Raw genomic sequence first — 57,671 nt, forward strand, 5'->3', positions numbered from 1 at the left:
CAACAGTATAGACACTTGTGTATAAGAGACAGCCCTGCGAAGGGGGAGGCGGGGAGGGGGTTTTAATAACGACTCAGTGATGAAGTTACTCGTAATATTACCTGAATCTATGCTTTACATTGATTACATTTTTGTTTGCGAGATGCTTTCCAATGCTTTGAAAAGCCAGTTTTTTATTAAATTAATCGGCGTAAATTGTTTCCTGCTGCGGCAAAATCCGTAGCCAGGATTTGCAACCTGTGACATTTGAAATATTCATGGTTAAATACACCGTGGATCTCCGCCAGCATATTATGGCGGATCAGACAGAGCAGCCTTCGGGCTGGCTGGTTTTCTCAAATGTCCGGTATTGCAAACTCTGTTTGATCTGCCACCCATGCGATTTGCAACGCATGTATGACGCCACACCAAACATTTGAGGGTTTACCATGATTACTTCTACTTCTTTACCGAATCCTACCGCTGATGGCCTGTTCGATAAGACACCGCTTGAACCCGATGAACTTTGTGATCAATGCCGAGCACTCTGTCTGGCTATCACCGAAATCTGCAATCCAGTCGCTAAAGAAATACTGAATTTTGTTCTTTTGGAAAGGCTGAACCTCTTAAACGATGTGCTAGCATTTTCAGCAAATGATGAAGACGTTATGGATCAAATAGCCGTTTGAGTCGTCTTTAAAACCCCCTCCCCGCCTCCCCCTTCGCAGGGGGAGGAGCAGATCGAGTATGTGGAAACTCACGGGCGATTCAGAAATCTTGCTGAACGGAGCGGCCTGAAGACCTATGGCTTCAGGACCGAGAGAAGGCACCGCGCAGCGGCAAGATTTCCAGCCTGTCACGGTGGTACCTGAAACATAGCCAGCCAGCGAAGCGCTTGTTGTAAAGGCGGGGAGGAATCCAAAGGAGGGAAAGCACTTCCCTCCTTTGGGCGGTTTCGGCGCAGCGCGTTAAGCGATCACCGCACTTGAGAAACCGAAATTTTCACAATTCAGCCTTCACGGCGAGTGAGAAAGCGTTCGGTTAGCCGCCCCGTTGCAGCGGCTCCCTGCCACTAATGCCTCGTCTGTTCCTTTTCCCTCGCGACGACAGAAAACTCTGCCATCATTCGCACCAGATCTTGCATGCCGAGATTTACCTGATTGATCACATCACCCGCATTGCGGCTCAGTGCAACGCCGCCGCCCGCGCGGCTGACACAATTCCCCATGCCGTCAATCGCAGCCATCACACCGTCGCGGATGTTTTGTGTGAGCTGATCTATCTCAACAGCCGCTTTGCGGGACTGATCGGCCAGTGACCGGACTTCCCCCGCCACCACGGCAAACCCCCTCCCTTGCTCACCCGCGTGCGCAGCTTCAATAGTCGCGTTGATGGCCAGCAAATTGGTCTGTGAGGAAATACGGCGGATGGTGTCAACCATTTCGCCAATGCGTTCCGAAGTCTGACCCAGTTGTCCGATGATATCGGAAGTCCGCCGTGCCAGCGCTTCCACTTCCTGCATATCTTCCACGGCTTGCCGGACGATGGTTACCCCCTCTGCCGCCGTTTTATCAGTGGTCAGCGACAGTTCATGCACATGTGTCATCATGCTTTCCTGCTGACGCTGCTGATGCATCTGATCCGTAATGTCATGCGCAATTTTAACGATCTTTATCACTTTGCCGTCATCATCTATCACCGGATTATAACTCGCTTCCAGCCAGACAGGCTGGCCGCGGCCATTGATGCGCTCAAAACGCCCGAGAATAAACTCACCGCTTCGCAGACGCTGCCAGTGATGGCGGTAATCGAGGGAATCACGGTATTGCGGGAGACAAAACATCGTGTGGGAATGGCCCTTAATTTGCTGTAAAGAATATCCCATGAGTTTCAGGAAGTTATTGTTCGCAGAAATCACACTCCCCTCAGGTGTAAAGGTAATCAGTGCCATCGAGCGGTCTAGCGCTTGTAAAATCCCCTGGTGTTCGTGCGATTCGTTAATTCTTTCGGATACATCGCTGGCAATTTTAATTATCTCAGTCACTTTTCCTTGTTTGTTTTTTACCGGAACATACGTCGCTTCGAGCCAGATGATATTTCCATTCTTCTGTACACGTTTAATATTCCCGCTGACCGACTTTCCCTGCCGTAAACCTTCCCAATGGAGACGGTACGCATCACTGGCAACAAATTCCGGGGTGCAAAAAATCCGATGAGGCTGGCCCATCACCTCGCCTCTGCTGTACCCCATGCTGCTGAGAAACAGATCATTGACCTCAAGCACCACGCCTTCCGGCGTAAAGGCAATCATCGGAACCGCCAGCTGGATCGCAGCGAATTTATCACGCCATGCCGCACTAAACTGATGAGAAAATAATTGCATAGGACAGACACCCTGTGGCTGATAACGTGAATTAATGCGTAAACGCAATTAATTGATAAAAAATGCACGTGCTAATTTTCACAGGTGATAAGTAAACTTACTCATACTCTGCGAAAGATTAGTCTGACCCCTGGGTGGGTTTTAGGCAGGCGTGTACAAAATATAAATATTGCGGTAATAAACAAACTCACCCGCAAAATCATTACTCTGATAATTAATCAATTTTATTATAGTGAATTAAGCTTAATTTAATTTACCGAAAAAGAAAGGGGCTGGCAGCAGTATTTTTTCCAGCGCATACATCGTCAGATGAACACGCTGGGATACAGGAATTCACAACGTGATCAGGCTGACCAGCGTTTGATTGCCCAACTTTTTTGCTGCGAAGGTGTCAGGAAGGTCCAGGCGACAAAACGGCTGATCTTGTTACCATGCACCATTTCGACCGTGCGGACATCTGTCGCGCCTTCTTCGCGAAGTGCATCATACAATAACGGCAGCGTGGTTTTTTTGGAAACCAGCACGGTATACCAGAAACAGTTCTGCGCCTTACCGGCACTTTCTTCTGCCATGCGGACAACAAAGGCTTCTTCCCCGCCCTCACACCATAATTCGTTGTGCTGACCACCGAAGTTAAGCTCCGCCGTACCCGCACGTCTGTCCAGACCGAGATTCTGGCGTTTGCGCTGGCTACCGGAGGCCGCATCTGCCGCCGACGCGTGGAATGGCGGATTACATAACACTGCGTCGTAACGCTCATCGTGGCGGATAATGGTGTCGAGAATACGCTGCGGTTTCGCCTGTAAACGGAAACGCACCTGGTTAGTCAGTTGCGGGTTGGTGGCGACAATTTTTTTAGCCGCCGCCATCGATACCGGATCGATCTCACTGGCGGTAAAGCGCCAGCCATATTCGCGCAAGCCAATAATCGGATAAATACAGTTCGCGCCAACACCGATATCCAGCACAGAAATGTCTTTTCCCTGTGGGATATTGCCATTATTGCTGCCAGCCAGTAAGTCAGCCAGATGATGGATATAATCCGCACGCCCCGGGATTGGCGGGCACAGATAGTCCGCCGGGATATCCCAGTTTTCAATCTGATAGCAATCGCGCAGTAAGGCACGGTTCAGGGCTTTTACCGCCTGAGCATTGGCAAAATCAACCGACAAATCGCCCCATTTATTTTCGACCACGAACGGTGCAAGTTCCGGGCTGCTGGCAATCAGGGCCGGGAAATCATAGCGGCTGCGATGACGATTTCGCGGGTGAAGACCGCTTTTTTCCTGAGGGAAGACTTTCTTTTTTTCCACCTGAGTGACTCTCCGAAAGGTGTGCGCGACGCATAAGATATGCGATGGGGCGTTAGATATTCATCAATGGCGCACAAGATACCACAAAGTGCCGCCGCCTGCCGGATGCATACAGGCTGAGACGGGCACATAAAAACGGTCACCCCCCGGTTAAATCGGGTAATGTACAAATCATAGTCTTTATGAATTATTTGCTGAGGAAAATCATGAGCACTGATGATCGCTACTACTATGAACCCGCTAAAGGCCACGGCCTGCCCCATGACCCGTTAAATGCCATTGTCGGCCCGCGTCCGATTGGTTGGATCTCATCACGTAATGCCGCCGGACAGCGCAATCTCGCGCCCTACAGCTTTTTCAACTGCTTCAATTACCGCCCGCCGATCATCGGTTTCGCCAGCAGTGGCTGGAAAGACAGCGTGGCAAACATTGTCGAAACCGGTGAATTTGTCTGGAACCTGACCACCCGCGGGCTTGCCGTTAAAATGAATGAGAGTTCGGCTTCGCTGGAACACGGCGCGGATGAGTTTGAATTCGCGGGCCTGACGCCACAACCCGGCAGCCTCGTTGCCGCCGACCGCGTACTGGAAAGTCCGGTGAATTTTGAATGCCGGCTCACGCAATGCATTCAGCTGAAAACGGCAGCCGGCGGCGATATTGATACCTGGCTGGTCCTGGGCGAAGTCGTGGGTGTTCATATTGCCCGGCATTTACTGGTTGATGGTGTGTATCAGACGGCCCTCGCTGAACCGGTATTACGCGCGGGTGGCCCTTCCGCTTACTATGGTATTTCCGAAGATTTGCGCTTCGATCTTATCCGCCCGGACGCCCGCTGAGTTCAGATTCAGCCCAAAAAAAGCCACCGCACGATGGATACCGGCGGTGGCTTTTACAGGCGTATTATAACGTGCTGGCGTAACTATTTACGGCCGTAATTCTGCTCAACAAAATCGGCAAAGTCCTGACACATAGCATCATCGCCGTCCGCGCTGTCTGCCAGGATCAGCGTGCCATCCACTACGCGGATATGTACATTCAGGTCAAAGTCCGCTGCAGGCTGCTCACGTTCTGATGCTTTTTCAATCGTCCGCTGCGCGTCCTGCCAGGCCGCATCCACCGTCTGATTACAGGCCTGCGCCAGATAATCCGGATTAAATCCTTCACCGGTCAGACTGCGCAACGTATCGTCGTGACTGACGCTGTTCCCCGGCGTCCAGTAGTGTCTGGCCAGATCCGGGCCAATGGCCGGATTATCGGTCAGATAGCCATCACGTTTAAGGAAGAAGGCACGCGTCTGTTCAACGGCCATCATCGCCAGCAGATAACCCTGATAGGAACAGGCAGATTCCATAGAAAGTAAGTGCGGAATGGCAAGCGTCGGACGCGGACTGCCGGTTACGCCCAGAATATGGGTTTCGACATCACGCGCCAGCGCTGTCATGGCTTCCGGTGTGCGCTTCTCATCCGGCCACTGATAAAGCTGCCACTCGAAATACGGCACCAGCAGAATGTGGCGTTCATTGAAGGAACGCATCGGCTGACGGGCTTCAATGCTTGCACGGATCAGTTCATCCGGCACCGGTTCACCCGCAGTATTTTTCGCGTAACGCTTCAGCCAGTCTGCATCTTCCAGCAGGCTGTCGCAGAACATGGACTGCGTTTCCGCATAGGCCATCGACGTCGGCGGAAATTCCTGCGAGAAGCATGGCGCATTCTGGCGGATATTGGCGAAGTGCGCCGCATGTCCACCTTCATGGAACAACGTATTCAAACCATTCGCACCACTCCCAATCTGATCAGGTTTCGCCAGGCTGGTGAAATTGATCACCGCCGGCACCCATTTACCGTTGTCGTAGAACGGCGGTACCGGCCCGTGCATAAAACCATTTTCAAACTTGCCTTCGCGCACCAGTAAATCCAGCTGCATCTCTGCACCGTTAAAACCGATATTCAGGCGTTTGAAACTGTCTATCCAGCGACGCAGGGAATCAGCGAACGGAAAGTAAGGATCGAGCTGACGGGTGACGTCACCGGCGCTGGCAAAGCGGATATTCCATGGCAGCAGTGCGGCGTCGCCTTCACGCGCCACCAGTTCATTGAGACTGCGGGTGTTGCTTTCACGGGTTTGTTCTTCGAAACGATCAAGGATGGTGAATAACTGTTCCGGCGACATACGCTCGGTTTTATTCACTTTGTAGTCGAAGTAATTGCGGTAACCAAGCTGACGCGCAAAGCGGTTACGCAAGCCAATCAACTCAGGTAAACCGTTATGCAGCAGCCAGTCCTCCAGTTCGCGCAACGCATTTTGCGAGCTCCGGCGATAAGCTTCGTTTTCGTTATTCGCCTGATTAGTCAGCAGCTCACCGAGGGAGGCATTAACACGCTCGCCTTTGCTGTTGATGTGCGTCATACGGTACTGCTTACGTTTGCCGAACAGTACGGATTCCGCCTGAATAATTTCATCAAGCAGCGCCTGCGCTTTGGGGTCTTCAATCACATTGCAGTCAAAGAAATTCAGCCAGCCATGCAGGCCATGCAGCAAGGCATCACGCGTCTCACTGGCAGATTCTTTTTCGACGCGGGTAATTGCATCACGTAATTCCTGCGGGCGGGAAGGTTCAGCGATAAAACGTTTGTAAGCCGTTTCGGCAGCGGAGAAAGCGGCGGAAACGCTATCATCACCGGTGCCCATATAGTATTGCCAGAATAAATTTTCTTTATCCTGATGGACTTTGAGGTAATCGCGATTGAGGGCGTTAAAGTAGTCCTGAGCCTGTGTCATGCATTCGTCTCTGCTGAAAGTTAACGAGATTATGCATTGAGTGTATGTTCGCAAAGCGGTTATGTCGATATGGCAGAACCGCTTTTGAATGTCAGGCTGGGGTGTGCGGAGATCAGTTTTTCTTAACAAATTCTGATTTGAGTTTCATCTGACCGAAACCGTCAATTTTGCAGTCGATGTTATGATCGCCCTCGACTAAGCGGATGCCTTTCACTTTAGTGCCGATTTTCAGCATTGAAGAACTGCCTTTCACCTTAAGGTCTTTGATCACGGTGACAGAATCGCCATCCGCCAGCAAATTACCATTGGCATCCACCACTTTCAGCACATCATCATCCGCAGCGGCATCGCCGTTCATGGACCACACATGTCCACATTCAGGGCAGTTAAGCATTTCACCGTCCTGCCAGGTGAATTCGGATTTACAAGTCGGGCAAGCGGGCAATGTTTCCATAGTTAAGTCTCCATAAATATTTATAAAAAAACGAATGAAATCATAAAATAAATTTCGTAGTTCCTTTATTTTAACGTTTAACCCCCCTTTTGAACAGGGTAACGGAGTTTTTGGGGAGCTGAGACAAACCTAAACGCAGGATTTATAGAGTAATAAGGGCTGTTTTTTAACTCCTCCCCTTCGCAGGAGAGGGAGCGGATCGAGTTCGCCAGAACGTAATCAGAAAATCTGATCCACAATCATTTTCGCTTCGGCCATATCGGCACAAACGCCGGTCGCCACCAGACAGCACATCAGTTGAGTCAGAATTGCCTGCGGGATAGCGCGCTCGCCATTCAGACACTGGGTGATGTACGCGACGGTGGTCTCCACGTCTTTGGTTGCCGGTACGTCCGCGCTGAAAATCTCTTCCTTTTCTGCCAGTACACGCTGTTCACCACCGGCGATAAAGTGTGTTTGCGGGAAGCGTGAAGGGTTAGCATAGACTTCACCTTCGGTGCCCTGTGTCAGAAGTGCACGGCCATCAATCTGGCGGAAGAACGACGAAACACGCTGCACATATTCAGGGTGCGAAACGCTTGATAAACGCAGGGAGTCCTGGCCGGTAAAGGGTGTGATAAGTTTCGCCAGTGTATGGCTGCTGTTTCGCACCCCCAACTGCCAGCGCAACGCGAGTTGTTGACTGACCGGCGGGCAAAGTACGGAAACCGGCACAAATACCGGCGCGTTAGCGGCATCTGTCAGTTGTTGCGCGTCCTGCTGGCTTTGCGCTGCGCGGATACCCAGCGCGCGGAAAATCTCAGCGCTGGTGATGCGGGTCGGATCTTCATCCACGCCATGCACCAGCACCGGCAAACCAAGACGGCTGAGCAGGATCGCCAGCAGCGGCGTCAGATTCGCCTGTTTGCGTGCACCGTTATAGGAGGGGATCACCACCGGCAGCGGGCGCTCAGCAGGTGCCTGAAGGCGCATTACGCGCTCCTCCATCGCCTGATAAAAACCGAGCATTTCCTCTTCCGCTTCGCCTTTAATACGTAACGCAATCAGCAGCGCACCGAGTTGCAGATCCGCCACCTTGCCCGCCAGCATGTCGCGATATAACGCATACGACTGCTCACGATCCAAATCGCGGGCGTGATTTTTACCCCGTCCTACTTCTTTGATGAGTCTGGTGTAATCCATCGTAGCCTTACCTTAATCTGTGCAAGCATATATGGGTGCAAAGACGCTACCGTCTGCGCGTGCGGCGGCGAACCGGGTCTTTCTTCGCAGCCTTGAGAATATCCGGGCGCTTCACTGAACCGGGCGCGGGCATTTCACGGTGTTCAATCGGGAATACCGGCAAAGCAGCCAGCAGGCGTGCACCATAATTTTTGGTCAGCAGGCGCTTATCGTAAATCACGATTTCGCCCGTACATTCATGGCTGCGGATCAGTCGCCCGACCTGCTGAATCAGATTGAATGATGCGCTGGGTAAACTCTGCACTTCAAACGGATAACGTTTCAGCGTTTTCAGCCACTCGCCTTCCGTCAGAATAACCGGACTGTCGACAGGGGGGAAAGCGATCTTATGGATGTGCACCTGCGTCAGCAGTTCCCCTTTGAGATCTAAGCCTTCCGCGAACGATTGCAGGCCGACCAACACGCTGGTGGTGCCGGCCGCAACCCGTTTACGGTGTTCCTCAACCAGCCGGTAACGCGGCTGATCGCCCTGAACCAGTAACATCAGACGTAAGTCCGGTAACAGGGCTACAAATTGTTGTAACGCACGGTTGCTGGCAAATAACACCAGCTGGCCGGTATGCAACCCTTTCGCCAGTTCAGCGCGGAAAAAATCCGCCATTTCCCCGATGTGCGCGGCTTCATTCGCCATCACCGGCTCCAGCGTCATTTGCGGAATGACCAGCTTGCCCTGCGTAACATGGCTGAACGGCGAATCCAGACTGACAAAGCGGTCACCGGCCTTTTCCGTCAGTCCGCTCATTTCCTGAAGCCGGGAAAAACTGTTCAGTGAGCGCAGTGTCGCGGAAGTGATGACGACATGCGGCACCTTTCGCCACAGCATTTTTTCCAGTTGTTCACTGACACGGATCCCCGCGCAATGAAATACCAGATGTGTCTGGTTATCGAAATAGGAACGCGTTACCCATTTACCAATCGGTGCATTCGAGGCTTTATCCAGCGCCGCCAGTCGCCACAGTTTACTCATGGTTTCGAGATAACCCTGCATGCGGCTCATATGTAAAATCGCGCGGTGTAAACGCAAAATATCGTGCTTGCCGGTTTTCTCGCTCAGATCGTTGACCATGTATTCTGCCAGGCTGCGCAAACCATCGGTGAGTTTAAACAGGCGGCTGCATTGTTCAGTCAGTTCCGGCGGCAAAATGCCCAGTTCAAAGCGGTACTCCGCTTCCGGTTCAGCAGGCGGCAGAGACTGGCTGACCGATTGCTCGACCAGCACCAACAGTTCGCGCATTTCAGCGCAGTGATTATGCAGGCGTTCCGCATTGGTCAGCGGTGGCGGATTTTTCGGGGTGAACAGCGTCAGACATTGCTCAATCTGGCGCACAAAGTTATCCAGTTGCAGGTTATTCCACACCGCCGTAATTTCGGCATCGACTTCCAGTGCATCCCGCGCCACGTCCGGTAAATGGTGGCCTTCATCCAGCACCAGCAGCAAATCTTTCGCTGGCGGCAATACCGATTCAGATTCCAGCGCGGCCATCACCAGTGCATGGTTGGTCACTACTACATCGGCGCTTTCAATTTCTTTACGCGCCACAAAGTACGGACATTCGCGGAAATAATGACAGTTACGGCTGAGGCAGTTGGCTTTGTCCGTGCTGATTTTTATCCACAGCGGATCGTCAATCGTTTTCTGGTAATGATCGCGCAATCCGTCCCACTCGTACCGGGAGAGTGCGGTTTCCAGCGTTTTACAGAATTTCTGCTCCTCTCCGCTGGAAGGTGCCAGCTCATCGCCGAGGAATAACCCGAGATCGCCCTGCGCATTCTCATTACTCATTGCCGCCAGGTTGCGCGGACAGACATACCGACCACGCCCGAACGCGCCCGTGAATTTCAGGTCAGGGATGATTTTTTTCAGCAGGGGTAAATCCTTACTGAAAATCTGATCCTGCAACGCCACATTCGCGGTGCTGACGATCAGCGGTTTTTCTTCCTCGCGGCTGACGGCAATGCCGGGGATCAGGTAGGACAGCGTTTTCCCGACGCCGGTTGGCGCTTCGATGGCCAGATGCCGTGCCGAGTCACCCGAGAACGCTTTAGCCACCTCTGCAATCATCTGACGTTGCGGAGCGCGGGAAATAAAGTCCGGGATTTGCTGTTGCAGGGCTTTGTACCACTGGCTTATCTGATTTTTTACTGCGGGGGAAAGCGCCATGCATCTCTTTTTAGTTGAAAGTAAGACCGGAGTGTCAGCGGCTATTGTCACACAGACCGGCGGCTGGCGCAGCCCGAAATCGCGGATCCGGGCATTTGACGTGGTCGAATTTTATGGAGAAAAAAGGGAGGACGTGTAAAAAAAGAAAAAGTTCATTTCTGACTGTCATAAATTGATCACAAATATACGGTAAAAAACTCTCGCTGAGAAAAATCCGAGCCCACACGGAATGCACAGCAAAAAATGATGATTAACGTCTTTCCATAAGACTTCATATAAAGCTTTCCCGAAAAGCTTTTAATAGAAAATGCAGGGTAAAAATTCATGAAACGTAATATTCTGGCACTTTTAATTCCTGGTTTACTGATTGCATCAGGAGCTCACGCAGCGGAAGTTTATAATAAAGACGGTAATAAACTGGATCTGTACGGTAAAGTAAAAGGTCTGCATTACTTCTCTGACTCGGCCAGCAATGACGGTGACCAGAGTTATATTCGTTTCGGTTTTAAAGGCCAGACACAAATTAATGACCTGATCACCGGCTACGGCCAGTGGGAATACAACGTCATGGCTAACCATGCTGAATCTGACAGCAAAACACCCAGCACAACCGGCACGAAAACCCGTCTGGCTTTCGCTGGTTTGAAATTCGGTCAGTACGGTTCCGTCGATTATGGCCGTAACTACGGCGCATTGTACGACGTTGAAGCCTGGACCGATATGTTCCCTGAGTTCGGCGGCGACGGTTATACCAAAGCTGACCGCTTCATGACCGGCCGTACCAACGGCGTAGCCACTTACCGTAACCGTGGCTTCTTCGGCCTGGTTGACGGTCTGAACGTTGCCGTTCAGTATCAGGGCAAAAATGAAAACGACGGTCGCGGCAGCAGCACAGCGAACGGCGACGGTTATGCACTTTCTACCACGTACGCACTGGGTGACACCGGCGTGAGCTTCGGCGGCGCGTATGCGTCTTCAGACCGCACCACGGCTCAGAGTAATTCCACTTACGGCAAAGGTGATAAAGCGGACGCATGGACAGGCGGCATGAAATATGACGCTAATGGCGTTTATTTAGCCGCCATGTATGCAGAAACCCGTAATATGCTGGCTATTACTGTGCCTGGCGGAATTGCAGGCGCACCGGCTGGCAGCGGTTTTGCGAATAAAACACAAACCTTCGAAGCTGTTGCACAATATCAGTTTGAAAATGGCCTGCGCCCTTCACTGGGTTATGTCCAGACTAAAGCGAAAGATATTGAAAACATCGGTGATGCCGACCTGGTTAAATACGTTGACGTAGCCGCGACCTATTATTTCAACAAAAATATGTCCGCTTATGTTGATTATAAAATCAACCAACTGTCTGACGACAATAAACTGGCTCTGAACAACGACGATGTCACTGCCGTTGGCCTGGTTTATCAGTTCTAAATTTAAGCGTTAACCCCCTCATTGTTATTTCTCTGTCTTTGATTTTTTTGGCCGGACTCACCCTCCGGCCCTTTTCATTTCTGCCATTTTCCCGCTATATCTCGCGTAACGCGTCATTTATTCTTCCACACCCCGCTGAATCTGCTACAGTTTTAACGATTTTCATGAATGCGAATCTTTCTTAACAAGCATAGGGACAACCAATGAATAAAATTTCGCTTTGCACCACCAGTGCTTTAATCATGCTGGCCCTCAGCGGCTGTGCGCAGCAAAAACCAGATGCCCAACAGAAGCTGAACGATCAGTCCGTCATGGCGCTGAACTGGTTCCAGCAATCTGGTGAATATCAGGCACTGGCTTATCAGGCATTTAATACGGCAAAAATGGCCTATGACCAGGCGCAGCCTCTGGCCGGTCAGAAGAAAGCGGTTGTCGTTGACCTCGATGAAACTATGCTCGATAACAGCGCATACAGTGCGTGGCAGGTCAAAGCGAACAAGCCATTCGACAGCAAAACCTGGGCTCAGTGGACCGCAGCCCGCCAGGCAATGGCCGTTCCGGGCGCTGTTGAATTCGCCAATTACGTCAACACCCACGGTGGCACGATGTTCTATGTGTCTAACCGCAAAACCAGCGAATACGCCGCAACACTGGATAACATGAACCGTCTGGGCTTTACCGGCGCCAACGAAAAAACCTTGTTGCTGAGTTCTGATACCTCCAACAAACAGCCACGTTTTGATTCCATCAAGGCTGCGGGCTATCACGTGGTGATTTACATCGGCGACAACCTGAATGATTTTGGTTCTGCAACCTACCATCAGGGTAACGAGCAGCGCCGCGCGTTTGTGAATCAGAACCATCAGCACTTCGGCACACAATATATCGTGCTACCGAACCCGCTGTACGGCGACTGGGAAAGCGGTCTGGCGAAGGATTACAACAAGTTAACGCCTGAGCAGAAATTGTCAGCGCGCGAGCAGAATCTGAAAGCGTGGAACGGGAAATAAGCCCGTTACGGTTTGCTCCTCCCCTTCGCAGGGGAGGAAGCGGATCGGTGAACGCCTGAGTAATGTCTGCCTTTTGTCAGGACATAACGTTAAATCTCCGGATCCCCCACTAACCCGTCAATCAGTATCTGCGGAGTCCCTTGCGAGCAGCGCTCAATTCTGCCGCGCACCCCGTAGACCCGCGCCAGACTGTCGGCGGTGATCACTTCTTCCGGCTCGCCATCGGCAATCAGATTGCCATCTTTAAGCATCAGTATACGGTCGCCGTGACGCAGGGCGATATTGATGTCATGCACGACAACCACCGTCACGATATTGCGTTTCCGGGTTTCCTTACGCACCAGATCCATGACATGGAACTGATAGTTGAGATCCAGTGCGCTGAGCGGTTCGTCGAGCAAAAGTAACGAAGGCTGACGGATCAGGGATTGTGCCAGGCCGACCAGTTGCTTCTGGCCACCGGAAAGCTGATCAAGATAACTCAGCGCCAGATGCTCGATACCCAGCTGGCGCAAAAGCGCCATCACTTTCTCCGTGCCTTGCGCATTCCTGCCTTTCCCACCGGAGGCGCGCTGTGCCACGATGATCGACTCCAGCACATGCAGATGCACACCCGCAGGCAGAGTTTGCGGCAGATAAACCACCTGCTCTGCACGTCGCGCAAACGGCATCGGCATTAAATCATGTCCGTCAAGCATCAGCTGCCCTTCTGCCCGGTTAAGCCCGGCGAGGGCACGCAGCAACGTCGATTTACCGCTACCGTTTGGCCCGAGCAGTACCGTAATTTTCCCACGGGGTAACATTGGCACATTCAGATGGCGGATCACGTGGCGCTTCGGGTATCCCGCGTTAAAATCGCGGATTTGCAACCCCTGCGTAGCGACATTCAGTAAATCTTCAGGACGCATTTCTAACATCTCAGACATCAGACATTCCCCCGGTGACGAAGAATAATACTCAGGAAGAACGGCACGCCAACCAGAGACGTTACGATGCCGACAGGAATAATGACGCCCGGCACCAGATTTTTAGAGGCCACCGAAGCCATCGATAACACCAGTGCGCCAATCAGTGCACTGGCGGGCAGGTAGAAACGGTGATCTTCACCAAACATCAGGCGGGCGATATGCGGTGCCACCAGCCCGATGAAACCGATCGGCCCGACGAATGCCACCGCCAGCGCGGAAAGAATACTGATGCGCAGCAGCGTCCCCAGACGCAGACGGCGTACATCAATACCAAAGCTGACAGCGCGATCTTCACCCAGTCGCAGCGCCGTGAGTTTCCACGCGCTCATCATCGACCACGGCAGCAGGATCAGGAAAGCCAGAACCATCACACCGAGTTTGACCCAGGACGCCCTCGCCAGGCTGCCCATCGTCCAGAAAACCAGCCCCTGTAAGGTATCTTCGGTGGCGATAAATTGCATCAGCGAAACCAGTGCGTTGAAAGTAAAGACCAGCGCAATACCAAACAGCACGACGCCGGAGCTGGCAACGCGCGTCCAGCGGGTGATGCCGTCGAGCATCAGTGCGGCAAATAAGGCAAAAATGAAGGCGTTGGCGGAGATAAACCATTGATCCGGTACCCCCGGAATACCGATGCCAAGCACAATCGCCAGCGCGGCACCGAATGCCGCAGCAGAAGACACGCCCAGCGTAAACGGACTGGCCAGCGGATTATTGAGGATGGTCTGCATTTCAGCACCGGCCAGGCCCAGTGACATCCCGACCGCCACCGCCATCAGCGCGTAAGGCAGACGAATGTCCCAGACAATGACCCGCGTACCCGGATCCGCCGCCGCAGCATCAAACAGCGTTTTCCACAGCGTGCCAAGTGATAACCCCGAAGGCCCCATAATGAAATCAATCACCAGTGAGACGACAATCGCCAGTACCAGGATCAGCATAATAAACAAACGGCGACGTACGATATTCTGGTATCGCCCCATAACGCTGTCTTCTGCGTTGCCTTTCACCGCCAGGGCGGGTTCGGTAGTTGCACTCATTTTCGCTACAATCTCATTAAGTTAAAAACTTACGGCGGAAGAACCTGTTCTGCGGTTCCCGTAGGAAGGCAATAAATGATAATAATTATCAATGTGTTTTGCAAAACCTATCAGGCATGCAGATTAAACAAGGGGTAACAAAGCATGACGTTATAAGTCTCCCGGCATGGATCGCAGGCAAAAAAAAGCGGAGCCTGAGCTCCGCGTTTCCAGAATATGAAAATCCGGGTCTGTTACTTATCGACGTGATCCGGGAATTCCATGTCGCTGTATTTGACTACTTTGGTGCCTTTGCTCAACTTGTAGCCGAACCAGATGATCAGGAACAGCGGCAGGCCGATGTAAGTTGCCGCAACACCGCCCCAGTCAATGGTGTCCTTGAGGAACGCCTGATAGTTCTGGCCCAACGTAATGATCAGACAGAGTACAAAGGCAAAAACCGGACCGAACGGGAAGAAACCTGACAGATAAGGCAATTTCTTCAGGTCACGTCCCTGCAGGACATAACCACGACGGAAGCGGTAATGGCTGACTGCAATCCCCAGCCAGGCGATGAAACCGGTCATGCCCGAGGTGTTAAGCAGCCACAGATAAACCGTCTGATTACCAAACATTGAACTCAGGAAGCACAGCGCAGCCACGATGGTGGTGGCATACAGCGCGTTACGCGGCACACCGCCTTTTGACAATTTGGCGAACATGCGTGGCGCTTTACCTTCACTTGCCAGTGTAAACAGCATACGGGTTGAGGCGTACATACCAGAGTTACCGGCAGACAGTACCGCGGTCAGGATCACGGCATTCATCACTGCCGCTGCTGACAACAGACCGGCATTACGGAACACCAGTGTGAACGGGCTGACGGAGATATCGCCAACTTCGTTACGCAGCAGGCTTGGATCGGTATAAGGAATGATCAGGCTGATGACCAGAATCGCCAGAATATAGAACAGCAGGATACGCCAGAAAACCTGACGCACGGCACGTGGAATATTCTTGCCCGGATTCTCAGATTCACCCGCTGCCACACCGATCAGTTCTGTACCCTGGAAGGAGAAGCCGACAATCATTGCCACACCTATCATCGAGGCAAAACCGCCCGCAAATGGCGCATCACCGATGGCCCAGTTATGCCAGCCCGCTGTTTCAGCACCACGCATGATACCGGTGATCATCAGTACGCCGACGGTAATAAAGATGATGACAGTGACCACTTTGATCAGCGAGAACCAGTATTCCGCCTCGCCAAAACCACGCACGGAAATGTAGTTGAGCAGGAAGATCAGACCGAGGAACAAAGCGCTCCAGATCCAGCCAGGCGTGTCCGGGAACCAGTAATTCATCACCAGTTGTGAGGCCACCAGGTCAACCGCGATGGTGACAGCCCAGTTGTACCAGTAGTTCCAGCCCAGGGCGAAACCGAAGCCTTCTTCAACATAGCGGGAGCCGTAGGTAGAGAACGAACCTGAAACCGGCATGAACGCCGCCAGTTCACCCAGACTGGTCATCAGGAAGTAAACCATGATGCCGATTAATGCGTAGGAAAGCAGTGCCCCACCCGGGCCCGCCTGGGAAACTGTCGCACCTGAAGCAACAAATAATCCCGTACCAATTGAACCGCCGATGGCGATCATCGTTAGGTGACGTGCCTTAAGCTCGCGACGCAGTGTGGGAGCCACCTGCGTATTTTTTGTATGTTGTTGAGCCATTTTTTCCCTATATCCGCTCGTCATGTGGAAATTTAAGCGCGGATTGTAGCAAAACCTGCCGCTCTGAATAGCAGGAACGACCTGTTATAAGACACCTTCATAACTGGCTGCAGATCATTAGTGAAAGACCGTTATTGGGCTTCGCGACAATAGGTCAGAAACCGTGATAATGCGCCGGAGATATGTTTTTGCCGATGATGGATCAGGTAAAGTTTGCGCACCATCGGCGCGACCGGCAACCGGATTTCTACCAGAGAACCACTGCTTAGCTGCTCAGAAATCACCCGACGTGAAAGGCAACTGATCCCGATACCATGCCTGACAGCATGCTTAATTGCCTCGGAATTCCCCAGCTCCATGACCAGATTAAAATCCGGTAGCTGCGGCAACAACAGGTGATCTAACACTTCACGGGTACCGGAGCCGCGCTCGCGCAGGATCCAGGGTTCACGCGCCAGCGACTCCAGCGAAACCACCCGCCCCGCCAGCGGGTTTTCCGGTGCGACAAACACCACCAGTTCGTCATCCAGCCAGGGCTGTGTGATCAGTTCAGGCAACTGACACGGGCCTTCAATCAAACCGAGATCGACACGAAAGTCCGACACTGCATTAATGACATCGTTGGTGTTACCCACGTTCAGTTCCAGCGGTGTGTGGGGGAAATCCAGACGATAATCCGCAATCATCGCCGGCAGCATATAGTTGCCAATAGTGCTGCTCGCGCCGATGCGCAGCGAACCGTTGTCGTGATTAAACAGATGCTCGATTTCGCCAGCCTGTTCGAGCAATGCCAGCGCTTTCGGATACAACAAACGCCCATGCTCATTAATGACCAGCCGCTTGCCGACACGGTCAAATAACTGCACGCCCAGTTGCCCTTCAATATCGGCCAGCGCCGCACTGACCGCAGATTGTGATAATGAAAGCACAACTGACGCCTGCGTGGTCGAACCGCTTTTCAGCACCTCGGCGAAAACCTCAAGTTGTCGCAATGTTATGTGCATAAATGTCCCGCTATTCTCATGCGCCCTATAGCACGCTGTGCTTTTAGTATAGACCCTTGCCTTGCAGGCCTCTTTTGAATGGATACTCTATACCACTTTTATAGATAGGTTATAAAGTAATAATCTATTTCATTTTTATATAAGCGCGGCGTAGCCTTATCTCATCACTCCTGAATGAGGAACGGACAATGAATACACTTGCGCTTAAAAACGAAAATAAAAAAGCGGCGGATAACCCGCATCTCCCTCATTTTTCGGGCTTTCGCCGCGTGTTACCCGGCCTGGCGCTGACCGGTATGATCACTGCACTGGCGATCTGGCTAAGTGATATTCCTGCGCTAAATCATCTCGGCCTGAGCGCACTGACGCTGGCGATTGTCATCGGCATGGTAATCGGTAACACGGTGTATCCGGCGGCAAAACCCTGGTGTGAGGAAGGTGTGACGCTGGCGAAGCAACGTCTTCTGCGTCTGGGCATTATCCTTTACGGTTTACGACTCACGTTTGCGCAAATTGCGGATGTCGGCGCGACCGGTATTCTGACTGACGCGCTGATGCTGTGTTCCACTTTCGCCCTCGCCTGCTGGCTTGGACAGCGGGTCTTTAAACTGGACCGCGATACCTCGATGCTGATTGGCGCGGGTAGCAGCATCTGTGGCGCAGCGGCGGTGATGGCGACGGAACCGGTGCTTAATGCCAAAGCCGAGAAAGTGACGGTTGCGGTGGCAACTGTCGTGATCTTCGGAACAGCAGCCATCTTTTTGTATCCGTGGTTATGGCATCTGAATGCTCAGTATCACTGGCTGAGCTTTACCGCTGCCCAGTTCGGCATCTATACCGGTTCGACGGTGCATGAAGTTGCGCAGGTCGTGGCAGCCGGTCAGGGTATCAGCCCGGATGCGGAAAACGCGGCAGTGATCGCCAAGATGATCCGCGTCATGATGCTGGCGCCGTTCCTGTTGCTGCTCTCTGGCTGGACGTCACGGAAAGCCGGGCAACAAGGCGGTCAGATGACGGGCATGCGTAACATTACTATCCCGTGGTTTGCCCTGCTGTTTATTCTGGTAGCGGCAGTTAATTCACTCAATATTCTGCCCCACAGCTGGATCCCGATGCTGATTACGTTCGATACCGTGCTGCTGGCGATGGCGATGGCAGCGCTCGGGCTGACCACCCACATCAGCGCATTACGTCAGGCGGGCCTTAAACCGATGCTGCTGGCGGCGGTATTGTTCATCTGGCTGATTGTCGGCGGTGCCGGTATCAACCAGCTTGTTCAGCAGCTTTTGGGCTGATGTTGCTGCTTTTAACACTTCAGTGCTGCGCCTCCTGCCAGGAGGCGCTATCATTTGCCCATAAACGCGATGAATAACTGAGGAGCAAAAATGAAGTTTGTGGGAGCACACGTGAGTGCAGCCGGGGGGGTCGATCAGGCGGTTCTGAGGGCACACGAGCTGGAAGCCACGGCTTTTGCGCTTTTCACCAAGAATCAGCGTCAGTGGAAAGCCGCACCGTTGCCGGAAGACGTCATCGGAAAATTCAAAGTGGCTTGTGAAACATACGGCTACCAAAGCAGTCAGATTTTGCCGCACGACAGCTACCTGATTAACCTCGGTCATCCGGTCGCCGAAGCGCTGGAGAAATCACGCGAGGCGTTTCTTGATGAGTTGCAACGCTGCGAACAACTGGGCCTTTCACTGCTAAATTTCCATCCGGGCAGCCACCTGATGCAAATCGCAGAAGATAAATGCCTGGCGCTGATTTCTGAATCTCTGAACATTGCGTTGGATAAAACCAAAGGCGTGACAGCGGTTATCGAAAACACCGCCGGTCAGGGCAGTAATCTCGGCTTCCGTTTCGAGCATCTGGCCAAAATTATTGAAGGCGTGGAAGATAAAAGCCGCGTGGGTGTCTGCATCGATACCTGTCACGCCTTTGCGGCGGGTTACGATCTGCGTACGGTGGAAGAATGCGAGAAAACCTTTAAGCACTTTGACGATGTGGTAGGTTTTCAATACCTGCGTGGTATGCATCTCAATGATGCGAAAAGCGCATTCAACAGCCGCGTTGACCGCCACCATAGCCTCGGCGAAGGTAATATCGGCAATACCGTCTTTAGCTGGATCATGAAAGATGCACGTTTCGACGGTATCCCGATGATCCTCGAAACAGTCAATCCGGACATCTGGAAAGATGAAATCGCCTGGCTGAAAGCACAGCAAACGTCTGAAAGTGGCGAAGCGGCAGCTTAGTTTTTACAGTAAATTCCGGTCGGCTCCCTTCCCTGCGAAGGAGAGGAGTAAAAAAGAGAATGACTCAGCTCCATACTCTCTTTTCTTTCGCAGAGAAGGCGCAATAAAAAAGGCGCGACATTCACATGTCGCGCCTTTTGGCTTTTAACGATTTACCGTTATGCAGCAGCTTTCGCGGCTACCGCAGCATCTGAACGTTTCAGAATCGCGTATGCACCACCCGCCAGAACCGTACCGGCGATAATCGCCACCAGATAACCGAGTACCGGTGTGATTGCGCCAGGGATCAGCAGCACGAACAGACCACCGTGTGGTGCCATCAGTTGCGCATGGAATGCCATCGATAAAGCACCGGTCAGTGCACCACCTGCGATACAGCATGGCAGAACACGCATCGGGTCACGGGCTGCGAACGGAATCGCACCTTCAGAGATAAAGCACAGACCTAATACCAGCGCCGCTTTACCCCCTTCACGTTCGCTTTGCTCAAACTTATGACGCGCCAGCAATGTTGCCAGTCCCATAGCCAGAGGAGGTACCATACCGGCAGCCATGATGGCGGCCATAGGGGCGTAGACGGAAGAACTCAGCAATGCCACGCCGAACGCGTAAGCGGCTTTGTTCACCGGGCCACCCATATCGGTACACATCATCGCACCGAGAATTGCTCCAAGCAGTACCGCATTGGCTGTACCCAAAGATTGCAGCCATGCAGTCAGACCCGCCATGATTTTGGCAACCGGCGTACCGACCACGTAAATCATTACCAGACCGGTAATCAGGCTCGCCACCAGCGGAATAATCAGGATAGGTTTCAGCGCTTCCATACTTTGCGGTAATTTCAGCTTGCCGCTGATGGCTTTCGCCACATAACCCGCCAGGAAACCTGCAATGATACCGCCGAGGAAACCAGCACCGGTGCTGACAGCCAGCATGCCGCCGATAAGACCCGGCGTCAGACCCGGACGGTCAGCAATAGAGAAGGCGATGAAACCGGCCAGAACCGGCACCATCAGCGCGAAGGCTGAAGCCCCCCCGATTTGCATCAGCGCAGCAGCCAGCGTGCCTTTCACTTCAAAGGCTTTGATACCGAAGACAAATGACAGCGCGATACACAAACCACCCGCTACCACCATTGGCAGCATGTAAGACACCCCGGTCAGCAGATGGCGGTACGGGCCTGCGCCACCCGCTTCTTTTTTCCCTGTGCCCGTTGCTTTGCCCTGAGATTTCGGCTCAAACACATCAGCTTCAACCAGCGCTTTGTCCAGTTCCTGTTTGGTCTTTTTCAGGGCCAGACCGGTAGATGTACGATACATCGGCTTACCGGCAAACTTCGCCAGATCCACCTCTATATCAGCCGCGACGATCACCAGATCAGCCGCTGCAACTTCTTCCGGCGTAATAGCATTACCGGCACCGACAGAACCGCGGGTTTCGACTTTTACCCACCAGCCGCGTTTTTTTGCTTCGGTTTCAATGGCTTCAGCCGCCATAAAGGTGTGTGCAACACCCGTCGGGCAGGCTGTGATAGCAACGATACGTTTCGGGCCGCTGGCGGCCGGAGCCGGCACAGCTGCCGCAACCGGGGCGACATACGGTTTCGCTTCGGCCAGCGCGCGTTGCAGGAAAGTCTCCGGATCACGGACTGCGTCAGACACGTCACCGGTATAAATATTTTTGCCAGCCAGGGCGGGCTCGTTAGGTACGGTTTCACCGGCCACAACCACCACATCAGCCTCAGCGGCCTGTTCAGTCAGCTGGTGGCCTGCTTTCGCCGCAGCAGCAGCGAGCAAATTTTTCGCCAGTTGGCTGCGAGCCTGTCCCAGCGAACTGTCTATCATCAGCAGCATTTTCATTCTGCCTCCTGCGGGTTAAAAGGGTTTCAGATCAACACGGGCCATCATCGCCGCAAGTTGCGGACGATCGGTGACACCAACATTACTCTGGCTGACAGCCAGGGCAGCAACTGCGGTTGCCAGCCGTAACGTATGTTCACTGGATTCACGCATCAGCAAACCGTAGATCAGGCCACCGACCATGGAATCGCCGGCACCTACGGTGCTGACAACTTCACAAGCTGGTGGTTTGGCGATCCAGGCACCGGATGCGTTAACCCACAATGCACCTTCAGCCCCCAGAGAAATCACCACATGGGCGATCCCCTGATCACGCAAGGCGTGTGCGGCTTCTACTACGTCACTCAGTTCCGGTAATTTACGGCCAGCCCAGATTTCCAGCTCACGACGGTTAGGTTTAACCAGCCACGGAGCAGCTTTCAGACCGGCAACCAGCGCTTCACGACTGCTGTCGAAGATGATGCACGGGCACTGTGCGCGCAGACGTTTCATCCAGTCGGTGAAGGCATCAGGATCAACACCCGCTGGCAGACTGCCACTGACAGCCACCATGTCGAACTGACCCAGCCATGACAGCGAATCCGTCACGAAACGTTCCCAGTCCGCAGGCGTGACATTGAAGCCTGAGAAGTTGAAGTCGCTGACTTCGCCGTCTTTTTCAGTCAGTTTTACATTGATGCGGGTACGGCCGTTGACGACCTGGAAGCGGTTCGCGATGCCCAGATCGCTGAATAACAGCTGGAAGCCATCCTGGTTTTCTTTTCCCAGGAAACCGCCAACGGTGACGTCAATGCCGAGATCTTTCAGCACTTTGGCAACGTTAATCCCTTTACCCGCCGCGTGCAGGCCGGTGGTTTGTACCAGATTGACTTCACCCCGTTCGATTTCAGGGCAGTAACCGACCAGATCGTAGGCCGGATTTAAAGTAATTGTGGCGACCCGACGGCTCATGCGCCCTCCCCAAGACCTTCAGCAATCGCTTCACCGATGGTTTTTAATGCCAGTTCTGCATCTTCACCGCTGGCAGTAAAGCGCAGGTGGTGACCTTTTTTAACGCCCAGCGCCACGACTTTCATCAGGCTGCGACCGTTGGCAGGTTTACCGCTGCCATCAAGATTCGTTACCGTGATTTCACTGCTGAACTGTTTGATTACGTTCACCAGTGCGGTGCCCGGACGTGCATGCAAGCCGTGTTCGTTACGGATAACGTATTCAGCGGTCAGCACATTGGCTTGTTCTTCGACTTCGCTGGTCAGCAAGGCCAGCACACCGACAGAATCTGCCGTCAGCAAGCGTTCAGCTTTGTTGGCAATCAGCAAATCGCTGAGGTAGTTCAGCACATCGAGCGGCTGATCGTCGGCAACGGAAATCGTCAGCAGCATGGAGACTTTTTCGCCATCCAGATCAAACGACTGCTGCGCACGGCTTACTGTTGCCGCGCTTTTCAGGTTGCCTTCGGTGCTGTCGCTCAGCCAGATGCCCTGCCCGAGGTTCAGCGGTTTTCGGCTGATGACATCGCTGACAAAAGCGTTATCGACCGCACCAATCTCTTTCAGGCGGCCTGCGTTCAGCGCCTGTAATGTGATCAGGTTTTCAGCGGCCACATCGACCGCGATAAGCTGGGTATCAAACAGGAATTCAGCCGCATTTTTTTCGCCCATCAGCAGGCTGCGTAATTCTTCAGCAGAATCTGTTTTTGCCAGGCGATCGGCCACACTGTCATCACTTAATACGTGCGTCAGCTGGCGAAGCAAACCGAGGTGTTCATCAGAACGGGCTGCGATGCCGATCACGACATATGCCGTCTGACCTTCACCCCAGGTAATCCCCTGCGGGAACTGGAAAACCTGCACGCCGGTATCAAGTACCAGGTCACGGGTATCCGTGGTGCCGTGCGGGATTGCGATGCCGTTGCCAAGGTAAGTCGAGGTTTGCAACTCACGCGCCAGCATGCCGTCTACATAACCTTCGCTGACGCGACCGGCCTGAGTCAGTGCTGCTGCAACCTGGCGAATAGCGTCCTGCTTATCGCTGGCAGCCGCACCGAGATGAATATCTTGCTGTGACAGTTGGAACATAATTCTCCTCTCCTGCTGAAATTGAATCGTTTCAGCTTTACTGAGAAAAAAGGAGCGCCATCAGATCTCAGGAGAAAAATGACAACGCTGAAACGTTTCAAGGAGTCTCAATCCGGCCTGTTTTTAAATCAAGCTTTCCCTGATTTTGCATAACAATTTTTTGATGTTACGCACAGTTTCCTTTCTGAGAGCTTTCCGAAACAGATTACTTAACGCAAATGCTGAAGCAGGCTGACGTAAAATGCTGACACAAGCTGACCGGTGGTGGTCAGGCATGATGCCGTAAAAAAAGCCCCCCTGATCTGGCGGTTTTTGACACAAAGTGCGGTTTTATTCTTCAGTATGGCAAATTCACGCCGGTTTACATTTTTGATGATCAAAACCTGTTTTTGTTTTTTTTAAACTGACGTAACATTCGCGCAAATTTTGTCCCCTCCCCTACATCCGGTTCATTTACCTAATGCGAATTTCTACAACGTCAGCCCGCCGTTTACCCGACATGACGTCGACTGCTTTTCTGATCATCGCCTTTCTCACGGGCATTGCGGGCGCATTACAGACGCCAACCCTCAGCCTGTTCCTGACGTCTCAGGTGCACGTCAGCCCGTTTATGGTCGGTATCTTCTTTACCGGCAGCGCCGTGATCGGTATTTTCGTCAGCCAGTTGCTGGCGACGTGGTCTGATAAACGCGGTGACCGCAAAACGCTGATTTTGTATTGCTGCATACTGGGTGCGCTGGCTTGTGTGCTTTTCGCCTTCAACCGTAATTACTTTATTCTGCTGTGCATCGGCGTTTTGCTGTCGAGTTTCGGTTCTACGGCAAACCCGCAGATGTTCGCGTTAGCCCGGGAGCATTCCGAAAAAACCGGCCGTGAAGCCGTGATGTTCAGCTCAATTTTGCGCGCACAGGTTTCGCTGGCATGGGTGGTCGGCCCGCCGCTGGCCTTCGCCCTGTCGATGGGATTTGGTTTTACCTTTATGTACTGCGCTGCCGCGCTGGCCTTCTTACTGTGCGGTGTAATGGTGTGGATGTTCCTGCCTTCAATGCCTAAAGCGCACATCAAAACCACCGCCACGCTGGAAGCACCCCGCCGTAACCGCCGCGATACACTGATGCTGTTCATTGCCTGTTCGCTGATGTGGGCAGCAAATAGCATTTATCTGATTAATATGCCGCTGTATGTGGTGCGTGAACTGGGGCTGCCGGAAAAACTGGCGGGCGTGCTGATGGGCAGTGCCGCCTGTCTGGAAATTCCGACCATGCTGATTGCCGGGTATCTGGCTAAGCAGTTGGGGAAACGGTTCCTGATGCGTTTTGCCGTGCTGGCGGGGGTGATTTTCTACGGCTGCCTTCTGTTTACAACCGGTGCAGCCATGCTGATTGCTTTACAGTTGCTGAACGCGATTTTCATCGGCATTCTGGCCGGGATCGGCATGCTGTATTTTCAGGATCTGATGCCGGGTCAGGCAGGGGCCGCCACCACGCTTTTCACCAACTCAACACGGGCGGGCTGGATCCTCGCCGGTTCGCTGGCCGGAGTGATCGCGCAGTTCTGGACATACCATGCGGTATTTTACGCCGCACTGGTGATGGTGATCGGTTCAGTGTTGTGTATCTGGAAAGTGAAAAACGTCGATAAGCCGGCTGAAAGTATGCCAGCGGCGGCGGTTTAAGGCGCCGTATCCGCTTCCAGCTTAATCAGATAAGTCAGTGCCTGGTCGCGATGTGTAAAACACATTTCGCGGCTGGCCTGCAGACTGGCGCACACTTTCGGGCGCAGCGGTGAGGCGAAAATTTTACACAGGAAATTATCGGCCAGCTGAACACAGCGTGTATTCGCCGGCTTGCCGTCTGGCATCCCCGGGATCGGGCTTGAAATTGAGGGCGCTATGCAACAGGCTCCGCAATCAGTACGACAGTCCATCAACAGCCTCCTCAGGCCTCATTTTGAGCCGCGACAATAGCAGGCGAGGTAATGCGCCACCAGCGAAATATTGACGACTTTTTAACATCATTACCCGAACATTTTTCATACCGGCAGGCGGAGCGCAAAAAATGCGCCGTAACGCGGAGTTTCGCGACTCTTTTTACGCTATCTGCTTGCCTGAAATCAGCGGCGCGAGTAACGTGTCGCAAATTATTTATCTCTCTGCTGACAGGTTATTTATATGGCACGTGCTAACGAAATTAAACGCGGCTTCGTTGTGAACTACGACGGCAAATTGCTGCTGGTAAAAGATATTGATGTTCAGAGCCCGAGCGCCCGTGGTGCCAGCACCTTGTATAAAATGCGTTTCGCTGACGTCCGTACGGGTGGCAAAGTGGAAGAGCGCTTTAAAGGCGACGATATCCTGGATACCGTTACCCTGACCCGTCGTAAAGTTAACTTCTCTTACGTGGATGGTGACGAATATATCTTTATGGATGACGAAGACTTCACGCCCTACACCTTTAATAAGGCACAGATCGAAGATGAACTGCTGTTCATCCCTGAAGAAGGCTTGCAGGGCATGCAGGTTCTGACGCTGGACAGCCAGCTGCTGGCGCTCGAAATGCCACAGACTGTGGATCTGGAAATCGTGGAAACAGCTCCGGGCATCAAAGGCGCATCCGCCAGTTCCCGCACCAAACCTGCGGTAATGAGCACCGGGCTGAACATTCAGGTTCCTGAGTACCTGAGTTCTGGCGACAAAATCCGTATTCATATTGCAGAACGCCGTTATATGGGCCGCGCGGATTAATCAGCGCCCTGCCCTTAGGTAAAAGGAACGCTCCGGCGTTCCTTTTTTATTGTCTGCATTTTGCAATTCATCTCTCAGACAATGGATCTGTATCACAAAATGAGTGGCTGTCTGGACTTACCAATTCCCCTTTCTATCATATGACTTTACACTCTACACCCTGATTTCGGCTTAAATCGTCGCTTTATCCAGCATAAAATTGAACTGACGGGTAAACAGCCCCAATTTGGCCTGACCAATTATTTATTTCTGACTTGTCTGGAGTATTGCATGAAAACTATTGCCACAGCGTCCCTGCCTGCAGCAGTGTCATTGCCTGCTTATGATCGCGATGCGTTAAAAAGCCGTATTGTTCATCTCGGATTTGGCGCCTTCCATCGCGCTCACCAGGCACTGCTGACCAACCGCGTACTGAACCTTCAGGGGGGCGACTGGGGCATTTGCGAAATCAGCCTGTTTGGCAATGAAACCCTGATCAAAAGCTTACGTCAGCAAAATCATCTGTTTACCGTGCTGGAAAAAGGCGCGGACGGCAACCAGGCGATTATCATCGGCTCCGCGCATGAATCAGTGCATGGCGGGATTGACGGGCTGACAGCGGTACTTGAAAAACTCACCGAACCTCAGATAGCGATTGTTTCCCTGACCATTACCGAAAAAGGCTATTGCATTGAGCCAGGCACTGGCGAACTGGATCTGCAAAATCCAAAAATTCAGCAGGATCTGGCCGGTGATCAGGCACCCAGTACTGCGCCAGGCGTACTCGTTGAAGCGCTGCGCCTGCGTCATGAACGCGGCCTGCCGGGCTTCACCGTTTTATGCTGCGATAACATTCCTGAAAACGGTCTGGTCGTAAAAAAAGCCGTCCTGGGCATGGCGAAAGCCCGTTCCCCGGCGCTGGCGAAATGGATCACTGAAAACGTCTCTTTCCCAAGCACTATGGTTGACCGCATCGTTCCTGCGGCAACAGAGAACACGCTGGAAGAAATCACCGAAGCACTCGGTGGCGTGACCGATCCTTGTGGTATCGCCTGCGAACCGTTCATTCAGTGGGTGGTGGAAGACCATTTCGTGGCAGGCCGCCCTGACTGGGAGAAAGCCGGTGCGCAGATGGTTGACGACGTTCTGCCTTTTGAACAAATGAAGTTGCGCATGCTGAACGGCAGCCATTCTTTCCTCGCATACCTTGGCTATCTGGCCGGCTATCAGCACATCAATGATTGCATGGAAGACGCCAACTACAAAGCCGCTGCCCATCATCTGATGCTGCATGAACAGGCCCCGACACTCAGCGTCGGGGGGGTTGATCTTAACGCCTATGCTGACAGCCTGATTGCGCGTTACAGCAATCCGGCGCTGAAACACCGGACCTGGCAAATCGCGATGGATGGTACACAGAAGCTGCCACAGCGTATGCTCGACTCAATCCGCTGGCATGTTAAAAATGGCGGTTCCTATGAATTGCTGGCGCTGGGCGTAGCAGGCTGGATGCGTTATGTGGGCGGGACTGATGATGCCGGACAACCGATCGAGATTAAAGATCCGATGGCTGAAACAGTCGCTGAAATTGTGGCGTCAACTGAAGATGGCGAACCGCGTGTGAAAGCCCTGCTGACCTTGACAGGTGTATTCGGTGAACAGTTGCCTCATGAAGAGAAAGTCGTAAACGCCATCCTGAGCGCATATGCCGATCTCCAAAGAATCGGCGCGAAGAAGACTGTCGCAAAATACATGCGTTAAGCCCGACACTGACACAGAAAACGGCTGCTGCGGCAGCCGTTTTTATTTGTTTTGCGCGATTAATCGTTCAGCCCGGAGGGGACCGAAGAGAACAGGAATCCGTCAAAAGACGGATCATCAGCATCCGAAACCTGTAACAGCATATCTTTTACATTTTCCAGATGCTGCCACATCGCCTGTTTGGCGGCTTTCGGATCCCTGCGCAGTACCGCCTGCAAAATTCTCTGATGGTCCTGCAACCAAATCTGGCCGTAATTTTTATTGCCGACATGCTGATGGATCCCCTGCCACATTGGGCTGCGCTGGCGGATCAGCCACAAATCATCCACCAGTTTAACCAGCACGCTGTTCTGGGAAGCCTGCGCCAGCAAGGCATGAAACCGTTGATCTTCAGCATCATCGGATACGCCACGGGCAATGCATTCACGTTGTGCATCAATGGCATCGCGCATTTGCAGAATATCCGTCTTAGTGGCCTGCATCGCCGCAAAAGCCGCGACTTCACTTTCCAGCAATTGCCGCGCCTGTAATAACTCAAACGGGCCATATCCGCTGTCAGCATCTTCCGGCTGGCCGTCTTGCGGCTGATGCAACACATAGACGCCGGAACCTTTACGCACTTCTACCACTTTTTCGAGTTCCAGCATGATCAGCGCTTCACGCACCACACTCCGGCTGACGGAATAAGATTCAGCAATGTCACGCTCCGGAGGAAGGCGATCACCAGGGGCATACTTCCCGGCATGGATATCGCGGCGCAGATGACCGCCTATCTCCTGATAAAGTCGCATGTTTTGCCTCTTTTCTCTGCCACAGTCTTAATTGGTCTGACATCTGATAAATCGTTATGATGCCTGAAATAAGAGGGAAAATTATAACATGTCGGCAAAAAGGGAAAGGACAGGAATGGAAAACTGACGGTCCGATCAAAACCGGGCCAGCCACTTTACAAAGTTGTCCGGCCAAACTCGGTGGTATCATACTGACGCGCTCAATGACCGGGTTACAAATCATTAGCCGTGTTAATTCATTTCCGGCATTTAATTATAATTCACCGTCATTACAGCAAGACGAGGATCATTATTAATATGCTGCGTTGTGACCTTTCCGAGAGACAAAGGTAGTGCGAAAGAGGATGGAGTATGGACATTTACCGTATGAACCTGTCTTATCTGCCGGCCGTCACGCTCACAATGACTGATCACCCGGTTCTGTTCAGCGTTAAACTGGCATCCTCCGTCAACAATCGCGCCCGTAAAGTGAATGATTCCGCCTGATGCAGCGGCAGTGGCAAACTGAGTCGTCCCTGAGGCCATGACTCCCAAAAACAGTACACAGGTCATTCTGTTCATGGTGACACCTCATCATAATTATAAATTTTAAAGTTCCCATAACTGCAATTTAACATTAATACATCTCATTGAATTCACACGCCTGAATACAAAATAAACCGTGCCCGCCTGCCGCTAAAAATAAGCAATCCATGTCTTACATCGGCACAACGCTGGATTTTCTTAAGAAGTCGCTGCACATTGACGGGAAATTTTTCAAAAAGGATGTGCAACCATGACCAAAACCAACCTGATCACCGGTTTTCTGGGAAGCGGCAAAACCACCACGCTGCGCCATCTGCTGGCTCAGAAGCCTGAAGGTGAGAAGTGGGCCGTGCTGGTAAATGAATTCGGCGAAGTCGGGATTGATGGTGCGTTACTGGCTGACAGTGGTGCGGTCCTGAAGGAAATTCCCGGTGGTTGCATGTGCTGCGTGAACGGTTTGCCCATGCAGGTCGGCCTGAATATGTTATTGCAGCAGGCAAAACCTGACCGCTTGCTGATCGAACCCACCGGGCTGGGGCATCCGAAGCAGATCCTCTCTTTACTGACGTCCGCCGTTTACAGCAACTGGCTGACACTCAATGCCACGCTTTGTCTGTTGGATCCACGTCAGTTAAGCGATCAGCGCGTCATTGAGAATGAAAACTTTCGCGATCAGCTGGCCTCGGCAGACATCATTGTGGCGAATAAGTCTGATGTGACGCAGGCGCAGGACAAACAGAAGCTGGACGAATGGTATCAACACAGTGGCCGCCAGCGCCTTCTGATCACCGCTTCGCAAGGTAAGATAGACCCGGCTTTACTGGATTTACCGCGCCAGAATCGGGCTGAGTTACCGCAAGCTAAACATCATCATGCTCATGCCGAAAAACCTGGGCTGGCCGCGCTGAGCCTGCCGGCGAAACAGCGCTGGCGTCGCGCACTGAATCAGGCAGACGGTTATACCAGTTGCGGATGGATATTTGATGGCGAAACACAGTTTGAGGCGGCGGACATTCTCGACTGGGCGCGTGCAGTACCGGTTGAACGTGTCAAAGGGATTATGCGCATTAAAGAAGGCACTTTAATGATTAACCGGCAGGGCAATGACTTACATATCGAAACCAAACCGGCGCTGCCTTCAGACAGCAGAATTGAGCTTATTACGCAAAACGAAGTGCAATGGAATACATTACAATCATCTTTGTTGAAGATTCGTTTAAGTTGATCGGATTAAGTTAACGCTAACTACGTTATTCCTTACCCTGCTAAGAATAGGTTTTCCTTTATGTGGCGCCGCAATATCCCGGCAATCCTGATACTCAATGTATTAGGCGTTGCCTTATTTTTATCTTTCTATCTGCCAGCAAACCATGGTTTCTGGTTCCCGATTGATAAATCGATTTTCTTCTTTTTTAACCAACATCTGGCAACCGATGCGTGGTTCCTGCACCTGGTCGCCGTGACCAATAACCGTGCCTTTGATGTTATTTCACTCCTGGCGATGGGAATATTGTATCTGAGCTACTTCGTGAAGCAGGATGGCAACGGGCGTCGGCGTTACATCATTATTGGTATTGTGATGCTGCTGACCGCGGTGGTGCTCAACCAGATAGGGCATTTATTGCCTGTCAGCCACAAGAGTCCGTCGCTCAGCTTTCCGGGTGTAAACCGGGTGAGCGAGCTGACCGGCATTCCTACCAAAGATGCTTCCGGAGACAGTTTCCCGGGCGATCATGGCATGATGCTGATTATTTTCTCATGCTTCATGCTGCGCTATCTGGGCAGGTCAGCATTCGCTATCGCTTTGATCATCACCTTCATCTTCTCCCTGCCCCGGGTGATGATTGGTGCACACTGGTTTACGGATATCGCGGTCGGCTCAATGTCCGTCGTGCTGGTCGGTGCCAGCTGGTGGCTAATGACGCCTGCGAGCGATATGCTGATTAACTGGCTTGAGAAAAAGTTACCCGGTAAAAAAAAATCCTAAGTCACAGGCATAATTTCAAATTACATACATAATAATTATGGCCCGACAGATGTTTATGATCTGCCGGGCCTTTTTATAAGAAACTTTTCAGCACTTCTCTCTCGTATTATGTGCCAGGAACGCACTAATGATGCGGCTTTAACCCAAATTTGTATAAATATCACCCATCACTTTTAACATGTTTACTTACATCACCTTACATCACAATTTCTTATAAGAAATCTCATAATACCTCTCGCAATCACCTGTTCATTACGGTAATCTCCAATTCGCCTGCATAGAATTGTGCTAAAAACGCCCCGGTTCAGGAAAAAAACGTGCTCTGACACACATTTTCCCTTCAAGGCATTTGTCCCACAGATGTACGGCAGGTAGTCTCGCTTCGTTTGGCAATTTTAATAACGATTTAATCGTTAAGGACACCAAGGGATAACAACAATAATGGTCAAGTCTCAACCGTTTCTGAGATATATCACGCGGATAATTCCCGCGATTGGTGCAGCAATTATTCTCTCTGCATGTAGTGGTACACATTCTTCGAACACAGAAAACGCACAAACTGATATGCGTGCAGTAAATGGCAATGATGGCCTTCTACTGCAAGCCTCTCAGGATGAATTCGAAGCAATGGTTCGCAACGTCAACGTTAAATCCAAAATTATGGATCAGTACGCTGGCTGGAAAGGCGTTCGTTATCGGTTAGGCGGTGACAGCAAGCGTGGTATCGATTGCTCAGCGTTCGTACAGGTAACATTCCGCGAACAATTTGGTATGGATTTACCTCGTTCAACCTATGAACAGGAAGAGAAAGGCAAGAAAATCCAGCGCACGAAACTGCGTCCGGGTGATCTGGTTCTGTTCCGCGCGGGTTCTACAGGCCGTCACGTCGGTATTTATTTAGGTAACGATCAGTTTGTGCATGCATCCACCAGCAACGGTGTGATGATTTCCAATCTGAAAGAGTCCTACTGGAATGCACGTTATCGTGAAGCAAGACGAGTTTTAGCTAACGGTTAATGCCGTTACCTGATGATTTAGTTCTTGTTGTCCTATGCCAAGCGAATAAAAAAACGTCATCTTTGGATGGCGTTTTTTTATGCCTGTAATAAAGTGTATTAAATATCTATTGTTTTTTTTGACAACGTTATACTTTTATTCTTTCCGCGCAAAAGGGCAAAACATATGGGTTTAAAAACGGCGTTAACACACACCGTATTGCCCAAGCATCTGTATTTAAAGAGAAGTCTGTTTTTTTCAGCCCTGTTTTTCATTTTATTTACTGCCGTCACCCTCACCGTGATTAAAGCTAACGCCCTGCGTGAACAACATCAAATCGCGCAGAGAACAGCAACATTCACGTCTGACTACCTGCGCCAGTTAACCGACACAATGCTCAGAATCGGGTTGCTTACGGCGGAACCCTGCCCTTCCATTGCAGGAGAATTAAACCGTGACGCCGCATTCAGCGTGGGCGTTCGTGATTTTCAACTGGTGCGTAATGGCATAGTTTTTTGTTCCTCGGCTTCCGGCAATCAACACGTTCCGGCAAACAGTGCCCTGCATGACATCGATTTTGATAAAAACATGAGTATCAGCTTGCAGATGGGAACGCCTGCCGTTCCGAACCGCGCGGTGATCCTTATATGGCAGCGTAATGCCGGCGCAGCGGATGATGGCGTGATAGCCACACTGGAACTGACACTTTCACCTTATATGCTTTTTGCGCAGCCAGGATCCGGCTACCGGGGTTTTGCACTCCTGGTGGGAGATAGCGCATTGATTTCTTCCATGGCGGGGCTGATCCCTGTCAGTGATTTGCCTCGCAGCCACTTTACTCAAGTCAACGTTGACCATTATCCTTTCAGTATTCGCCTCTATTCCCCTGTACTGACCCGCGATAATATTCTTTTTACGATCTCAGGCGGCCTGCTGCTTAGCCTGCTGGTGTGTGCACTGATTTATCACAGCTTGCTGAACCGCCATAACGTAGAGCGGGAGATCCTCCGCGGGTTGAAAAATAAAGAATTCTTTGTGGAATATCAGCCTGTTATCGACGCTAAAAGCCTGAAAGTGACCGGCGTTGAAGCCCTGCTGCGCTGGCAGCATCCGATTGAGGGACGCATTCCGCCCGATATTTTTATCAGCTACGCTGAAAATCAGGGGCTTATCGTCGAACTGACGCAACACATGATGGCACTGGTGGCGGCGGATGCTCATACCCTGCAGCACGCGTTTGCTGCTCCGGGTAAACTCAGTATCAATATTTCCCCTCACCACATGAATAAAATCAGCTTTCATGACGATGTGATGAATTTTATTGAAGCACTCCCTGAAAATGCTTTCCAGGTGATTTTCGAGATTACAGAACGCGGAATGATTGATACGCAAGGCGCATTACGGGAATTTAACTGGCTGCGCCGCCACAAGATTGAAATAGCCATTGATGATTTTGGTACCGGACATAGCGCACTGATTTATCTTGAGAAGTTTACGCTGGATTATCTGAAAATCGACCGCGGCTTTGTCATGTCAATTGATCAGAAAACCCTTATCGCGCCGGTATTGGATACCGTTCTCCGGCTCACGGAGGAACTGAAGATCAAAACCGTGGCAGAAGGTGTCGAAACCCCGATGCAGGCTGAATATCTGCGTAACCACGGCGTGACCTATTTACAGGGATTCCTGTACAGCAAGTCGTTAGGTGTTGCGGAACTCGTGGCCTTTATACGTGATTTCAACGAGAAAGAAGCCACCTGGCAGATTTGACCTGCATCAGTCCTGCATCTTTTGTCCCATTTTTCTTTTAGGCGTCTGCATCCGGTTGTGATAAAAAGGCCAAAATCAGGGAAGAAAGCGAAAAGTAGTGGGTGACAAAATCATAGCTTTCAATTGATTACTCTCGAAATAGCCTGCGGTACTGCCGCATCATGCCGTCGTCGTCACAGGAGTGCATATTCAGGATGTTTTCTCGCGTTTTTGCCAGTGTGCTGTGCCTGCTGAGTCTCAGCGCACAAGCCGAAGTCATACAGGACAGCTACGCATTCGCCATATTAGGCGAACCAAAGTATGTCTCAAACTTCACCAGTTTTGACTACGTCAATCCTGCCGCCCCGAAAGGCGGTCAGATTACCCTGGCGGCTATTGGTACCTACGACAACTTTAACCGCTTCGCATCACGCGGTAATCCGGCGGTACGCAGCGGATCGCTTTACGACAGCCTGTTCACGACGTCAAGCGACGAAATCGGTAGCTATTATCCGCTGATTGCCGACTCAGCCCGTTATGACAGTCAGTACCGCTGGGTCGAAGTCGATATCAATCCGCGTGCACGTTTTAACGACAATACGCCAATTACCGCCAGCGACGTGGCCTTCAGCTTTCGCAAGTTCATGACCGAAGGCGTTCCGCAGTTTCGCGTGGTGTATAAAGGCGTGGAAGTGAAAGCTATTTCGCGCCTGACGGTGCGTATGGTGTTGCCGAAAGCGGATAAAGACATGATGCTCGGTCTGCTGGGCCTGCCTGTTCTGCCGCAGGCATTCTGGGAAAAACATAAATTCAATGAACCGCTGAGTACACCACCGCCGGGCAGCGGCCCTTACCGCATCAGTGATTACAAACTCGGACAGTACATTACCTATTCCCGCGTGCCGGATTACTGGGCTGCCAATTTGCCCGTTAACCGGGGCCGCTATAATTTCGATACCATCCGCTACGACTATTACCTCGACGACAACGTCGCGCTGGAGGCGTTTAAGTCAGGCGCATTCGATTTACGTATGGAAACTTCACCCAAAAAATGGGCATCACAATATCAGGGCGGTAATTTCAGTAAAAACTTTATCATTAAAGCTGATGTGATAAACCAGGCGGCGCAGGATACGCGCTGGCTGGCATTCAATATTCATCGCCCGCAATTTGCAGACCGTAAGGTTCGCGAAGCCATCACACTGGCTTTTGATTTTGACTGGATGAACAAGGCGCTGTATTTCGGCGCATACCAGCGGGTGAACAGCTATTTTCAAAATACCGACTACGCGGCGAAAGATTATCCAAACTCTGCAGAGCTGGCCTGGCTTGGGCCGCTGAAAGATAAGATCCCCGCAGAGGTCTTCACCACGCTGTATCACCCCCCGCATTCTGACGGTTCCGGCAATGACCGGACGAATTTGCTCAAAGCCACCGCACTGCTGAAAGAAGCGGGCTGGGAAGTGAAAAACCAGGTGCTGGTAAACAGCAAAACCGGCAAGCCGTTTACTTTCGAACTGTTGTTGCCGGGGGGCGGGAACTCGCAATACGTCTTGCCGTTCCAGCATAATTTACAACGGCTGGGTATCAATATGTCTATCCGTGAAGTGGATAACTCACAGTTTGTACGCCGTATGCGCCAGCGTGATTACGATATGATCCCGACGGTTTACCCCGCCACATCTTATCCGAGCAGTGATTTACAGATTTACTGGAACACCCAATATCTCGATTCGAGCTACAACAAATCAGGCGTCAGCGATCCGGCCATTGACCAGCTGACTGATGACATCGCCGCCAATCAGGGAAAACCCGACGCTTTATTGTCGCTGGGCCATGCGCTCGACCGGGTGCTGACATGGAATATGCTCATGATCCCGATGTGGTACACCAACCACGAGCGCTACGCATACTGGGATAAGTTCTCTATGCCAGCTGTCACCCCGTCCAACGGAATGGAACTTGATACATGGTGGTACGACGTTAACCGCGCAGCCCGTTTACCTGCGCAACGCCGCTGAGGAGCATATTGTGGCCGCCTATTTGTTAAGACGACTGCTTCTGGTGATCCCGACGTTGTGGGCAATCATCACGATTAACTTTTTTATTGTGCAGATTGCCCCCGGCGGCCCGGTTGATCAGGCCATTGCCACCATTGAGATGGGTCAATCCAGCGGTTTGCCGGGTGCCGGCGGTGGCAGCGGAAATGGCAAAGCGTCACCGGGCTTAGCGCAGTTTGGTGAGGGGCAGTACCGTGGTGCGCGTGGCCTGGACCCGGAAGTCATTGCCGAAATAACGCATCGGTTCGGCTTCGACAAACCCCTGCATGTGCGCTATTTCGAGATGTTATCCAATTATGTTCGCTTCAATTTCGGGGACAGTCTGTTTCGTGGCGCATCCGTTATGGGATTGGTGAAAAGTGCATTGCCCGTATCCGTTAGCCTCGGCCTGTGGAGCACACTGATCATCTATCTGGTGTCGATCCCGCTGGGTATCCGCAAAGCCGTGCGCAACGGCACGAAATTCGATACCTGGAGCAGTTCGTTCATCATCATCGGTTATGCCGTTCCTTCTTTTTTATTCGCAATCTTATTGATTGTGTTATTCACCGGCGGCAGCTATCTCGACTGGTTCCCGCTACGTGGCCTGACATCGCCGAATTTCGACACCTTACCCTGGTACGGTAAAGTGACCGATTATCTCTGGCACATCACCTTGCCGGTGCTGGCGACCGTAATTGGCGGGTTCGCAACCCTGACGATGCTGACCAAAAACGCGTTTATGGATGAAATCGAAAAACAATATGTGGTGACCGCCCGTGCGAAAGGGCTGAACGAAAAGCAAATTTTGTACCGACACGTTTTTCGTAATGCGATGCTGCTGGTGATCGCCGGTTTCCCGGCCACCTTTATTAGTATGTTTTTCACCGGTTCGTTGCTGATTGAAGTCATGTTTTCATTACAGGGGCTCGGGATGCTGGGCTACGATGCCATTGTGCAACGCGATTTTCCGGTCATATTCGGCACGTTGTACGTTTTCACCCTGATTGGTTTGCTGCTCAATATCGTCAGCGACATCACTTACACCCTGGTCGACCCGCGTATTGATTTTGAGGGCCGCCACTGATGAATATAAAACTCTTTAAGCTGGGCACCATCAGCCAGGCACGTTGGGCACGTTTCTGTCAGAACCGTCGCGGCTTCTGGTCACTGTGGATTTTCATGGTGATGCTGGTTCTGGTGCTGTTATCCAATGTGCTGGCGAATGACAAACCCCTGCTGGCGCGCTATCAGGGGCACTGGTATGTGCCCTTTATGGTCAGTTACAGCGAAACGACATTTGGCGGCGCGCTGGAAACGCCAGCCGATTATCAGGATCCGTTTGTTGTGCGCCAGATCGAAGATCACGGCTGGGCGCTTTGGGCACCGGTTCGCAGCAGTTATAGCTCCATTAATTTTTCCACTGCACAGCCCTTCCCTTCCCCGCCATCCGCGCAGAACTGGCTGGGCACCGACAGTAACGGGCACGATGTACTGGCGCAAATTCTCTACGGGCTGCGGATTTCGCTGTTCTTTGGCATTTTATTGACGATGATAACCTCCGTAATTGGCATTATGGTCGGTGCCACGCAGGGTTATTACGGCGGATTAATCGATTTGCTCGGGCAGCGCTTTATCGAAATATGGTCGAGCATTCCGACTCTGTTCCTGATTATTATTCTGGCCAGCGTGATTCAACCCAACTTTTGGTGGCTGCTGTTGATCACCGTGCTTTCCGGCTGGATGATGCTGGTCAGCGTGGTGCGTGCCGAATTCCTGCGCACCCGAAACTATGATTACGTCCGCGCTGCCCAGGCAATGGGCGTCAGCGACCGTGCCATCATGTGGCGTCACATGCTGCCTAATGCGATGGTCGCCACACTGACTTATTTGCCGTTTATTCTTTGCGGCTCGATCACCACGCTGACATCACTGGATTTCCTCGGTTTCGGCCTGCCGCTGGGCTCGCCATCTTTGGGCACATTGCTGATGGAAGGTAAGAATAACTTGCAGGCACCCTGGCTTGGGATCAGCGCTTTCGTGGTGCTGGCCGCGCTGCTGTCATTATTGATTTTCATTGGTGAAGCCGTTCGTGATGCCTTCAATCCGTCCGCACACCACAATGAGGTACTCTGAAATGACAGACGCTGCGTTATCCGCCCCGTTACTGCAAATCAAAAACCTCAGCGTCGCCTTCCGTCAGGGAAAACAGCAACGTGAAGTCGTCAGTAGTGTGTCGCTCGATATCCGTGCCGGCGAAACGCTGGCGCTGGTCGGTGAATCCGGTTCAGGGAAAAGCGTAACGGCGCTGTCAGTATTGCGTCTGCTGCCCTCAGCGGCGGTTTATCCTCAGGGTGATATTCTGTTTGCCGGTCAGTCCTTGCTGCAAGCCAGTACCGGTACATTGCGCCAGATCCGCGGCAACCAGATTGCGATGATTTTTCAGGAACCGATGGTGTCGCTCAATCCGCTGCATACCATTGAAAAACAGCTGACCGAAGTGCTGACGCTGCACCGTAACCTCCGCGGTGACGCGGCGCGCACTGAAATATTGCGCTGTCTGGATCGGGTTGGTATCCGGCAGGCCGCCTCGCGCCTGCGGGATTTTCCGCACCAACTTTCCGGTGGTGAACGCCAGCGCGTGATGATTGCCATGGCGGTGCTGACAAGGCCGAAGCTGCTGATTGCCGATGAACCCACCACCGCGCTCGACGTGTCCGTGCAGGCACAAATTTTATCCCTGCTCGATGAACTTAAGCAGGAAATGGGGATGGCAATGCTGTTTATCACCCATAATCTGCGCATTGTGCGCCGTCTGGCGGACACCGTAGCGGTAATGCAAAACGGGCGTGTGGTTGAGCAACAGCCGCGAACCGCGCTGTTCAGTCAGCCTCAGCATTCTTATACACGCCAGCTGTTACAGGCCGAACCCCAGGGGCGTCCGCAGCCGCTGACAGGCAATCCCCCTGTTCTGCTGGATGTGAAAAATCTGGATGTCGGCTTTCCCGTCAAACGCGGTCTGCTACGTCGCACGGTCGGCATCAAACACGCGGTAAATCAGATCAGTTTCCAGCTCCGTCGCGGAGAAAGTCTCGGTGTTGTCGGCGAATCCGGTTCGGGAAAAAGCACCACCGGGCTGGCATTGCTGCGTTTGCTCAAATCGCAAGGCGAAATATGGTTTGACGGCCAGCCACTGCATGCTTTCTCACGCAAGAAAATGCTGCCGTTCAGAAGCCGGATTCAGGTGGTGTTTCAGGATCCTTTTTCTGCGTTAAATCCACGTTTTACCGTCGGGCAAATCATTGCTGAAGGTTTACGGGTACATCGCGCCGTCAGTGAACAGGAACGCGATACAGAAGTGATCCGCGCAATGCAGGAAGTCGGGCTGGATCCGCAATCCCGCTACCGTTACCCGACTGAGTTTTCCGGCGGCCAGCGTCAGCGTATCGCGATCGCCCGCGCATTAATTTTACAGCCGGAAATGCTGATACTCGATGAGCCCACTTCGTCGCTGGATAAATCGGTTCAGGCACAGATTCTGACCATTTTAAGTCAGTTACAACAACGCTATGGTCTGTCGTACCTGTTTATCAGCCATGATTTACACGTGGTGCGGGCTTTATGCCATCAGTTGATGGTTTTGCGAAACGGAGAAGTTATTGAGCAGGGAGAATGTGAACAGATTTTTACTGCACCGCAAGAGGCTTACACCCGCACATTGCTGGCCGCATCAGAGGCTTTCGATGTCCAGCCCTGATTCGCGGGGGAGAAGACGCCGGAATGCATTATGATGCCGGCGTGTCAAAAAGGATAAAGTGCAGTCACAGATTCTGCGATGGCTGCGCCGATATTTTTCAGGCAACAGAGCGTTGCACTTTCATCTTCCCGATGAACGAATAAACAAGGCTCACCGTCGATTTCTACAATCGCCGCTTTAACCTGTATATCTTCCAAAGCCTCGGTCAGCTGATGCATCACCTGCCAGGCGAATTCACCTTCATGACTGAGTAATTTAAGGCCGATCAGATTGTTATCTTCATCATTACCAGGCAGCGGAATCGGTTCAACTTTAATCCCCGTAAAACCTGATAACCAGCGATAACTTTGCGGCAAACGATGTACTACCGAAAGTTGGATATTATTCACGTGGTTCCCCAGACAATGATTCATGCAAATCATTTACATCATGTTTTTACAAAATAGCTACAACAGCACTGTTTAAGTTATAGCCGACAGGCGGCACTTTGCCCACTCAACGCTCAAATAATTAACATTAAATTAACGTTATTGGATACAAAATGACAAACTGTCGTTATTTTTATCTCTGCTCCCGGACATACTGAGATGCAGATCTCATTTTGGCTTATTTGTAACCTTTTCTGCCTTTATTCACAACCATTTTAATCATTTGATACTACTTTCCGTTACTTATTTATTTACATTTAATATACAAATCAGGCAGTCAATACCTTCATCTTTATGCAATAACTTCATATACATCAAAAGTATAGAAAAATAAGAACGACCAAACGTAACGAGGCGATGGTTAATTTCACTTTGAAATGAACCAGATGGTTACATTTTTTAGCGTCGCGCATCATACGTTAAAATCTGGATCTAATGTTAATTAATCAGCACAATTTGTTTGCACAAATCCCTCTTCTCTGGCTTATCATCCGCACCGTTATAAATGGTATACCCTACCGGGACCGACATCAGCAGAACTTAACCCGCTGATAAATCTCGTGTTACGCAAATTATAATAAAAACCAGATAAGCGAACTCCCTGCCTTTTGGCAAAAACCCATTCCCAGCGAGAAAGAGATGGAAAACGATCCTTCAATCATTGGAAGCAACACCACCGAAAATGGAACCGGTTTCAGTCGTCGAGAACTTCTAAAAGGTCTGACATCAGCCATGGTGGCAACGACCCTGCTCGGCTTCCCGTTCCTGAGCCAGGCGGAGAAAGAAACCGCCACACAGGATCCGGTCATCTTCGGCCAGTTCTATCTGGTCTCACAGGCCATCACTGAGCACAGGAATATCAGCGAGGGTTCTTCTGCGCAGATTTTCAACGCTTTTTACCGCTCACAACCTGACTTCCCTGCGCAGGTCAGCAAGTTACATGCGCTGGTGAAACCGGGCCAGGCGGCAAAAGATTTGCAGGAAGTGGCGAAACAGAATGGCCTTGGTGAACTGGTGACCCGCATCGTTACCGCCTGGTACACTGGCACGGTTGGACATGGAACCGATTCCATTTTGATTGCCTATAAAGACGCGCTGATGTATCGCCCGGTCAGTGACGGCCTGATTGTGCCTACATACTGCGGTAACGGTCCGCTGTACTTCACCGCAGCGCCTCCTGCCGCAGCCATGCCGGAATCCATGAATGCAGATCGTTTTACCCATCCTTCTGAAACAAACGTTGTGAGCAAAGCCTGATGAAAAAACCAGAATTTACGGCAGACGGCGATGCGTCTGCTGATGTGATTGTTGTCGGTTCCGGCATCGTAGGCGGCATGATTGCCGATCAGCTGGTCAGCCAGGGATATTCTGTTCTGGTACTGGAAGCGGGTTTGCGCATTGAACGTGCTCAGGCCGTTGAAAACTGGCGCAATATGCCCTTTGAAAACCGGGCCGGTTCTGATTTCCAGGGGCTTTATCCGCAGTCTGAAAAAGCGCCCGCACCACTGTATTTCCCGGAAAATAACTACGTCCATCTGACCGGGCCAAGCGCCAGCAGTTTCAAACAGGGTTATCTGCGCACTGTTGGTGGCACCACCTGGCACTGGGCCGCGTCCTGCTGGCGTCATGTTCCCAACGATTTCAAAATGAAAACCTTGTACGGCGTGGGTCGTGACTGGCCAATTTCTTATGATGAACTTGAACCTTATTACTGCCGCGCTGAAGAAGAGATTGGCGTTGCCGGCCCGAATGACCCCGAGTTGCAGTCACCGTCTGAGCGCAGCAAACCCTATCCGATGGAGCAGGTGCCTTATGGTTACGGCGATACCCGTTTTGCTGAAATCGTGAATCCGCACGGTTACCGCTCCGTGCCTATTCCGCAAGGTCGCAGCACCCGCCCGTGGAATGGCCGTCCGACGTGTTGTGGTAATAATAACTGTCAGCCGATTTGCCCGATTGGTGCAATGTATAACGGAATTGCGCACGTCGAACGCGCTGAGAACAAAGGTGCCGTGGTTCTGGCTGAAGCGGTGGTCTACAAAATTGACACCGATGAAAACAACAATGTAACGGCTGTTCACTGGCTGGATAATCAGAAGAAATCGCATAAAGCGACCGGTAAAGTCTTCGCGCTGGCCTGTAATGGTATCGAGACACCGCGTCTGTTGCTGATGGCCGCCAACGAAAAAAACCCGAACGGTATTGCTAATTCGTCTGATCATGTGGGTCGTAACATGATGGATCACTCCGGTTTCCACTGTACCTTTATCGCCAAAGAGCCGCTGTGGATTGGTCGTGGCCCGGCGCAGAGCAGTTGTCTGGTAGGGCCGCGTGACGGCGATTTCCGCAAAGATTATTCCGCCAACAAAATGATCCTCAACAATATCAGCCGTGTGATCCCGGCAACGTCCAAAGCGTTGCAGATGGGGCTGGTGGGTAAAGAGCTGGATGAAGAGATCCGCCGTCGTGCGATTTTCGGCGTAGATCTTTCCATCAGCCTTGAGCCGTTACCGGATCCGGATAACCGCCTGACACTCAGCACCACACGTAAAGATCCCCACGGTTTACCTTGCCCGGACATTCATTACGATGTCGGGGATTACGTGCGTAAAGGCGCAGAAGCCGCTCATAAACAACTCGAGCATATCGGTTCCCTGTTTATGGCCGAAGAATTTAATATCACTACCAGCCTGAATGCTAATAACCACATTATGGGCGGCACCATCATGGGCAGTGATCCGAAGGATTCCGTGGTGAACGGCAACTGTCGTACACATGACCACGCTAACCTGTGGTTACCGGGCGGCGGTGCGATCCCGTCTTCCAGTGTGGTAAACAGTACGCTGACCATGGCTGCGCTGGGTCTTAAAGCCGCCGATGACATGGCGAAAAAACTGGCAGGTGCCGCATGAAGACACTTCTCACCGTCTGCCTGCTGAGCGCCGCCTCCGCAGGCTTTACCGCCTGCGCCACGGCAGATGAAACCCAGGCTGCGCTGATTCATCAGGGCCAGGAAGTGGCCACAGCAGCTGACTGTCAGGCCTGTCACACTGCGCCGGAAGGGGGAAAACCTTTTGCCGGTGGTTATGAAATCCACTCACCGATGGGCACGATTTATACCACCAACATTACGCCATCGAAGCAGTTCGGTATCGGCAACTATACTGAAGAACAGTTCGTCCGCGCAGTGCGTGAAGGCGTTCGTCCTGATGGTGCCAATCTTTATCCGGCCATGCCTTATACCTCTTACAGCCATATGAGCGATGCCGACATGCACGCGCTGTATGTTTACTTCCTGCAAGGGGTAAAGCCGGTCGAGCAACCGAATGTTGAAACCGCCCTGCCGTTCCCGTTCAGCATGCGTATTGCCATGGCGGGCTGGAACATGATGTATCTCGACAGCACGCCGTTTAAGCCGGATACATCGAAAAGTGAGCAATGGAACCGCGGTGCGTATCTGGTCAACGGTGCCGGTCACTGCGATACCTGTCATACGCCACGTAACCTGATGATGGGTTCTGTGACCAATCAACCGCTGGCAGGCGGCATGGTCGGCCCGTGGTATGCCCCCAATATCAGTTCGGATCCGGTCAGCGGTATTGGCAACTGGTCGCAGGCTCAGCTGGTGGAATACCTGAAAACCGGCCGCACCGCCGGGAAAAACCAGGCTGCGGGCGGTATGGCAGAAGCCGTTCAGAACAGCCTGCAATACATGTCGGACAGCGACCTGAACGCGATCGCCTTCTACCTGAAAAACAGCACGCCGGTTCGCGACCCGCGTGATACGCAGGCGGCGGACACCTTCGGTAAACCGGTGAATGTGGAAGAAGGTTTACGCGGCGCACATCCGTTTAATGCGAATAAAACCATCGACAACGGCGCAGCGTTGTTCAGTGGTTATTGCGCCAGTTGTCATCAGCCGGATGGCTCAGGCAGTGAAAATCAGGCTTATCCGTCGCTGTTCAATAATACCGCGACCGGCATGGGCAATGCGTCGAACCTGATTTCAGCCATCCTTTACGGCGTGGATCGTCAGGTCGGTGACCACCATGTGCTGATGCCGAAATTTGGCGTGGGTTCGTATGTCGGTCAGCTCGATGATCAGCAGATTGCTGACATCTCCAACTACGTGCTAAAGAACTACGGTAACGCAGCCATTCAGGTCAGTGCGCACGATGTCGCGGTGTTACGCGCCGGCGGCCCGGTCACATTGCTGGCAAAACTACAGCCGTTCATGGCGCCGGCGATGGTGGCCGGGGTGATTGTACTGCTGGTGCTGATTTTCTGGCTCGGCCGGAAACGCAAAACGAAAGTGGCGTAATCCGCAGACTGAAACGCAAAACGGCCCAAAAGGGCCGTTTTTTTGGGTCCGAACGGCAGAAAGGAGGCTAAAACTACCCTCTTCCCACCAGCGGCATGGCACTTGCCATCACGGTCATGGTCAGTACGTTGGTGTCGAGCGGCAAACCGGCCATAAACGCCACGGCCTCGCCGACGCGTTCCACCGGGATAACCGGTTCTTCAGCAATATGTCCGTCCGCCTGCATCCTGCCTGCCAGCGCTTTATTCCCCATATCCGTTGCTGCATTGCCGATATCAATTTGTCCGCAGGCAATATTAAAGGCACGTCCGTCCAGCGCGGTGGATTTCGTCAGGCCGGTGATCGCATGTTTACTGGCAGTATAGGGTGCGGAATTCGGCCTCGGTGACTGCGCCGAAATCGAACCGTTGTTAATGATACGCCCGCCCTGCGGCGACTGGCGTTTCATCAGCTTAACCGCCGCCTGCGTACACAAAAATGCACCGGTCAGATTGGTATTGATCACCGACAGCCAGTCTTCTACCGGCAGTTCGTCAATGGGCACATCCTTCACGTTATTACCGGCATTATTGAATAACAAATCCAGTCGTCCGAAGGTTTCCTGAATATCCTCAAACAGTGCGGCGACCGATTGCGGACGGGTCACATCCAGCTCACGGGCTACCGCCTGTCCCGGCGCAAACAACGACACAGCCTGCTCCAGTTTTGCCTGATTACGCCCGGCCAGTATCACTTTAAATCCGATAGCTTCCAGCGCTTTTGCAGCACTTAACCCGATGCCGCTCCCGCCGCCTGTCACTAATGCAATTTTGGTGTCTTCAGTGCTCATATCAGCTCCTTCTACACAGCGGCCAGCATACCGCCATCAATAAACAGCAGATGTCCGTTGACGAAATCAGAGGCTTTGGATGACAGATAGACTGCACCGCCGACCAGCTCTTCCGGATTGCCCCAACGTGCGGCCGGTGTGCGTTTGCACAGCCATTCTGAGAATTCTTTGTTGTCTACCAGCGCCTGTGTCATGTCGGTTTTGAAATAACCCGGCGCGATTCCGTTCACCTGAATATTGTAGCGCGCCAGCTCAACGCACATGCCGCGGGTCAGCATTTTTACCGCGCCTTTCGATGCCGCATAAGGTGTAATGGTGTCACGCCCCAGTTCGCTTTGCATCGAACCGATATTAATGATTTTGCCGCGCCCGCGCGGGATCATGTAACGCGCCACCGCCTGCGACACCAGAAATACGGATTTCTGATTCACGGCAATGACATCGTCCCAGTCTTTTTCCGGAAACTCGGTGAATTTATGGCGGCGCTGGATCCCGGCGTTATTTATCAGTACATCAATGGGCCCGATGGTGCTTTCGATATGCTCAATCGCCTGATTCACCGCCTGACTGCAGGTGACATCAAACGACACCGCATGGGCAATAAAGCCCTCTGCCCGCAGGGCTTCAGCGGCCTTCTGCGTTGATTCCTGTTGGGTGCCGTTGATGATAATTTCTGCACCGTGCTGCGCCAGCCCTTTCGCCAGCAGGAAACCCAGACCGCGCGTCGAGCCGGTAATCAGAATCTTTTTATTATCCAGTGAGAAGAGATTTGTCATGACGTTGGCCTTATTGAATGCTGATTTAAAAAGTTAGCTTCACTACACCGGTTTACTCTGCGCTAAACTGTGATGCAGATCACCTGCCGGAATGTTAAAAAACCCTGTTACTCCCGGTGTGATCATCATCATTTTGGTAACAATCTCCGGCACTTTCTGTTTCAATAATCAGGACTATTTGCAGGCCCAACCAGGAACTTTCCGCATGAGAAACCAGCGCGTGACATTACAGGACATCGCCCAACTGGCGGATGTCACGAAGATGACGGTGAGCCGTTTTCTGCGCACGCCGGAAAAGGTGTCTCCTGAAACCCGTGATCGCATCACGAAGGTCATGGAAGAGGTGGGATATCCGCTGGAAGAAGCCCGCGGACCGGCCAGAGCACCGCGTATCGGCATTTTAGTGCCGTCGTTTAACAACCAGATTTTCTCGGACTTACTGGCGGGCATTGAGTCGGTCACTTCCGCGCAGGGCTTTCAGACGCTGGTAGTCAATTACGATTACAGCAAAGAACGCGAGGAAGAACACATCATCAATCTGCTCGGTTATCAGCTGGCCGGATTGATCCTCACTGATTCCGTGCATACGCTGAAAGCCGATAAGTACCTGAATGCGGCAGAAATTCCTGTGGCCCAGGTGATGGATCTCGACGACCCGCACGGGCGCATCGCCGTCGGTTTTGATAATCAGCAGGCGGGTTATGATATGGCGAATACCTTGCTCGCCAGCGGCAAAGAACATGTGGTGTATTTCGGTTCGATGTCTGACGCCCGTGACCAGAAGCGTTATCAGGGTTACAGCCGCGCCATGAATGAACGCGGACTGACGCCGGTGCATATCACGCCGAATAAAGTGTCGTCGGTATCTATCGGTGCGGGCATGCTGGCCATGGCGCGTCAGTTATATCCGCAGACCAACGCGATTTTGTGTACCAATGACGATATTGCCGTCGGCGTGTTACAGGAATGTATCAAACTGGGGATCCGCGTCCCGCAGGATATGGCAATTTCCGGTTTTCACGGGCTGGATATCGGTCTGGCAACCACACCATTATTAGCCAGCGTTATCACTCCGCGCTTTGAAATGGGGAAAGTGGTGGCGGAGATATTGCTTAAAAAAATCAGAAACCTGCCGACGATCGAACGCGTGGATTTGCATTACCGGATCTCCCTCGGCGGCACCATTTAACTCTCCTTTTCCCTCTGTTTCTCCCCTGCGGACCTGCACACAAACTCCGGTGCAGGATCACGTAAGTGGTAACACCTTTTCTTAACATAATTCAACGTGACGTCTGTCACGAAATACTTTCCTCAAAATGCTTTTATTAAGTCATCGCCGAAAGACGAGATATTTAATAAAACGTCGCATTGAACATGCTCTAAATAATTCAGATTACAGGAAGGCGGCAAGAGCGTTAATCCCCGGGAGCTGAAACAAGTCAGTGACCGGCGTTAGCGGGTGCGGACAACGCATCTGTAGCCTGAAGTATGACGAGCATCACCGAGGAGCACAGAATGGATAATAAGATTCCTAAGGCACGCTGGCTGCGCGTAATAACGCCAATTCTTATTGCTTGCATTATTTCCTTCATGGACAGGGTCAATATTAGTTTTGCCATGCCTGGCGGCATGGATGCCGAATTAGGAATTACCGCTTCAATGGCCGGTCTGGCCGCCGGTATTTTCTTTATCGGGTATTTATTCCTGCAGGTTCCGGGCGGCAGTCTGGCAGTACATGGCAGCGGACGAAAATTTATCGCCTGCTCTCTGGTTGCCTGGGCAATTATTTCGATTCTGACCGGTGTGATTACGAATCAGTATCAGCTGCTGTTCCTGCGCTTTGCGCTGGGTGTGGCAGAAGGCGGGATGCTGCCGGTCGTGCTGACGATGGTCAGTAACTGGTTCCCCGATAAAGAACGTGGCCGCGCCAATGCTTATGTGCTGATGTTCGCCCCGCTCGGCGGAATGATCACCGCGCCGCTGTCGGGTTTTATTCTGGATACGCTCGACTGGCGCTGGTTGTTCATCATTGAAGGGGCATTATCTTTTGTCGTGATGCTGTTCTGGTGGTTTACCATCAGCGATCGGCCTGAAGAAGCGAAATGGCTGTCTGAGCGTGAACGCGACTATCTGATTACCGAGCTGAACCGAGAACGCGAAGCCCTGAGAGCCCTGGCACCGGTGAATAACGCCCCGCTGAAAGAAGTGTTCCGTAACCGGTCTATCGTCAAACTGATCATTATTAATTTTTTCTATCAGACCGGGATTTACGGCTATACCCTGTGGCTGCCCACCATTCTGAAAAACCTGACCGGCGGTGACATGAGTTCAGTCGGCATGCTGGCGATTATCCCTTACGTCGGCACCATGCTGGGGATTTTGGCGATGTCGGTGCTCTCGGATAAAACAGGTAAACGCCGTATGTTCATCGCCCTGCCGCTGTGTGGTTTCGCAGCCTGCCTGGCGGCGTCCGTGGCGTTCGGTCATAACATTATGGCGGCCTACGGATTCCTGGTCGGTGCCGGTTTCTTCCTGCAAGCCGCGACCAGCGCCTTCTGGACTATTCCAGGCAAAGTCACCACGCCGGAAGTTGCGGGCAGCGCACGCGGTGTGATTAACGGTTTGGGGAATCTGGGTGGTTTCTGCGGGCCATATCTGGTCGGCGTGCTGGTCAGCCTGTACGGTCAGAGCACCGCGATTTATGCGCTGGTAGCCTCATTGCTGATTGCCGCCGCAGTCACGACGTTACTGCCGAAAGAGTGCGATATGGCGCTGGTGCCGGGCGCAAAAGCCAAAGCCATGGCCGACGAATATGCCCGTGCCAAAGCAGCGCGACGCGTTCAGGGAGTGAAAGCGGAAATGGTTTAATACTCAAGCTCCCACATGAAGCAGAGAAGACCGTTTTGGTTTTGCTCCTCTCCCTGCGAAGGGGGATGTTGGGAGGGGATTTTAAGAGCTAACACCTTGTCAAACCACACTTTTCCTTTTCGGTTTTGACCTTGATACTCCACCCCGGCCCTCCCCTTCGCAGGGGAGGGCGTTATGCAGCCACTTTCACCGGACGGCTGGCATAGAGATACAACAAGGTGGCGGCAAGTATGCAGAACGCCATCGACCCAACCATCGGCCAGGCGCTTTTCGCGGTAAACAGTGACAGCACAGAACCTATCGCCGCACCGGTGCCGAAACGAATCGTGCCGGCCAGAGAAGCGGCTGTACCCGCCATGTGCGGGAAGTCATCCATAATGACCGCCATCGCGTTAGACGTGACCATCGCAATCACACCAACGTATCCCGCCACACCAATCACCATCGCCCAGAACGGCAATCCGAAGGTACAGACGATCACCAGCCACATCCCCATCGTCAGTTGCACAAACAATCCGAAGCGGAACATTTTTACCGCACCCGTACGGCGTACGTTACGGCTGTTGATGAGTGTCAGAATCACCAGAGCGACGATGTTCAGCGCAAAGTAAAAGCCGAAACTTTGCGGCGAAACGCCATTGAGCTCGATGTAGACAAACGGACCGGCGCTGAGGAAAGAGAACATTCCGGCAAATGAGAAACCACTCGCCAGCATATAACTGAGCACACGTTTGTGTCGGAACAGGGAAGCAAAATTGCCGACGCTGGTGCGCAGGTGGAATTTTTGCCGCCGTTCTTTGGGCAGCGTCTCTTTGATATACACGCCCACCAGCGTTGCGGCGATAAGCGCGGCAATCGCCATCGCCCAGAAAATGGCATGCCAGCTGAAAATAGCCATCAGCAAACCACCGAGCATTGGCGCCAGCAGCGGCGCTACCGTCATCACCAGTACCACAAAAGACATCATTCGCGAGAATTCGTCTTTTGTGAACATATCGCGCATCAGCGCGTTGATGACCACACTCGCGGCAGCGGCTGCCAGACCGTGCAGGAAACGCATCCAGACCAGTTGCTCAACGGATTGCGCCAGCGCACAGGCACCGGCCGCGACGGCAAAAATCATCACGCCCCAGAAGATAACCGGCTTACGCCCAAGGCTGTCCGCCATCGGGCCATAAAACAGCTGCCCTATCGCAAAACCCAGCACGTAAGCACTGAGCGTCATTTGCACACTGCCCGCCGGCACGCCATATTCCTGAGCGATCACGGGCATACTTGGCAGATACATATCGATAGCCAGAGGCATCAGCATCGATATCAATCCCAGGATGAAAATCAGTCCGACATGGGAGACCGGTTTTTCTTGCACTTTCAGCTGCTCCAGTTATAGAAAAATCTATCGCGAGGGAACGCCAACGCTGGCCACTTCCTGCTCAGTTAACGGCCGGTACTGACCCGGTTCCAAATCTTCATCCATCACAATCTCACCTATACGCTCACGGTGCAGCGCAACCACGCGGTTACCCACGGCAGCAAACATACGTTTAACCTGATGATAACGGCCTTCGCTGAGAGTCAGGCGCACCAGACAGTCTTCGATTTTTTCAAGCTGCGCCGGTTTGGTCAGGGAATCTTCGTTATGCAGTTGCACACCCGCTTCAAACTGCGCAGCGGTGTCGTCAGCCAGCGGATGTTCGAGTGTTACCAGATAAGTTTTTTCGCAGTGATGGCGCGGCGAGGTGATGCGGTGCGACCATTGCCCGTCGTCGGTCATCAGCACCAGACCGGTGGTGTCGATATCCAGACGGCCCGCCGCATGCAGTTTGTAGGCCACGGGTTCTTCGAGGAAATACAGCACGGTCGGGTGATCCGGATCATCGGTGGAACACACATATCCCTGCGGTTTGTTAAGCATGAAATAACGCGGACCGGTGATTTGATCCAGTACATTGCCGTCAAACTCGACACGTTGTTCCGGGCTGATTTTCATTGAGCCGGTTTTGACGATTTCACCGTCTACGGTGACACGTTTGTTACGCAGTTCGCGCAAAACCAGCGCGCGGCTTACACCTAATTGCTGAGAGAGAAACTTGTCCAGACGCATTGGATCAACTTGCCTTCATGGCGATCTGAGTGATCGCGTTACTGATAAAACACAAGACCCCGCCGTCGCAATACTGCAACTGACAGGGTTCAGGGTTGTTCGGTTCGTAATAATTGCAAAGAGTTATTATTACTTCGGGGGGGCAGAAACACTGCCGCGTTGAGGGCAATAGTATAGCCGTGCATCCTGTAAGGAAGAAGGAAAATAAGCAGGCTAAACATTCACTGCGGGAGATTTCTTTGATCATCGCCATCGGCAGCATTTCTTGGCATACTGCATTACTGTTTTTATAAACAGGTAAGTTAACGGAATAATCAACAGGTGATCATCGCGTGACTGCTTTTACTCTCCGCCCCTACCAGCAAGATGCCGTGGATGCCACGCTGCGTCATTTCCGCCAGCACGACGAACCGGCAGTGATTGTGCTGCCGACCGGTGCGGGAAAAAGTCTGGTGATTGCCGAACTCGCGCGCGTTGCCCGCGGACGTGTACTGGTGCTCGCGCATGTCAAAGAGCTGGTGGCGCAAAACCACAGCAAATATCTTTCCTACGGGCTGGAAGCGGACATCTTCGCCGCCGGGCTGAACCTGAAACAAAGCAGCGGCAAAGTGGTGTTTGGCAGCGTGCAATCTGTTGCGCCCAATCTGGCGGAATTCAGTGGCGAATTTTCCCTGCTGATTATCGATGAATGCCACCGTATTTCCGACGATGATAACAGTCAGTATCAGCAGATTATCGGTCATCTCAGTGCGCAAAACCCGCGCCTGCGATTGCTCGGCCTGACCGCCACGCCCTACCGTTTAGGCAAAGGCTGGATTTATCAGTATCACCATCAGGGTATTGTGCGCGGTGATGCCAACAGCCTGTTCCGCGACTGCATCTATGAACTGCCGTTGCGTTACATGATTAAAAACGGCTTTCTGGTGCCACCCGAACGGCTCGATATGCCGGTGGTCAGTTACGATTTCAGCCGCCTGCAGGCCAACAGTAATGGTCTGTTCAGTGAAGCGGATCTGAATGATGAACTGCGACAACAAAAACGTATCACGCCGCACATCATCAGCCAGATTGTTGAATTCGCACAAGAACGTAAAGGCGTGATGATTTTTGCCTCCACGGTGGAACATGCCGGTGAGATTTTTGGTCTGCTGCCCGCAGGGGAAGCGGCGCTGATCAGCGCACAAACCCACGCGGTGGAACGGGACCGGCTGATCACGGCGTTTAAAGCGCAGCAGTTACGCTATCTGGTGAATGTATCCGTGCTGACCACCGGCTTTGACGCGCCGCATGTGGATCTTATCGCCATCCTGCGTCCGACAGAATCCATCAGCCTGTACCAGCAAATTGTTGGTCGCGGGTTGCGGCTCGCACCGGGTAAAACGGATTGTCTGATCCTTGATTATGCCGGAAACCCGCACGACCTTTTTACACCGGAAGTGGGCAGCCATAAGCCGGCAGGCAATAACAAACCCGTGCAGGTGTTTTGCCCGGCCTGCGGCTTCGCCAATATTTTCTGGGGAAAAACCACCGAAGACGGCACGATCATTGAGCATTTTGGCCGCCGCTGTCAGGGCGTACTGGAAGATGATGAGGGCAACCGTGAGCAATGTGATTTCCGCTTCCGTTTTAAAAGCTGCCCGCACTGTGGCGCGGAAAATGATATCGCCGCACGGCGCTGTCATCAGTGCCAGGAAATTCTGGTCGACCCCGATGATATGCTGAAAGCCGCGCTGCGCCTGAAAGATGCGCTGGTCTTACGCTGCGGTGGTATGAATCTGGAACACGGACGCGATGACAAAGGCGAATGGCTGAAAATTACCTATTACGATGAGGACGGCGCTGACGTTTCGGAGCGCTTTCGTCTGCAAACGCCTGCACAACGCATGGCGTTTCTGCATAACTTCCTGCGCCCGCACCAGCGCGCACCGGGCGTACCGCTGGAATGGAATAGCGCAGCGGATGTTGCCGCGCAGCAGGTGTTATTGCGTCATCCGGATTTTGTGGTCGCGCGTATGAAAGGCCAGTTCTGGCAGGTGCGGGAGAAAATATTTGATTATGAAGGCCGCTACCGGCGCGCTCATGAACTGCGCGGGTAACAGGGATGACCAAACCGGTAATTATTCGTTGTTGCTGCGCCCGGACTCCGGTATCATACCGCCCGCTTTCGCCTTGTGTGGAAGTCGCAGTACTCAACTCGTCACTCGGTCGCAGGTGGCGGGGCACATTTTAGAAGTAGTTCTATTAGAGAAACATACAATGATCACTATCAATGTAGAAGTACGTCCACAGGACGAGCAGGGCAAAGGTGCGAGCCGCCGCCTGCGTACAGCTAACAAATTCCCAGCTATCGTTTACGGTGGCTCAGCTGCTCCGGTTTCTATCAAACTGGACCATGATTCTGTAAAGAACCTGGAAGTTAAAGCGGAGTTCTACTCTGAAGCTATTACTCTGGTTATCGACGGTCAAGAAACCAAAGTTAAAGTTCAGGCTGTACAGCGTCACCCGTTCAAGCCAAAACTGGCTCACATCGACTTCGTTCGCGTTTAATAACGCGACTTTACTCTAAATCATTCAGGTTGTAGCAAAGTAGCAAGCGAGTGAGTCCTGATGAACTTACATTGGTAAGTGATTCAGGTGAACGAACGTAGCTAACGCAGCAACAACGTGAAGGATGACGAGTAAAAAGTTGTTGCGCATCGGGACGCCGTGCGAGAACAAATAAAAAACACCGCCCAGGCGGTGTTTTTTATTGGGCGCGATTATTTATTACCCGCTTTACGCTGCAACTGATCCCGCAAATTCGGCGGCGTGCCTTTGATGGTCAGCGTATCCGTGGCCGGATCCCAGAAAATACGTTCGCCCATCAGCATGGCATCAAAGTTAATGCTCAGGCCGCCGCCGCTGCCGGCGAATTTAGTCAGCTGACGCAAAGTGCTGCGATCGGCCGGGAAAGTTTCTTCCAGCTGATAACCCTGCTCCTGGGTAAACTCTTTAAACTTCTTGTCATTCCACGGCGGCAACTCTTCGGACAAATCATCGAGCGCGATCTCTTCGCCAGCCTGTAACTGTTCGTTGCAATAGGTATAAACCTGCTGACGGTAGTTCTGACGCTCGTTTTTATCGAGCTGCGCTTCGCTACAAAAGTCGTCAACTGCCTGCAACAAGCCACGGTTCTGCGCCTTGGTATCCAGACCTTCGGACGCACCGAGAAAATCCATGAAGAAGTCTGAGACTTTGCGCCCTACCCGGCCTTTCAGGAAAGTCAGATAACGGGTCGATTCCGGATTGGTTTCCCATTCGGTCAGATCGATACGCGCCACAATATCGGCATGATTGATGTCAAGATAATGAATGCTGCTGACATCCAGTTGTTCATTGACGCGCATACTGCTGCGGCTGTTGAGTACGGCAACCAGCAGATATTCAACCGCCAGAAAACGATAATGACAGAAAAGTACCACGCCGCCTTCAGCAAACGGGTATTTCGCCAGTTCGTCACGCAGACGGCCAGTGGCGGCGCGACTGAATGAAAGAAAATCATCGTCCCCTTTGCGGCAGCTGCGTAATGCCACCGCCAGTTCGCTGTCTTCATTGAACAAACCGTACGCTTTGCTTTTTGCACTGTAGACGCGGTGCAGTTCTGCCATCATTTCATCAACGGCAGCATTGGGCGTCAGGAGCGTATCACGCAGCACAACATCCAGCGTTTGCTCATCACGTTTGTTCAACTGGTGCAGAGCGATCTGCTCAAGATCCAGACTCATGGGGATTTTCTCCTGTAAGAATTGCAGCCGTGTAAGAAGGGTTGATCTGCGGGGCGTATTCAAACACCGAAGCGCCGGGGCCGCAACTATCGCGAAGGCTGAAATAAAGATTAATAGATACAATCAATACAACAACGTTAACTCAGTTATAAAAATGCGGAAAACAGAGGCGTGATACGCTAAGATATTGGACTTTGTCAGATCAAGAAGCACAATACTCTATGGCACAATCATCCCGTTACAGTGACGAACACGTTGAACAGCTCCTTTCCGAGCTGGCAACCGTTCTGGAAAAACACCGCGCCCCGACAGATTTGTCTCTGATGGTTCTGGGCAATATGGTGACAAACCTGATTAATACCAGCGTCGCTCCTGCACAGCGCAAAGCCTTGTCGCAGTCTTTTGCGAAAGCGTTGCAAGCGTCGATAAGAGAAGATAAAGCCCATTAATCCACAACTTGCCCAATACCTCTCATGGTGACAAATCGTCAGCGCTATCGCGAAAAAGTATCCCAGATGATCAGCTGGGGCCACTGGTTCGCCCTGTTTAATATCCTGCTCATCCTTGGGATCGGCAGCCGCTACCTGTTTGTTTCTGACTGGCCTTCTTCATTGCAGGGGCGCATTTACGCGCTGGTCAGCTGGCTTGGGCATTTCAGTTTTATCGGTTTCTCGACATATTTACTGATCATCTTCCCGCTCACCTTCGTGGTGATGTCGCAACGGCTGCTGCGGCTCTTATCCGCTATTCTGGCTACTGCCGGACTGACACTGCTTCTGGTCGATACCGAAGTCTTTACCCGTTTCCACCTGCACATTAATCCGGTCGTGTGGGAGCTGGTGGTCAATCCCGGTCAGGGTGAGATGGCCCGTGACTGGCAGCTGATGTTTATTGCTGTGCCGGTAATATTCCTGCTCGAAATGCTGTTTGGTACCTGGGCATGGCAAAAGTTACGCAGCCTGAACCGCCGCAATTTCGCCAAACCGATTGTCGTTCTGTTTATAGCCAGTTTCTTTGCTTCACATCTGATGTACATCTGGGCAGATGCGAATTTCTATCGTCCGATCACCATGCAGCGTGCGAATCTGCCACTTTCCTACCCGATGACAGCACGTAAATTCCTTGAGAAACACGGCCTGCTCAATGCCGAGGAATACCAGAAGCGGCTGATCGAACAAGGCAATCCCGAAGCGCTGGCAGTCGAATATCCGCTGAACACCATCAGCTTCGCGAAAACCGGTTCGAAGTATAATTTGCTGATGGTGGTGCTAGATGGTGTCCATACCGACACGCTGGATAAAGATCTGCCCACGCTGAGCGATTTTGCCAAACATAACATTCGTTTTGATCAGCATTTTAGTTCCGGAAACCGTAATGACACCGGGCTGTTCGGCCTGTTCTATGGGATTTCACCGAGCTATATGCAGGGCATTCTGGCGGCGCGTAAACCTTCTGCACTGGTATCGTCACTGGAGCAACAAGGTTACGAATTCGGTTTATTTGCCTCAGACGGTTTTAACAGCCCGTTGTATCGCCAGGCATTACTGACCGATTTTACCTTGCCGCCGCCGGTCAAACAGACTGATCAACAAACCGTTTATCAGTGGCAACAATGGCTGAACGGACCTGGCAACGGTCCGTGGTTCTCCTACCTGAGTCTGAGCGGGATCAGTAACGCATTGCGTCAGGACGGGGCCAGTGTGCCGACCGGTAATACCTTTATTCATCGTTATCAGAACGGTGCAGCGAATGTGGATTCGCAAATCAAAGCTATCCTGCAGGCGTTAAAAGATCGCGGGGAGCTGGATAAAACGGTGGTCGTCATTACCGCTTCACACGGTATTGAATTTAACGAGAACGGTACCTGGGGTTCAGGCAATGCGATGAACCGTCGCCAGTTACAGGTTCCGCTGATTATTCACTGGCCAGGTACACCCGCGCAGAATATCGATAAACTGACAGATAATGCGGATGTGATGACTACGCTGATGCAACGCCTGTTGCATGTGACGACAGCTCCGGCTGATTACTCGCAGGGCGAAGATTTGTTCGCCGCGAAGCGACGCCATAACTGGGTCACCACCAGCGACGACGGTACGCTGGTGATCACCACGCCAGACCAGACGCTGGAACTGGAAAGTAACGGTGATTACCGCGCCTTTGATATTAACGGCAAGCGGATTAAAGATCAGAAACCAGAACTTAGCTTGCTGCTTCAGGTGCTGACAGATGAAAAACGCTTCCTGGCAAACTGACGTTCGCCATTAACCGAAATGATGAAAGCCAACCCTGAGCGGTTGGCTTTTTTAATGGCACCACGCCCGCATCCCCCGTCAAATTATTTGACCTTCTTCTTGAAAATAATGTCGTTTATAGCACCGCCGGAAACCGCTACGGTAGGTTCATACATCCTAATCACCTTATAAACACAGCGCGGAGAGCCACTATCGTGTCGGGACTGGTCAACGGACAATGGGTAAGCGGCGACGTCGCAAAAGAAGAAATTAAAAACGGCGCATTTCATCGTCAGGAAACGGCGTTTCGCCAGACACATCTTGAGCCTGAAGCCGGACGCTATCAGCTTTT

The 57,671-nt window shown here is 52.2% G+C and carries 50 protein-coding genes (1 of these 50 running past the window's edge); 29 read left to right on the forward strand and 21 right to left on the reverse strand.

What is annotated here, in order from left to right; translation table 11 throughout:
• Nucleotides 1–428: 428 nt before the first annotated feature.
• The gene (locus J1781_RS03840) at nucleotides 429–668 is read left to right on the forward strand and encodes a hypothetical protein (RefSeq protein WP_015696539.1); all 240 of its coding nucleotides are present in this window, start codon (nucleotides 429–431) and stop codon (nucleotides 666–668) included.
• 383 nt (nucleotides 669–1,051) lie between these two features.
• Here the strand turns inward: J1781_RS03840 and J1781_RS03845 are convergent, their stop codons facing one another.
• The gene (locus J1781_RS03845; protein WP_129991251.1) at nucleotides 1,052–2,362 is read right to left on the reverse strand and encodes a methyl-accepting chemotaxis protein; all 1,311 of its coding nucleotides are present in this window, start codon (nucleotides 2,360–2,362) and stop codon (nucleotides 1,052–1,054) included.
• Between the two features lie 344 nt (nucleotides 2,363–2,706).
• Nucleotides 2,707–3,675 (reverse strand): 23S rRNA (adenine(1618)-N(6))-methyltransferase RlmF, encoded by a 969-nt coding sequence (gene rlmF / locus J1781_RS03850; protein WP_129952407.1) that lies wholly within the window; start codon nucleotides 3,673–3,675, stop codon nucleotides 2,707–2,709.
• Between the two features lie 206 nt (nucleotides 3,676–3,881).
• Here rlmF and J1781_RS03855 point away from each other — a divergent pair, with 206 nt between their 5' ends.
• Nucleotides 3,882–4,511, forward strand: a complete 630-nt coding sequence (locus J1781_RS03855) for a flavin reductase family protein (protein ID WP_129952406.1) — start codon at nucleotides 3,882–3,884, stop codon at nucleotides 4,509–4,511.
• Between the two features lie 83 nt (nucleotides 4,512–4,594).
• On the opposite strand, the gene J1781_RS03860 is transcribed toward J1781_RS03855, so the two are convergent.
• From J1781_RS03860 to dinG, 4 genes are all read right to left on the reverse strand, one after another.
• A complete protein-coding gene (locus J1781_RS03860) occupies nucleotides 4,595–6,457 on the reverse strand; it encodes a M3 family metallopeptidase (protein WP_129991253.1) in 1,863 nt (620 codons plus the stop codon).
• 112 nt (nucleotides 6,458–6,569) lie between these two features.
• Nucleotides 6,570–6,911 carry a zinc ribbon domain-containing protein YjdM gene (locus tag J1781_RS03865; RefSeq protein ID WP_129952404.1) on the reverse strand — a complete coding sequence of 114 codons (342 nt, stop codon included), beginning with the start codon at nucleotides 6,909–6,911 and terminating at the stop codon, nucleotides 6,570–6,572.
• A gap of 219 nt (nucleotides 6,912–7,130) precedes the next feature.
• Nucleotides 7,131–8,093 (reverse strand): DNA-binding protein YbiB, encoded by a 963-nt coding sequence (ybiB, locus tag J1781_RS03870; RefSeq protein WP_129991254.1) that lies wholly within the window; start codon nucleotides 8,091–8,093, stop codon nucleotides 7,131–7,133.
• A 46-nt stretch (nucleotides 8,094–8,139) separates the two neighbouring features.
• Nucleotides 8,140–10,314, reverse strand: a complete 2,175-nt coding sequence (dinG, locus tag J1781_RS03875) for an ATP-dependent DNA helicase DinG (RefSeq protein WP_129952402.1) — start codon at nucleotides 10,312–10,314, stop codon at nucleotides 8,140–8,142.
• On the opposite strand from dinG, the gene J1781_RS03880 reads away from it, so the two are divergent.
• The 3 genes from J1781_RS03880 (at nucleotide 10,313) to J1781_RS03890 (ending at nucleotide 12,758) form a co-directional block, all read left to right on the forward strand.
• Nucleotides 10,313–10,453: a hypothetical protein gene (locus tag J1781_RS03880; protein ID WP_165383710.1), complete on the forward strand. Its 141-nt coding sequence runs from the start codon at nucleotides 10,313–10,315 to the stop codon at nucleotides 10,451–10,453. The two genes, dinG and J1781_RS03880, sit on opposite strands and share 2 nt — an antisense overlap.
• A gap of 185 nt (nucleotides 10,454–10,638) precedes the next feature.
• Complete coding sequence (gene ompC / locus J1781_RS03885) at nucleotides 10,639–11,748, forward strand: porin OmpC (protein WP_047608711.1); 1,110 nt, start codon at nucleotides 10,639–10,641, stop codon at nucleotides 11,746–11,748.
• Nucleotides 11,749–11,951: 203 nt separating this feature from the next.
• Nucleotides 11,952–12,758: a 5'-nucleotidase, lipoprotein e(P4) family gene (locus tag J1781_RS03890; protein WP_129952401.1), complete on the forward strand. Its 807-nt coding sequence runs from the start codon at nucleotides 11,952–11,954 to the stop codon at nucleotides 12,756–12,758.
• An 89-nt stretch (nucleotides 12,759–12,847) separates the two neighbouring features.
• Here J1781_RS03890 and J1781_RS03895 read toward each other — a convergent pair whose 3' ends face one another.
• From J1781_RS03895 to yieE, 4 genes are all read right to left on the reverse strand, one after another.
• Nucleotides 12,848–13,684 (reverse strand): ABC transporter ATP-binding protein, encoded by an 837-nt coding sequence (locus tag J1781_RS03895; RefSeq protein WP_129952400.1) that lies wholly within the window; start codon nucleotides 13,682–13,684, stop codon nucleotides 12,848–12,850.
• Nucleotides 13,684–14,766, reverse strand: coding sequence for a FecCD family ABC transporter permease (locus tag J1781_RS03900; protein ID WP_129952399.1), 1,083 nt, complete (start codon nucleotides 14,764–14,766; stop codon nucleotides 13,684–13,686). The genes J1781_RS03895 and J1781_RS03900 overlap by 1 nt, the downstream gene beginning before the upstream one ends.
• A gap of 233 nt (nucleotides 14,767–14,999) precedes the next feature.
• On the reverse strand, nucleotides 15,000–16,475 hold the full coding sequence (locus tag J1781_RS03905) for an amino acid permease (protein WP_217233235.1): 1,476 nt from the start codon (nucleotides 16,473–16,475) through the stop codon (nucleotides 15,000–15,002).
• A 131-nt stretch (nucleotides 16,476–16,606) separates the two neighbouring features.
• Entirely contained in the window at nucleotides 16,607–17,479 is an 873-nt protein-coding gene (gene yieE, locus J1781_RS03910; protein WP_129952397.1) for a DNA-binding transcriptional regulator YeiE, read from the reverse strand.
• 188 nt (nucleotides 17,480–17,667) lie between these two features.
• Between yieE and J1781_RS03915 the strand changes: the two genes are divergently transcribed.
• Nucleotides 17,668–18,774, forward strand: coding sequence for a YeiH family protein (locus J1781_RS03915; protein WP_129991256.1), 1,107 nt, complete (start codon nucleotides 17,668–17,670; stop codon nucleotides 18,772–18,774).
• A gap of 90 nt (nucleotides 18,775–18,864) precedes the next feature.
• Entirely contained in the window at nucleotides 18,865–19,731 is an 867-nt protein-coding gene (gene nfo, locus J1781_RS03920; RefSeq protein ID WP_129952395.1) for a deoxyribonuclease IV, read from the forward strand.
• 158 nt (nucleotides 19,732–19,889) lie between these two features.
• Here the strand turns inward: nfo and fruA are convergent, their stop codons facing one another.
• The 3 genes from fruA to fruB are packed head-to-tail and all read right to left on the reverse strand — an operon-like array spanning nucleotide 19,890 to nucleotide 23,668.
• On the reverse strand, nucleotides 19,890–21,590 hold the full coding sequence (gene fruA, locus J1781_RS03925; RefSeq protein ID WP_129952394.1) for a PTS fructose transporter subunit IIBC: 1,701 nt from the start codon (nucleotides 21,588–21,590) through the stop codon (nucleotides 19,890–19,892).
• A gap of 15 nt (nucleotides 21,591–21,605) precedes the next feature.
• Nucleotides 21,606–22,541: a 1-phosphofructokinase gene (gene fruK, locus J1781_RS03930; protein ID WP_013574663.1), complete on the reverse strand. Its 936-nt coding sequence runs from the start codon at nucleotides 22,539–22,541 to the stop codon at nucleotides 21,606–21,608.
• Complete coding sequence (gene fruB / locus J1781_RS03935) at nucleotides 22,538–23,668, reverse strand: fused PTS fructose transporter subunit IIA/HPr protein (RefSeq protein WP_217219759.1); 1,131 nt, start codon at nucleotides 23,666–23,668, stop codon at nucleotides 22,538–22,540. Before fruB ends, fruK begins: the two co-directional genes overlap by 4 nt.
• Nucleotides 23,669–24,128: 460 nt before the next feature.
• Between fruB and J1781_RS03940 the strand changes: the two genes are divergently transcribed.
• The gene (locus J1781_RS03940) at nucleotides 24,129–25,343 is read left to right on the forward strand and encodes a sugar efflux transporter (protein ID WP_217233236.1); all 1,215 of its coding nucleotides are present in this window, start codon (nucleotides 24,129–24,131) and stop codon (nucleotides 25,341–25,343) included.
• Here J1781_RS03940 and J1781_RS03945 read toward each other — a convergent pair.
• Nucleotides 25,340–25,594, reverse strand: a complete 255-nt coding sequence (locus J1781_RS03945) for a YkgJ family cysteine cluster protein (protein ID WP_129952391.1) — start codon at nucleotides 25,592–25,594, stop codon at nucleotides 25,340–25,342. The two genes, J1781_RS03940 and J1781_RS03945, sit on opposite strands and share 4 nt — an antisense overlap.
• A 244-nt stretch (nucleotides 25,595–25,838) precedes the next feature.
• Here J1781_RS03945 and yeiP point away from each other — a divergent pair, with 244 nt between their 5' ends.
• Both yeiP and J1781_RS03955 read left to right on the forward strand, forming a co-directional pair.
• Nucleotides 25,839–26,411 carry an elongation factor P-like protein YeiP gene (yeiP, locus tag J1781_RS03950; protein WP_015696520.1) on the forward strand — a complete coding sequence of 191 codons (573 nt, stop codon included), beginning with the start codon at nucleotides 25,839–25,841 and terminating at the stop codon, nucleotides 26,409–26,411.
• Nucleotides 26,412–26,681: 270 nt separating this feature from the next.
• Entirely contained in the window at nucleotides 26,682–28,151 is a 1,470-nt protein-coding gene (locus J1781_RS03955; protein WP_129991260.1) for a mannitol dehydrogenase family protein, read from the forward strand.
• 59 nt (nucleotides 28,152–28,210) lie between these two features.
• Here J1781_RS03955 and J1781_RS03960 read toward each other — a convergent pair whose 3' ends face one another.
• On the reverse strand, nucleotides 28,211–28,942 hold the full coding sequence (locus tag J1781_RS03960) for an FCD domain-containing protein (protein ID WP_129952389.1): 732 nt from the start codon (nucleotides 28,940–28,942) through the stop codon (nucleotides 28,211–28,213).
• Between the two features lie 351 nt (nucleotides 28,943–29,293).
• On the opposite strand from J1781_RS03960, the gene J1781_RS26310 reads away from it, so the two are divergent.
• From J1781_RS26310 to yejF, 9 genes are all read left to right on the forward strand, one after another.
• The gene (locus tag J1781_RS26310) at nucleotides 29,294–29,428 is read left to right on the forward strand and encodes a hypothetical protein (RefSeq protein WP_255466707.1); all 135 of its coding nucleotides are present in this window, start codon (nucleotides 29,294–29,296) and stop codon (nucleotides 29,426–29,428) included.
• Between the two features lie 289 nt (nucleotides 29,429–29,717).
• Entirely contained in the window at nucleotides 29,718–30,692 is a 975-nt protein-coding gene (locus tag J1781_RS03965; RefSeq protein ID WP_217233237.1) for a CobW family GTP-binding protein, read from the forward strand.
• 60 nt (nucleotides 30,693–30,752) lie between these two features.
• Nucleotides 30,753–31,454, forward strand: coding sequence for a phosphatase PAP2 family protein (locus tag J1781_RS03970; RefSeq protein WP_217233238.1), 702 nt, complete (start codon nucleotides 30,753–30,755; stop codon nucleotides 31,452–31,454).
• A gap of 441 nt (nucleotides 31,455–31,895) precedes the next feature.
• Nucleotides 31,896–32,471, forward strand: coding sequence for a bifunctional murein DD-endopeptidase/murein LD-carboxypeptidase (mepS, locus tag J1781_RS03975; RefSeq protein WP_013574652.1), 576 nt, complete (start codon nucleotides 31,896–31,898; stop codon nucleotides 32,469–32,471).
• 165 nt (nucleotides 32,472–32,636) lie between these two features.
• Nucleotides 32,637–34,220 carry a cyclic di-3',5'-guanosine monophosphate phosphodiesterase PdeN gene (locus J1781_RS03980; protein ID WP_217220496.1) on the forward strand — a complete coding sequence of 528 codons (1,584 nt, stop codon included), beginning with the start codon at nucleotides 32,637–32,639 and terminating at the stop codon, nucleotides 34,218–34,220.
• 194 nt (nucleotides 34,221–34,414) lie between these two features.
• Nucleotides 34,415–36,220 carry an extracellular solute-binding protein gene (locus tag J1781_RS03985; RefSeq protein ID WP_129952385.1) on the forward strand — a complete coding sequence of 602 codons (1,806 nt, stop codon included), beginning with the start codon at nucleotides 34,415–34,417 and terminating at the stop codon, nucleotides 36,218–36,220.
• A gap of 10 nt (nucleotides 36,221–36,230) precedes the next feature.
• A complete protein-coding gene (gene yejB / locus J1781_RS03990; RefSeq protein ID WP_129952384.1) occupies nucleotides 36,231–37,325 on the forward strand; it encodes a microcin C ABC transporter permease YejB in 1,095 nt (364 codons plus the stop codon).
• Nucleotides 37,325–38,374 (forward strand): ABC transporter permease, encoded by a 1,050-nt coding sequence (locus tag J1781_RS03995; protein WP_165383709.1) that lies wholly within the window; start codon nucleotides 37,325–37,327, stop codon nucleotides 38,372–38,374. The genes yejB and J1781_RS03995 overlap by 1 nt, the downstream gene beginning before the upstream one ends.
• 1 nt (nucleotide 38,375) lies before the next feature.
• The gene (yejF, locus tag J1781_RS04000) at nucleotides 38,376–39,995 is read left to right on the forward strand and encodes a microcin C ABC transporter ATP-binding protein YejF (protein WP_217233239.1); all 1,620 of its coding nucleotides are present in this window, start codon (nucleotides 38,376–38,378) and stop codon (nucleotides 39,993–39,995) included.
• Nucleotides 39,996–40,039: 44 nt separating this feature from the next.
• On the opposite strand, the gene J1781_RS04005 is transcribed toward yejF, so the two are convergent.
• Nucleotides 40,040–40,384 carry a YejG family protein gene (locus J1781_RS04005; protein WP_129952382.1) on the reverse strand — a complete coding sequence of 115 codons (345 nt, stop codon included), beginning with the start codon at nucleotides 40,382–40,384 and terminating at the stop codon, nucleotides 40,040–40,042.
• A gap of 678 nt (nucleotides 40,385–41,062) precedes the next feature.
• Here J1781_RS04005 and J1781_RS04010 point away from each other — a divergent pair.
• Genes J1781_RS04010 through J1781_RS04020 form a run of 3 tightly spaced genes read left to right on the forward strand, consistent with a single transcriptional unit; the run spans nucleotide 41,063 to nucleotide 44,744 of the window.
• Nucleotides 41,063–41,680: a sorbitol dehydrogenase family protein gene (locus tag J1781_RS04010; protein WP_129952381.1), complete on the forward strand. Its 618-nt coding sequence runs from the start codon at nucleotides 41,063–41,065 to the stop codon at nucleotides 41,678–41,680.
• Entirely contained in the window at nucleotides 41,680–43,335 is a 1,656-nt protein-coding gene (locus J1781_RS04015) for a GMC family oxidoreductase (RefSeq protein ID WP_129952380.1), read from the forward strand. Before J1781_RS04010 ends, J1781_RS04015 begins: the two co-directional genes overlap by 1 nt.
• Nucleotides 43,332–44,744 carry a c-type cytochrome gene (locus J1781_RS04020; protein ID WP_217233240.1) on the forward strand — a complete coding sequence of 471 codons (1,413 nt, stop codon included), beginning with the start codon at nucleotides 43,332–43,334 and terminating at the stop codon, nucleotides 44,742–44,744. Before J1781_RS04015 ends, J1781_RS04020 begins: the two co-directional genes overlap by 4 nt.
• A gap of 73 nt (nucleotides 44,745–44,817) precedes the next feature.
• On the opposite strand, the gene J1781_RS04025 is transcribed toward J1781_RS04020, so the two are convergent.
• Both J1781_RS04025 and idnO read right to left on the reverse strand, forming a co-directional pair.
• Nucleotides 44,818–45,573, reverse strand: a complete 756-nt coding sequence (locus J1781_RS04025) for an SDR family oxidoreductase (RefSeq protein WP_129952378.1) — start codon at nucleotides 45,571–45,573, stop codon at nucleotides 44,818–44,820.
• 11 nt (nucleotides 45,574–45,584) lie between these two features.
• Entirely contained in the window at nucleotides 45,585–46,349 is a 765-nt protein-coding gene (idnO, locus tag J1781_RS04030; protein WP_217220487.1) for a gluconate 5-dehydrogenase, read from the reverse strand.
• A 205-nt stretch (nucleotides 46,350–46,554) separates the two neighbouring features.
• Between idnO and J1781_RS04035 the strand changes: the two genes are divergently transcribed.
• Both J1781_RS04035 and J1781_RS04040 read left to right on the forward strand, forming a co-directional pair.
• Entirely contained in the window at nucleotides 46,555–47,538 is a 984-nt protein-coding gene (locus J1781_RS04035; protein ID WP_217158815.1) for a LacI family DNA-binding transcriptional regulator, read from the forward strand.
• A 326-nt stretch (nucleotides 47,539–47,864) separates the two neighbouring features.
• Nucleotides 47,865–49,217, forward strand: a complete 1,353-nt coding sequence (locus tag J1781_RS04040; protein ID WP_129952375.1) for an MFS transporter — start codon at nucleotides 47,865–47,867, stop codon at nucleotides 49,215–49,217.
• 172 nt (nucleotides 49,218–49,389) lie between these two features.
• On the opposite strand, the gene J1781_RS04045 is transcribed toward J1781_RS04040, so the two are convergent.
• Nucleotides 49,390–50,586: a Bcr/CflA family multidrug efflux MFS transporter gene (locus J1781_RS04045; protein ID WP_129952374.1), complete on the reverse strand. Its 1,197-nt coding sequence runs from the start codon at nucleotides 50,584–50,586 to the stop codon at nucleotides 49,390–49,392.
• 27 nt (nucleotides 50,587–50,613) lie between these two features.
• Entirely contained in the window at nucleotides 50,614–51,321 is a 708-nt protein-coding gene (gene rsuA / locus J1781_RS04050) for a 16S rRNA pseudouridine(516) synthase RsuA (RefSeq protein WP_013574637.1), read from the reverse strand.
• A gap of 332 nt (nucleotides 51,322–51,653) precedes the next feature.
• Between rsuA and J1781_RS04055 the strand changes: the two genes are divergently transcribed.
• Both J1781_RS04055 and rplY read left to right on the forward strand, forming a co-directional pair.
• Nucleotides 51,654–53,417 (forward strand): DNA repair helicase RadD, encoded by a 1,764-nt coding sequence (locus tag J1781_RS04055; protein ID WP_217220482.1) that lies wholly within the window; start codon nucleotides 51,654–51,656, stop codon nucleotides 53,415–53,417.
• Nucleotides 53,418–53,577: 160 nt separating this feature from the next.
• A complete protein-coding gene (gene rplY / locus J1781_RS04060) occupies nucleotides 53,578–53,868 on the forward strand; it encodes a 50S ribosomal protein L25 (protein ID WP_129952372.1) in 291 nt (96 codons plus the stop codon).
• A gap of 212 nt (nucleotides 53,869–54,080) precedes the next feature.
• Here rplY and yejK read toward each other — a convergent pair whose 3' ends face one another.
• The gene (gene yejK, locus J1781_RS04065; RefSeq protein WP_129952371.1) at nucleotides 54,081–55,085 is read right to left on the reverse strand and encodes a nucleoid-associated protein YejK; all 1,005 of its coding nucleotides are present in this window, start codon (nucleotides 55,083–55,085) and stop codon (nucleotides 54,081–54,083) included.
• A gap of 221 nt (nucleotides 55,086–55,306) precedes the next feature.
• Between yejK and J1781_RS04070 the strand changes: the two genes are divergently transcribed.
• The 3 genes from J1781_RS04070 to J1781_RS04080 all read left to right on the forward strand — a co-directional run.
• Nucleotides 55,307–55,534, forward strand: a complete 228-nt coding sequence (locus J1781_RS04070) for a YejL family protein (protein WP_015696497.1) — start codon at nucleotides 55,307–55,309, stop codon at nucleotides 55,532–55,534.
• 24 nt (nucleotides 55,535–55,558) lie between these two features.
• On the forward strand, nucleotides 55,559–57,340 hold the full coding sequence (yejM, locus tag J1781_RS04075) for an LPS biosynthesis-modulating metalloenzyme YejM (RefSeq protein WP_217233241.1): 1,782 nt from the start codon (nucleotides 55,559–55,561) through the stop codon (nucleotides 57,338–57,340).
• A gap of 194 nt (nucleotides 57,341–57,534) precedes the next feature.
• On the forward strand, nucleotides 57,535–57,671 hold the 5' end (the start) of the coding sequence (locus J1781_RS04080; protein WP_217158817.1) for a glutathione S-transferase family protein. It continues 829 nt past the right edge of the window; 137 of the gene's 966 nt are visible here — the first part of the coding sequence; it begins with the start codon at nucleotides 57,535–57,537; its stop codon lies off the right edge, out of view.

The organism is Rahnella perminowiae (assembly GCF_019049695.1).
GTDB classification, from domain to species: Bacteria; Pseudomonadota; Gammaproteobacteria; order Enterobacterales; family Enterobacteriaceae; genus Rahnella; species Rahnella perminowiae.

What these genes read in the sequence shown, in the direction of transcription:
- J1781_RS03840 (WP_015696539.1), top strand. Translation starts at nt 429, where the DNA reads ATGATTACTTCTACTTCTTTACCGAATCCTACCGCTGATGGCCTGTTC.
- J1781_RS03845 (WP_129991251.1), bottom strand. Translation starts at nt 2,362, where the DNA reads ATGCAATTATTTTCTCATCAGTTTAGTGCGGCATGGCGTGATAAATTC.
- J1781_RS03855 (WP_129952406.1), top strand. Translation starts at nt 3,882, where the DNA reads ATGAGCACTGATGATCGCTACTACTATGAACCCGCTAAAGGCCACGGC.
- J1781_RS03860 (WP_129991253.1), bottom strand. Translation starts at nt 6,457, where the DNA reads ATGACACAGGCTCAGGACTACTTTAACGCCCTCAATCGCGATTACCTC.
- J1781_RS03865 (WP_129952404.1), bottom strand. Translation starts at nt 6,911, where the DNA reads ATGGAAACATTGCCCGCTTGCCCGACTTGTAAATCCGAATTCACCTGG.
- ybiB (WP_129991254.1), bottom strand. Translation starts at nt 8,093, where the DNA reads ATGGATTACACCAGACTCATCAAAGAAGTAGGACGGGGTAAAAATCAC.
- J1781_RS03880 (WP_165383710.1), top strand. Translation starts at nt 10,313, where the DNA reads ATGCATCTCTTTTTAGTTGAAAGTAAGACCGGAGTGTCAGCGGCTATT.
- dinG (WP_129952402.1), bottom strand. Translation starts at nt 10,314, where the DNA reads ATGGCGCTTTCCCCCGCAGTAAAAAATCAGATAAGCCAGTGGTACAAA.
- ompC (WP_047608711.1), top strand. Translation starts at nt 10,639, where the DNA reads ATGAAACGTAATATTCTGGCACTTTTAATTCCTGGTTTACTGATTGCA.
- J1781_RS03890 (WP_129952401.1), top strand. Translation starts at nt 11,952, where the DNA reads ATGAATAAAATTTCGCTTTGCACCACCAGTGCTTTAATCATGCTGGCC.
- J1781_RS03895 (WP_129952400.1), bottom strand. Translation starts at nt 13,684, where the DNA reads ATGTCTGAGATGTTAGAAATGCGTCCTGAAGATTTACTGAATGTCGCT.
- J1781_RS03900 (WP_129952399.1), bottom strand. Translation starts at nt 14,766, where the DNA reads ATGAGTGCAACTACCGAACCCGCCCTGGCGGTGAAAGGCAACGCAGAA.
- J1781_RS03905 (WP_217233235.1), bottom strand. Translation starts at nt 16,475, where the DNA reads ATGGCTCAACAACATACAAAAAATACGCAGGTGGCTCCCACACTGCGT.
- yieE (WP_129952397.1), bottom strand. Translation starts at nt 17,479, where the DNA reads ATGCACATAACATTGCGACAACTTGAGGTTTTCGCCGAGGTGCTGAAA.
- J1781_RS03915 (WP_129991256.1), top strand. Translation starts at nt 17,668, where the DNA reads ATGAATACACTTGCGCTTAAAAACGAAAATAAAAAAGCGGCGGATAAC.
- nfo (WP_129952395.1), top strand. Translation starts at nt 18,865, where the DNA reads ATGAAGTTTGTGGGAGCACACGTGAGTGCAGCCGGGGGGGTCGATCAG.
- fruA (WP_129952394.1), bottom strand. Translation starts at nt 21,590, where the DNA reads ATGAAAATGCTGCTGATGATAGACAGTTCGCTGGGACAGGCTCGCAGC.
- fruK (WP_013574663.1), bottom strand. Translation starts at nt 22,541, where the DNA reads ATGAGCCGTCGGGTCGCCACAATTACTTTAAATCCGGCCTACGATCTG.
- fruB (WP_217219759.1), bottom strand. Translation starts at nt 23,668, where the DNA reads ATGTTCCAACTGTCACAGCAAGATATTCATCTCGGTGCGGCTGCCAGC.
- J1781_RS03940 (WP_217233236.1), top strand. Translation starts at nt 24,129, where the DNA reads ATGCGAATTTCTACAACGTCAGCCCGCCGTTTACCCGACATGACGTCG.
- J1781_RS03945 (WP_129952391.1), bottom strand. Translation starts at nt 25,594, where the DNA reads ATGGACTGTCGTACTGATTGCGGAGCCTGTTGCATAGCGCCCTCAATT.
- yeiP (WP_015696520.1), top strand. Translation starts at nt 25,839, where the DNA reads ATGGCACGTGCTAACGAAATTAAACGCGGCTTCGTTGTGAACTACGAC.
- J1781_RS03955 (WP_129991260.1), top strand. Translation starts at nt 26,682, where the DNA reads ATGAAAACTATTGCCACAGCGTCCCTGCCTGCAGCAGTGTCATTGCCT.
- J1781_RS03960 (WP_129952389.1), bottom strand. Translation starts at nt 28,942, where the DNA reads ATGCGACTTTATCAGGAGATAGGCGGTCATCTGCGCCGCGATATCCAT.
- J1781_RS26310 (WP_255466707.1), top strand. Translation starts at nt 29,294, where the DNA reads ATGGACATTTACCGTATGAACCTGTCTTATCTGCCGGCCGTCACGCTC.
- J1781_RS03965 (WP_217233237.1), top strand. Translation starts at nt 29,718, where the DNA reads ATGACCAAAACCAACCTGATCACCGGTTTTCTGGGAAGCGGCAAAACC.
- J1781_RS03970 (WP_217233238.1), top strand. Translation starts at nt 30,753, where the DNA reads ATGTGGCGCCGCAATATCCCGGCAATCCTGATACTCAATGTATTAGGC.
- mepS (WP_013574652.1), top strand. Translation starts at nt 31,896, where the DNA reads ATGGTCAAGTCTCAACCGTTTCTGAGATATATCACGCGGATAATTCCC.
- J1781_RS03980 (WP_217220496.1), top strand. Translation starts at nt 32,637, where the DNA reads ATGGGTTTAAAAACGGCGTTAACACACACCGTATTGCCCAAGCATCTG.
- J1781_RS03985 (WP_129952385.1), top strand. Translation starts at nt 34,415, where the DNA reads ATGTTTTCTCGCGTTTTTGCCAGTGTGCTGTGCCTGCTGAGTCTCAGC.
- J1781_RS03995 (WP_165383709.1), top strand. Translation starts at nt 37,325, where the DNA reads ATGAATATAAAACTCTTTAAGCTGGGCACCATCAGCCAGGCACGTTGG.
- yejF (WP_217233239.1), top strand. Translation starts at nt 38,376, where the DNA reads ATGACAGACGCTGCGTTATCCGCCCCGTTACTGCAAATCAAAAACCTC.
- J1781_RS04010 (WP_129952381.1), top strand. Translation starts at nt 41,063, where the DNA reads ATGGAAAACGATCCTTCAATCATTGGAAGCAACACCACCGAAAATGGA.
- J1781_RS04015 (WP_129952380.1), top strand. Translation starts at nt 41,680, where the DNA reads ATGAAAAAACCAGAATTTACGGCAGACGGCGATGCGTCTGCTGATGTG.
- J1781_RS04020 (WP_217233240.1), top strand. Translation starts at nt 43,332, where the DNA reads ATGAAGACACTTCTCACCGTCTGCCTGCTGAGCGCCGCCTCCGCAGGC.
- J1781_RS04025 (WP_129952378.1), bottom strand. Translation starts at nt 45,573, where the DNA reads ATGAGCACTGAAGACACCAAAATTGCATTAGTGACAGGCGGCGGGAGC.
- idnO (WP_217220487.1), bottom strand. Translation starts at nt 46,349, where the DNA reads ATGACAAATCTCTTCTCACTGGATAATAAAAAGATTCTGATTACCGGC.
- J1781_RS04035 (WP_217158815.1), top strand. Translation starts at nt 46,555, where the DNA reads ATGAGAAACCAGCGCGTGACATTACAGGACATCGCCCAACTGGCGGAT.
- J1781_RS04040 (WP_129952375.1), top strand. Translation starts at nt 47,865, where the DNA reads ATGGATAATAAGATTCCTAAGGCACGCTGGCTGCGCGTAATAACGCCA.
- rsuA (WP_013574637.1), bottom strand. Translation starts at nt 51,321, where the DNA reads ATGCGTCTGGACAAGTTTCTCTCTCAGCAATTAGGTGTAAGCCGCGCG.
- rplY (WP_129952372.1), top strand. Translation starts at nt 53,578, where the DNA reads ATGATCACTATCAATGTAGAAGTACGTCCACAGGACGAGCAGGGCAAA.
- yejK (WP_129952371.1), bottom strand. Translation starts at nt 55,085, where the DNA reads ATGAGTCTGGATCTTGAGCAGATCGCTCTGCACCAGTTGAACAAACGT.
- J1781_RS04070 (WP_015696497.1), top strand. Translation starts at nt 55,307, where the DNA reads ATGGCACAATCATCCCGTTACAGTGACGAACACGTTGAACAGCTCCTT.
- yejM (WP_217233241.1), top strand. Translation starts at nt 55,559, where the DNA reads ATGGTGACAAATCGTCAGCGCTATCGCGAAAAAGTATCCCAGATGATC.